The organism is Methylocystis sp. (assembly GCF_051061285.1).
Classification (GTDB): Bacteria; Pseudomonadota; Alphaproteobacteria; order Rhizobiales; family Beijerinckiaceae; genus Methylocystis.
In genome coordinates, this window is sequence record NZ_JBPFEA010000012.1 from 56,976 (window position 1) to 112,867 (window position 55,892).

The window sequence follows — 55,892 nt, forward strand, 5'->3', positions numbered from 1 at the left end:
CCGAGCCGTTCGCCTTCGGCGCGCAGGAACTCTGGTCCGCCTTCGCGACCGGCGCCGAAACGAAAATCATAGCCCGCGACGACCGCCGAAAGCTGCAGGCGCTTGTGCAGGATCTCTTGCGTGAAGACGCGCGCCGGGCTCTGCGCGAAGTCCTTGTCGAAGGTGAGCACGACGATCCCGTCGAGGCCGAGCCGAGCCGCCTGCGCCGCCTTTGCGTCTGGCGGCGTGAGGCGAAAAATCACCGTCCGCCCCGCGAAAAAATCCGCCGGATGCGGCTCGAAGGTCAGCAGAATGCAGGGACGCGAGAGTTTCGCGGCGAGCGCCTGGGCCCGAGCGATGACGCCGCGGTGGCCTCTGTGCAACCCGTCGAAATTGCCCACCGCCGCGACCGCGCCTTCCAGTCCAGGCGGCGGCGCTTGAGGGTCGCGCGCAAAGATGAAGGAGGCGGACACGGCCCGGGCCGGAAGAATTAAGCCGAGGCCGGTTTTACCTCCGCTGGCGCTGGCGTTGCGGCGCGTATCGCCTGCTCGCGGCTCGGCACCATGACGAAGGCCTCGCCGTCGAGCACGACCTTGCCGTCGACGAGACATTCGCATTTGAGTTTGGCGCGCCGGCCTTTTTCGATCAGCTCCACCACTTCGACAATGACGGTGATGACGTCGCCGATCTTCACCGGCGCGCGGAAATTCAGCGTCTGCGACAGATAAACCGCGCCGGGGCCAGGCAGATACATGCCGATGACCGTCGAAATGAGCGAGGCCGTATAAAGGCCATGGACGATGCGCTCGCCAAAGCGCGTCTTCGAGGCGAAGTGATCCGAGAGATGAATCGGATTGCGGTCGCCGGAAAGATCGGCGAAGGCGATGACGTCGTCGTCCATCACCGCCTTCATCAGCGTCTCGCGCATGCCGACGCTCAGATCCTCGAAATAGTAGATTTTGAACGGCGTCGACATGGAGCCACCGGAAAGTTGCGCGCGGATCGTGACCGCAGATGAGGCCTGTGCAGCCCCCTTTTACCAGAAAAGCTCGCGAGCCAAAGCCTTAGGACGGGCGCCGGCGCGCGCGAACAGCGATTCGAGCGCCGCTTCGTCCAGCGCGCCGCCGCCGGGATGCAGCTCGGCGCGATGCACGCCATGGATGATGAAGAGGCAGTCGAGCCCGGCGCGGCCCGCGCCGGCAAGGTCGGTGAAGGCGCCGTCGCCGATCGCCAGCGTGCGCGCCTTGTCGAATTCGCCGCCGCGCAAATTCCTGAGCCGCTCCAAGGCGGCGGCGTAGATCGGGGCGTGGGGCTTGCCGAAGGTCAGAACGCGGCCGCCGATCGCCGCATAGCGTTCGGCGATCGCGCCGGCGCAGTAGACGAGATCATTGCCGATGGCGACGACAATATCGGGATTGGCGCACAGCATCGTCAGGTCGCGCGTCTTCAGCGCCGCGAGCTGTTCGTCATAGTCCGAGGGCGTTTCGTTGCGCTCGTCAAAGAGGCCGGTGCAGACGATGTAATCGGCGGCTTGCGGCCCGACGCGCATGATCGGCGCGCCGAGACGCCGCGCGGCCGCCCGGAACAGACCGTCGTCGCGTGCGGGGCCCAGGTGGTAGACCGCCTGTCCGGCGCGCGCGACGATCTCGCGCAGCGCCAGCTCCCCCGCCGAGAGAAGATCGTCGAAACAGTCCTGCGGCACGCCGAGGCCGAGGAGCTGACGGCGCACTTCTTCGTCCGGGCGCGAGGCGTTGGTGATCAGCACGACAAGCCCGCCTTGCGCGCGGAAGCGCCGCAAGGCCTCCGCGGCTTCCGGGAAGTGGCGCCGGCCGTCGATCAGCACGCCCCAGCCGTCGCACAGAATCGCGTCATATCCGTCGGCGATGTCGCGCAGGCCAGCGATGAACGGAATGCGGCTGCGGTCTGCCGAGGCGCCCGCCGTCAAAAGCGCGCCTCGGCGAATGCGGCGGCGTAAGCTCCGTCGCAGACGGGATTAAAGACCCCCGTCGATTCGTCGAGCAGGAACAATCGCCCGTCCATGATTCGAAACAAGGCGCCGTGCAGCCGCAGATGCCGGTGATGTTCGAGCACCTGAATCATGGGAAAGGAGCGCAAGTTGCGCAGCGTCTGCCTCACCGACTCGAACTCCAGGCGCTCCACATAGTCGGCGTCCTTGGGATTAGGCCGAACGCCCAGGCGATCAGCCGCGGGGCCAAGCATTTTGATCCAGTCGCCGATAAAGTCGCTGTGGCTCAGCCGCGGCGCGTCGGGATCCGCGGCGATTTCCGCATAGGCGCGCACCCCGCCGCATTGCCCATGGCCGAGCACCACGAGGTCTGAAACCTTTAGCGCCATGACGGCGTATTCCAGCGCCGCGGAAGCGCCGTGATAATGATCGTCGGGCTCGTAAGGCGGCACCAGCGCCGCGACGTTGCGCAAGACGAAAAGCTCGCCGGGGCCAGCGTTGAAGATGGTCTCGGGCGCGACGCGCGAATCGCAGCAGCTGATGATCATCGTTTTGGGCGTCTGGCCCCTGACCGCCAGAGCTTCGAATCGGTCGTGATCAGCCAGGAAACGCCCGCGAATGAAGGACTCATAGCCCTCAATGAGAGTTTCCGGCAGACCGGCCGCGCCGAACGACTGCTCGTGATCCGCCATTTAACGTTCCCTTCGCGCCCCTCCGCCTCGGCCAAGCGGATGGCGGACCCTGGGGTTATTGTGTAGATCACGCGGCGGGGTCAAGAGCAGGCCGAATCGTTCCGATGCTGGAGTTTTGAATGATTTCCCGACTAAAGCGCAGCGTGCTGGCGATGCCGGGCTCGAACGCCCGAGCGCTGGAGAAGGGCAAGACGCTCGCCGCCGACGTCCTGATGTTCGAGCTTGAGGACGGGGTCGCGGAACCCGCCAAGACGACGGCGCGCGCGCAGGTCGCGGCGGCGGTGGCCGGCGGCGGCTATGGCGCGCGGCAACTCGTCGTGCGCGTCAACGCCCGCGGCTCCGAGTGGTATAAGCCCGACATCGCCGCCATCGCGCCGCTCGGCCCAGACGGGATCGTCATTCCCAAGGTCAGTTCGCGTGACGAGATTTTGAAGGCGGCCGCCGATCTCGTCGCCGCCGGCGCCCCGTATAAGACGCGCCTCTGGGCGATGATCGAGACGCCGCGCGCCGTCTTGGACATCGATAAAATCGCCAGCGCCGCAGACGATCGGGCTTCGCGACTCGAGGTCCTGGTGCTTGGCCCCAACGACATCGCCAAATCGACGCGCGCGCGGCTCACGCCCGGACGGCCGGCGCTGTTGTCCTGGCTTTCGGCCGGCGTGCTTGCGGCGCGGGTCCACAACATCGAGATCATCGATGGGATTTACAACGACTTCAACGATCTCGATGGACTTCGTCGCGAGGCGGCGCAGGGGCGCGACTTCGGCTTCGACGGAAAAATGCTCATTCATCCAGGCCAGATTGATCCGGTGAATGAAATATTCGCGCCGAGCGCCGAGGAGGTCGATTTCGCCCGCCGGATCATCGCCATGTTCGACGAACCGGAAAACGCCGACAAGGGCGTGGTGCAGATCGACGGGAAGATGGTCGAACGTCTGCATCTCGACATTGCGCGCCGCACGTTGCAGCTTGTCGAGGCTTCAGGCTGAAGGCCGCCTGTTTTGCGGGCGCCGAACGCATCAACTATAAGGATGCGGGACAGCAAGGATGAGCCAATGGTCTTGCCGAACGACGAAGAACCGAAGCGCGTCGAATCTTCGGAAGCGCCCATCGATTATACAGAATCGCCGTCTGAACCGCCGCCGCCGCCGCCGGTCAGACGCAAGCGGCGCTCCTTCTTCGGCCGGCTGGCGTCGACGCTGCTGTTGCTCGTCCTCATCGCGGGCGCGGCTCTTTACGCGGCCATCGCGTTCAAGGACCGAGACGAGCGGCTGAAGGTCGTCGCGGACTATGCGGGGCCTTACGTCGATCAGGCGAGCGGCGCCCTAGGAGGGCTGAAAGACCGGGTTCGCTCGCTGGTGGGCGACGGCGAACCGACGCAGACGACGCCGATCTCGCCTGAGCCTCCGTCAAGCGAGCCGGCCACGAGCGGCGCGGAAGCGCCGCCGGCCTCCACCGCACCGGCGAAGCCTGCTGAAACGGCGGTCGAACAGGCGCCGCTGGCGCCGTCCACGCCGGCGCCTAACCTCGCCCTGGAATCACAGAACGCGGCGATCGAATCGCAGAAAGCGGCGGTCGCGGCGTTGCAAGGCCGCGTCGATTCGGCCGAAGACCTGGCGCAGCGCGCCTTGCGCGCCGCCGAAGCCGCCGAGACAGCGGCCAACGCCGCCAAGACGAGCGCCGAAGCGGCGGCGAAGGCGAGCCCGGCTCCCGCCGCTCCCACCGCTCCCGCCGAACAGGGGGGCGCGCTATCCGCCAACGAGCAGGTGACCGCGCTTGAAGGCCGCATCGACGAGCTCGGCGATGAAATCAAGGCGCTGCGTGAGCGCCTCGAGTCTTCGAAGGGCGAGACGCGCGCGGCGCCAGAGGCCACGGCGGCCAAAACGCCGGACGGACCGGCGGCGATCGTCGTCGTCGCCTATGCGCTTCAACGCGAGTTGGAGGCGGGCCGGCCTTATGCTCTCGAGACGAAGGCGCTGACGCGGCTCGGCGCCGATCCCGCCGCATTGGCGGCCCTCGCGCCATTGGCGGAAAAGGGCGCGCCGACCGCGGCGCAATTGAAGGCGGACTTCGCGCCGGCCGCCAAGCGCATTCACGCGCTTGAGAGCGGCGCATCCGGCGACCTTGCAGAGCATCTGCTGAAGGGCGCCAGCAAACTCGTGCGCGTTCGTCCCTCCGGTCAAGCGCCGACGACCGAGGCTCAGACGGTGGAAGAAAAAGTCGCTCACATCGAAGCGGCGCTCGCCCATGGCGATCTCGCTCAGGCCAGCGCCGTTTTCGCGGCGCTCCCCGAAGCGGCCCAGAACGACGCCAAAGATTTCGGCGCGACCTTGCGCGCCCGCGTCGACGCAGGACGGGCGGCCGACGATCTGCTGCATGGCGCGATCGCCGCGCTCGGCGCAACGAAAGAGTAAGCGGGATCCATCGCCATGCTGTTTCTCCTGTTCTTCATCATCGCGCTTGCCGCGGTCGCCTATGGACTTGAATGGCTGATCGAACAGCCCGGGTCGCTCACGCTGGATTTCGCCGGCTATCAGTTCGAAGCGTCGATACCGGTGGCGGTGGCGGGTCTGCTGCTGGTCATCGCCGCGACGGTCGTCCTCTGGGCGATCGCCATGGCGCTGCTGCGGCTACCTGGCCGCTGGAGCGGCGGGTCGCGGCTAAAGCGCCGGGACAAGGGATTCGACGCGCTTTCACAGGGATTGATCGCCGTCGGCTCCGGCGACGCCGCCCGCGCCCGCAAGGCCGCGCATGTCGCCGAACGGCTGCTGCCGAGCGAGCCGCTCACACAGGTTTTGAAGGCTCAGGCGGCGCAGCTCGCCGGCGATCGGCGGGTTGCGGAAGAGACCTTCCACAAGATGACATTGAAGCCGGAGACAAAGCTGCTCGGCTTGCGCGGGCTGCATATCGAGGCGCGCCGACGCGAGGATACGGACGCGGCGCATCATTTCGCCAAGGAGGCGCATGACATCGCGCCGGTGCCCTGGGCAGGAGCCGCGATGCTCGAACATCTCGCCGCGCAGGGCGACTGGCAGAAGGCGCGCGAAGCGATCGAGGCCAGTCTCACCGCCAAGGCGATCGACGCGCCGACGGCGCAGAACCTCCGCGCCGTGATCGAAACCGCCATGGCGATGGAGAAGGAGCGCGACCATCCGCATGACGCGCTCCATCTCGCACGCCAGGCGTTGAAGCGCCGGCCGGGCTTTGCGCCCGCCGCCGTCGCCGCGGCGCGGGTGCTCGTCCGCCATGGCGACCAGAAGCAGGCGCTGAAGATGATTGAAACGGTCTGGGCGACGAAACCGCATCCTGACCTCGCCGCCGCCTATCTCGAGGCGTTGTCGGGCGAATCGAATATGACGAAGCTCGCGCGGGTGGAGAGGCTCGCCCGCGCCGCCCCCAACGCGCCGGAGAGCCGGCATATCGTCGCGGAGGTCGCGCTGTCGGCGCGCGACTTCGCCAAGGCCCGCGACGCGCTCGCGCCGCTCATTGCCGCCGGCCGTCATCCGACGGCGCACACCTGTCTGATGATGGCGGAGATCGAAGACGGAGAGCAGGGACCGTCAGGTCCGGTGCGCGAATGGCTCGCCCGCGGCTCGCGCGCGCCGCGTGATCCTGTCTGGATCGCCGATGGCGTCGTCTCCAAGAACTGGCTGCCGATGTCGCCGGTCACCGGCCGGCTCGACGCCTTCGAATGGAAGCCGCCGCCGGACTCCGCGCAACACCTCACAGAAGAAGGCAAGCCCAACATTCCAGCCGCCTTTTTGACCCGTCCCGCGGAACCCGTTGCGCTGCCTTCAGCCGAGGTCTCGGGCGCGGCCGGGCAGCAGGCTTAGCGCGCGCGATCGGCGCGACGGATGCGCACATAGAGCGCGCCTTCGCCGCCGTGATGGCGCGCGGCTTCGCCAAAACCAACGACGACGTCGCGCAGATTCGGCGCTTCGAGCCACATCGGCACGACGCGGCGCAACACGCCGCCTTCGTCCCGCGTCAGCCCCTTGCCCGTCACGATGATCGCGATTCGCGCGCCGTTCGCCTGACATCTGCGCAGGAAGGCCGTTAACGAGCGCTGCGCCTCCGCCTGCCTCAGTCCGTGAAGATCGAGCTTGGCGTCGACTTCAATTCGTCCGCGCTTGATCTTCACGAAGGTGCGCGGGTCGATGTCGATCGGCCTCGGTGGAGGCTTCGGCGCCCCTGGGCGATCGCAGACCGCCGAAGGCCCCGAAGGCGACAAGGGCGCGGGGCCTTGGGCCACCGGCGTCGGCGACACATGCTTTCTTGGACGCGCCCGCGCAGGTCGAACGTCAGCCGTCGCCACCATCCAAAGCTCGGCTTCGGCCTGCGACAGGCGGCGCGCATATCGGCGGGAATTCTCCTCGCTCACGGATCGTCCCCAACGTCCTTCGGCAGCAGCACAATCATTTCGGCGGCGTGCCGGATGTCGCCGGCGCGCCGGCCCGCCGCTTCGCCCGCCCCGAAAAAAAGATCGGCGCGTGCAGGACCAATTATGGCAGATCCGGTGTCCTGCGCGATCATCAGTCGACGAAATGGCGTTTCCGCCTCTCCTTGCCACGGAATTCGCGCAGTAATCCAGAACGGCAGACCGTAGCACCAGATCGAGCGGTCGACGGCGATCGAGCGGAACGGCGTCAGCGACGCGCCCTGCCCGCCGATCGGGCCGATCCGGCGCCGCTCCGACGCATCGATCTCGAAGAACACATAGGAACGATTCTGCTGCATCAACCGGCGGCCCGCTTCGCCGGGACCGGCGCCAAGCCGGCGCAGCGTCTCCTTCATCAGATCGAGCGACATCTCGGCTTTGGTCACCAAGCCGCGCTCAATCATCAGCCGGCCGACGGACGTATATGGCCAGCCGTTGCGCCCGGCATAGGTCAGCGCCATGACGCCGCCGCCGGGCAGTCGCAGCCGCGCCGAACCCTGCACCTGGATGAGGAACAATTCGACCGGGTCGCGAACATAGGCGAGAGGATGCGCGCTCGGCGCCGCGCCTTCCTCTTCGATCGCACGCCGATCGGGATAGGGCACGAGCGCGCCATCGGCCTGCCGGCGCGCGCTCGTCAGCGTCTCGCCGGAGGGCAGCGAGAGCGGCGATTCGTTCAAAGTGACGAGATCGCGCGGACGCGACAGGACCGGGGTCGTGAAGCCCGGCGCGGGCGACGATCTGGCGTCGACCTCCACCTCGTAATAGGCGGTCACGAAGCCCTGCGTCTTGATGGCGTGAGGGCGAAACCAGTCCTGAAAGAAGCGGCCAGGATGATCGATGGCGCCGAGCGCCGCGCGAGCGGCGGCGGCGAGGGCGGGGGGAGGCGCGACGGCGCGACGTTGCTCTTGCGCCTTGGCGCCGATGATCTCGGCGGAGCGTCGGAAGGCGTCGAAAGCGGCGGCGAGATCGTCGGCCGCAAAGCCGTCGATCTTTTCAAATTCTATCTTTTGCAGCAGATCGGAAGCGGAAAACGGCGGCGCATTCCGCGACATGCTCAGTCTTCGGTTTGCGTCGCGACGAGCTTCCAATTGGGATCATTGGCCTTCGCATCGCGCCCAAAGGTCCAGCGCTCCACCACCTTCCGCGTCTGCCCGCCGTCGATCGTTTCGCCGGCCTGGTCACGCCGCACGCTCATCAGCCGAACGACGAAACGCACCGTCACCTCATTGCGGCCGCCGACGGCGCGGGCGGCGTCGACCGTCGCCGAGTCGATCGCGACCACGGCGGTCTCCATGCTTTCGCCCTGCTGCTCACGCCGGGCGATCTCCGCCGAAAACCCGTTGAAGACGTCCTGCGCCAGGAGCGGCTTCAAGGTTTCCCGGTCGCCCTTGGCGAAGGCCGTGACGATGAGTTCATAGGCGCGGCGCGCGCCGCTCACGAAGGATTTGCCGTCGAAATTGGGGTCCGACGCCGCCACGGCGTCGAGGCCGGTCCAAGCGGAGGCGACGCCTTTCTCGGCCACCCCCTCCCAACGCTCGGCGCCACTGGGACGCTCGCGCGTTTCAGCGAGCGGCGCGACGTTCGACGCGGGCGCAACCGCCGCGGGGGCGGGACCGCGGGGCGCGAAGCGCGCCGGGGGCGGCGTATCGCGATCCACCCGCATTCCGAGCACCGAACGCAGTTTCCAGATGACGAAAACCGCGAGCGCCGCGAAAACGATAAGGCTGGGATCGAAGAAATCGCCGGAGGCCGGCATTGGCAACTCCCGAATAAATTTGTCGTCGGCTATCATGTCGCTTCGTACATGTCACGAATCAAGGGGCGGGCGTATCGCCGCGGGGCGGCGAGGGCCGCAAAGATCGGATGATTCGGTGAAATCTAAGCTTGTCGGCGCCGTCCTCGCAACATGGATCGTGCTGGAAATCCTCTGTTTCGCGCTGGTCGTCCGCGCCGTCGGGCTTCTCGCGGCGATCGCGCTCGCCATCGGCGCTTCGCTGCTTGGCCTCTCCGACGTGCGGCGGCTGCTCGATTTTGTCCGCGCCGGACTGGCCGCCAAGGCGAAAGGCGAAAGCTCCGCCATGCTCGATGGCGCCATGCTGGACGGGGCGATGCAGGCGCTCGCCTCGATCCTGCTCATTCTTCCAGGCTTCGCCTCGGATTTCGTCGGGCTGGCGCTGAAGTCCCCGTCCGTGCGGCAGAGCTTGGCGCGGCGGCTGCGAGCGCGGTCCGGGAGCGCAGACCCGCGAATCATCGACCTCGACCCGCGCGAATGGCGGCGCGAAGCACGCGGCTCCGGGGGAAGGCCGCGCCGAAGCACAGCGAAGTAGGACTAGCGCAACGCCTTGTTCGCTTCTGACAGACGTGTTAGGCGGGCGCGAATTCTCATGACAACGGCTTTGCTGGAGATCCTACATGACCGACACCAATGGCAACGGCGCGCAAGGAGCGCCGGGCGGCGCTCCGGCCCTCAATTCGCTTGCTCAATATCTGAAGGATTTCTCCTTCGAGAATCCCAATGCGCCGCGCTCGCTCGGCGCGCAGGAGAAGGCGCCCAACATCTCGATTCAGGTCAACGTCAACGCCAAGCAGCTGGCGCCGACCGACTTCGAAGTCAGTCTGATGCTCGACTGCAAGGCCGGCGAGGGAGACGGACTCCTTTTCAAGCTCGACCTTGAATATGGCGGCGTGTTCCGACTGATGAACATTCCCGAAGAGCAGGTTCATCCGATCGTGATGATCGAATGCCCGCGCATGCTGTTTCCCTTCGTGCGCCAACTTGTGGCCGACGCGACGAGCAAGGGCGGCTATCCGCCGCTCTATATCGATCCGATCGACTTCGTCGCGCTCTATCAGCAAAAGGCCGCCGAAGCGGGCGCCCAGAGCGGCGCTCAGGCCAATTAGAGCAGGTTCCGAAAAAGTTGGCAGATTTTTTCGACGAGAATCTGCTCCAACATTTTGATTTTGAGCGATTCCTTATCGATCACATGTTTCCATGTGATCGGGAAGCGCTCTAGCCAGCGGCGCTCGGCGCCGCGTCTTTGTCGCTTGCAAGATAGCGATCCCAGATCGGCGATTTGATCGTCGCGACAAAGACAGCGTGGGCCGTCTCTTCGGCCGCGCTTATCCGCGGCGGGAGCGGCTCGGGGCGACGGCGCAGCAGATCGTTCGACGCGGCGATGCGCACCGCGTGAACCGTCTGAAGCGACAGCGCCGACTGCCGTCCGCCGCAAAGCTCGGCGTAGACCTCGGCGAGAAGATTGGCGTCGAGCAGGGCGCCATGCTTCTCGCGCCGCGAGAGATCGATCGCGTAGCGCTGACATAGAGCGTCAAGAGAATTGGGGCCGCCAGGGTGGCGGCGGCGCGCCATGGCGAGCGTGTCGATGATGCGCGCGCCGCCGAGCGGCGGCAAATTGATGAGCGCGAATTCGGCGTTGAGAAAGCGCGTGTCGAATTCGGCGTTGTGAATGACCAGCGGCGCATCCTCGATAAAGTCGAGAAATTCGGCGGCGATTTCCTTGAAGATCTTGTGTTGCGCGAGAAATTCGCGCGAGAGGCCATGCACCCGGAAGGCTTCGTCCGGCATGTCGCGCTCTGGATCGACGTAGCAGTGGAAATGCCTGCCTGTCGGGATGAGATTGGAAATCTCGACGGCGCCGATTTCGACCACGCGATGGCCGCTCGAGGGGTCGAGCCCCGTCGTTTCAGTGTCGAGAACGATCTCCCGCATTTTTCACCCGAGCCGCGCGTCAAGCGCTTTGATGATGTTTCGCACCTCTTCGCGCGCTGCGTCCAGACCCTGGTCGGTATGGACCACGAAATCGGCGCGGGCGCGCTTTTCTGAATCAGGCGTCTGCTTCGACAGAATGGACGCGAATTTCTCCGCCGTCATGCCGTCCCGGGCAAGAACGCGGGCTTTTTGCACATCTTCCGGCGCGGTGACGACGACAATGACGTCGAAGTCCTTTTCGGCGCCCGTTTCAAACAGCAGCGGGATGTCGAAGACGACGATGCGGTCGCCCTGTTTTCGACGTTCTTCGATCAGCGCGTCGCGCGCCGCCCACACCATCGGATGCACGATCGCTTCCAAACGCTTGAGCGCCGCGGGATCGTCAAGCACGCGGGCGGCGAGATGTGGGCGATCGACGACGCCATTGACGACGACGCCAGGGAACGCTCGCTCAATCTCAGCGGCCGCAGGTCCTTTATAGAGGTCATGCACAAGCTGATCGGAATCGAGAACCGCGACGCCTTCGGCGCGAAACATGTCGGCCGTCGTCGACTTGCCCATGCCGATCGAGCCGGTCAGCCCCACGCGCAGCATCTTTGGCTTTGTCACGAGAGGAGCGCCCCCTCGCGCCGAAGCGCCTCAAGGAGCTCCAGCAGCGGAAGCCCCATGATGGTCCAGCAATCGCCTTCGACCTTGGAGAAGAGTTGCGCGCCGAGGCCTTCGATCTGATAGGCGCCGGCCGATGTCAGCGCATTCTCTCCGATCGCCGTCAGATAAGCAGCGATGAAGTCCTCGCTCAGCGAACGCATGGTGAGATCGGCGACGCCGACCGTCGCAAAGACGACGGCGCCAGCGCGCGCCAGGGCGATCGCCGAATGCAGGCGGTGCCGCCGGCCGGAGAGAAACCGCAGGAGCGCTTCGGCGTCAGGCATCGTCGGCGGCTTGCCGAATATCCTGCCTTCGCAGCTTGCGACCTGATCGGCGCCGAGCACGAGCCGGCCCTCAACGGAAATGGCGAGCGCCTTAGCGCGCGCCAACGCTAAAGCGATCGCGTCTGCTTCGGCGCCGTCAAGCCGCGATTCGATCGCACGTTCGTCGACATCCGCCGGAATGATCTCGAAAGGAACGCCCGAATGCAGCAGCGCCTGCCGGCGGCCGGCGCTTTTGGAGGCGAGAATCAGCGGCGCCGATTCGCGCCAGAAGGTCGATGTTGACCTCACGGTCACGTCCACAGCCCTTCCGCGAAAGCCGAATAGCGGGGATAAAGCGCGGCCAAAAAATGCTCCGTTTCGGTTAGCGGGCATAGAGTCCCCCAACGCTCAACAGGAGAAGCCCTGTCGAACGGATTCGCGCCGACGCCGGTACAGAAGGGATTCACAGGCCATCCACAATCACTTGCGCCGAGAACGACCGATACGTCCATGATTCCGTTCGCTGTCTGAATTTTTCCCGCTACAGCCGACGTAACCGGTTCTTCACGGCTCGCCTGTGGGCGACTGGTTAATGAAAATTAACTTTCGTCCCCTCCGCGATATAGATGAAGAATCAGTTCTTATTAAAATGAATTTTGTTTTAATGGCGTTTCGCGCTACGCCGCTTGCCGAGGACGATAGACGGAGCGAACGCGATGGCGGAAGAGAAGGCGCTTCTTTCGGTTCTGCGCAGACAGGCGCGAAGCGTTCCGCCGCTGTGGCTGATGCGTCAGGCGGGCCGTTACCTTCCCGAATATCGCGACGTGCGGGCGACGACGAAAAGCTTTCTCGATTTCTGCTATTCGCCGCAGAAGGCGGCGGACGTGACGCTGCAGCCGATCCGGCGCTTTCACTTCGACGCGGCGATTCTCTTCTCCGACATTCTTGTGGTGCCGGACGCCATGGGCCAACGGGTATCCTTCGAGAGCGGCGCCGGGCCGCGGCTTGAACCGATTGAAACGCCGGAGCAGGCGCAGCGACTCGGTGCGTTCAAAATCGAACATCTTTCGCCGGTGTTCGAGACGATCGATCTTGTCAAAACGGCGTTGCCGTCAGACGTCGCCTTCATCGGCTTTTGCGGGGCGCCGTTCACGGTGGTGAGCTATATGATCGCCGGGCAGGGCACGCCCGATCAGGCGCCGGCGCGTCTGTTCGCCTATCGTTATCCCGATGCATTCGCGCAGCTGATCGATCGCGTCGTTGAGGCGTCGATCGACTATCTTGCACGTCAGATCGAGGCTGGCGTCGAGGTCGTGCAGATCTTCGACAGTTGGGCTGGCGTATTGCCGGCGAACGAATTTCAGCGCTGGTCGGCGGAGCCGGTCCGGCGGATCGTGGAAGGCGTCAAAGCCTGCCATCCGCAAACGCCGGTGATCGCCTTCATACGCGGCGCCGATGCGCATCTGCCCAAGCTCACGCAGATGATCGGCGCCGATGCTTACGGCATCGATACGGCGCTCGATCCCGCATGGGCCGTTGCGCAAACCGCATCGAACGTGCCGCTGCAAGGCAATCTCGATCCTCTTGTGCTTGTCGCCGGCGGAGAGGCGCTCGACCGCGAAGTCGATTCGATTCTCGCGACCTTCGAAGGGCGTCCGCATATCTTCAATCTAGGTCACGGCATCTTGCAGCAGACGCCGATCGAAAATGTCGAGCGGCTTGTCGCCCGCGTACGACGGGGAGCCTGACGATGTACGTCTGGATCAAGGCGCTGCATGTGATCGCCATCATCTCGTGGATGGCGGGGCTTCTCTATCTGCCGCGTCTCTTCGTCTACCATGCCAGCGCGGGCGAGGGGACGCTCGCTGATACGTTCAAGATCATGGAGCGGCGGCTCTATCGCTACATCATGACGCCGGCGATGCTCGTCGCCTGGATGACCGGAATCTACCTGGCCATTGAGGGCGGGGCGCTGTCGTCAGGATGGTTTCATGCGAAAGCGACGCTCGTCGTGCTGCTGACCGCCGCGCATATTCACGACGGCGCGCTGATGCGCCGGTTCGCGGAGGACACCAACGTTCATTCGCCGCGCTACTATCGGATCTTCAATGAACTGCCGACCCTGCTGATGATCGGCGTTGTTATACTGGTGATCGTCAAGCCGTTCTAACGTTCGGCGATGAACTTCTCCGAGTCGGGCGCGATCGGCCGCGCGACCTCGTTCACCATGCCCTTATTGGGGCCGAGATGCGCTCCGCGCGGATCGGAACGATCATGCGGCGCCTTCGCCTGGGTTCGTCGGTGGCGCCGGCCGGTTTGGCGCGTTAGGCCCGCTTTAACGGAACTCTTGATTCATGTCTGGAAATTGTCTAAGTGACCTCTATCCCTCTGAGGCCCGTGTCTGCTTATAGCGGCATCGCCGGATTTTTGCCGGCGCTCCGGTAAGGCCGCCTCCCCCGCCCCACCGCTTCTCTCCGGCTCGTTTCCACCTGCGCGCCAGCTAATACCCAAGGTTCCTCCTGAATGCGGGAAATTAAACTTTCGGACTTGAAGTCCAAGTCCGCTGCCGAACTCCTCGCTTTTGCCGAAGAGCACGAAGTCGAGAACGCCTCGCTCCTGCGTAAGCAGGAGCTCCTCTTTGCGATTCTGAAACAATTCGCCAGTCGCGACGTCGAAATCGTCGGCGTCGGCGTCGTCGAAGTGCTGCAGGACGGCTTCGGCTTCCTGCGGTCTCCTGACGCGAATTATCTCGCCGGTCCCGACGACATCTACGTCTCGCCTTCGCAGATCCGAAAGTTCGGCCTGCGCACCGGCGACACGGTCGAGGGCATGATCCGAAGCCCAAAAGAGGGTGAACGCTATTTCGCGCTGTTAAAAGTCAACAGCATCAATTTCGAAGATCCCGAGAAGGTGCGCCACAAGGTGCCCTTCGACAATCTGACGCCGCTCTATCCGGACGAGCGCCTCAAGCTCGAGATCGAAGACCCGACCCGCAAGGATCTCTCGTCGCGCATCATCGATCTCGTCGCGCCGATCGGCAAAGGGCAGCGCGCGCTGGTCGTGGCGCCGCCGCGCACCGGCAAGACCGTGCTCCTGCAGAATATCGCGCAGTCGATCACGACCAATCATCCCGAGTGCTATCTCATCGTGCTGCTCATCGACGAGCGGCCTGAGGAAGTCACCGACATGCAGCGCTCGGTGAAGGGCGAGGTCGTCTCCTCGACCTTCGACGAGCCGGCGGTGCGCCACGTGCAGGTCGCGGAAATGGTGATCGAGAAGGCGAAGCGTCTCGTCGAACACGGCCGCGACGTGGTGATCCTGCTTGATTCGATCACGCGACTCGGGCGCGCCTACAACACCGTCGTGCCGTCGTCCGGCAAGGTGCTGACCGGCGGCGTCGACGCCAACGCGCTGCAGCGGCCCAAGCGCTTCTTCGGCGCGGCGCGCAATATCGAGGAAGGCGGGTCGCTGACGATCATCGCGACGGCCTTGATCGACACCGGCTCGCGCATGGACGAAGTCATCTTCGAAGAGTTCAAGGGCACCGGCAACAGCGAGATCATTCTCGACCGCAAAGTTTCCGACAAGCGGATTTTCCCGGCGCTGGACATCACCCGCTCCGGCACCCGCAAGGAAGAGCTGCTCGTCGCGCCCGACATCCTCAAGAAGATGTACGTGCTGCGCCGTATCCTCAATCCGATGGGCACGGTCGACGCGATCGAATTCCTGCTCGGAAAGCTGCGCGAGACGAAGAACAATCTGGGCTTCTTCGATTCGATGAATACGTAATAGGCTGGGATGCCATGGTAAAAAAAAGCGCGGTTGGCTTCTACCTGTCGCGCCTTTTTTGATTCGCGGAATGGTTATACGGTGCGCATGTTAGCTCGGACGCTGTCGCGCCATGACCAAAGCCGTATTCACGACAAAAAGTTCGTCTGCCTATGATGACTTGCCCGAAGTCCGGTATCATTTTCCAAAGACATATCTAAACCAAGTCAGTAAGGCAGTGGGCGACTGGGTCATATATTATGAACCTCGGCGCTCGACGATTGAATCTGGCAGTCGTGGTGGCGCTCAGGTCTATTTCGCTATGGCCCGTCTCGATCGGATCATCGCTGATGTTTCACGCGAGGACCACTATTATGCTGAGGTCTCGCAATTCCTTCAGTTTGTTAGACCGGTGCCATTTAAGGAGGGCAGCTTCTATTACGAAGCCGGGCTTGAGAAATCAGACGGGTCCACAAATAGAGGCGCGTTTGGTCGCGCAGTGCGAAATATAGCGGACGCTGAATTTGATCGTATTTGGCAGACCGGCTTCGGACATATCATCGGCTTAGAGGAGCGCCTTCGACCAGCGCCGGATATTCCCGAAGAGCCGATGCGTCCCATAACCGGGTTTTCCGAAACCCAGCCGGCGTTCGATTACTCCGACGAACCGTTGCAGCAAGATCGAAGGATTATCGAACAGCTCATCTCGCGGCCTTTTAGAGACAGGGCGTTTTCTGCAGCGGTCAAGGACGCCTACGGCGATACGTGCGCCATGTCCGGGATCAGAATCATCAACGGTGGTGGACGTTCCGAAGTGCAAGCGGCTCACATTCGGCCAGTCGAACATCGTGGTCCGGACAGCGTGCGCAATGGGATGGCGTTGTCCGGAACGCTGCATTGGATGTTCGATAGAGGGCTGATCTCTGTTGATGACGATTATAGTCTGCTATTGGCAAAAGACAGATTGCCGGATTCGATCGATAGGTTGCTTGGCGGCAACACCAAGCTGTTATTGCCCAGACGGCCGGATTTGCGGCCTCACACGCAGTTTCTGGCTTGGCATCGAAGTGAAATCTTTAAGGAATAGTTTGTTTTGGCTTTACTTTAACTGCCGCGCCATCAGCGTTTCGTCGAGATAATCGCCATCGCCGTTTTTGGCTGAGCGCTCTTCCACGCCATAGGCGCGAAACCCCCATCGTTCATAAAAGCGCAGCGCGCGAACGTTCGTCGAGACCACGGTAAGCGTGACGATCTCGACGCTGCCGCGCGCCTCTTCAATCAGTCTTTGCATGATCGCATCGGCGGCGCCCGATCCGCGCTCAGCGGCCTTCACATACATGCCGTAGAGGAGCGCCTTGTGGCGCGTTTTCACGCCATCATTCCTAGCGAGTCCGCCAATGCCAATCATTCGCGAGTCTTTTGCGTTGAACGCGCCGACGACAAAGTCGCGCTGCAGGCGTGCGGCGACTGCGTCTAGCGCGATATTCGCCTCATCTTCCGGCGCGAAGCGAAAGGCGTGGGGCTCCAATGTAAAGCTCTCAAGTCGCAACGCTTGAAAGCGGTCCGCATCCGCGCCGTTGAGCCGGCGACATATTGCTCGCGTTCGCATATGTCTTTGTGCCGGACAGGCCTTGCGAATGCCAGCGGCGAAGGAAATAAGCGGCGCGCATGTTCGAGGATTTCGCCAATATGTGGACGATGGACGGCGTTGCGCGCGATCGGAAGCGCGACGCTGGCGAGTCCTGCGTGTTCATCGCCCGGAGCCCTATGTTTGTGCGCTGCAGCATTTTCTCTCCCGACCCGTTGAACGGGAGCAGGCGATCGGAAGTATTCATAGCTGTGCCGGACCGCCGGGAGGACGCCAGCCGATGACGGCGCCGGATACGATCTTCGCGCTCGGCACAGGCGCCGGAAGGGCCGCCATCGCCATCATCCGGATTTCCGGTCCGGAAACGGGGGAGACGCTTAAGGCGCTCGCTGGCAAGCGCCCCGAGCCGCGGCAGGCGAGTTTTGCGGTTCTGCGGGATCCAGAGACTGGGGAAATGCTTGATCGGGGGCTCGCGCTGTTCTTTCCCGGTCCCGCGTCCTCTACGGGAGAAGATTACGGCGAACTGCACCTTCATGGCGGCCGCGCGGTCGTCGACGGCGCGCTTGCCGCTTTGCATCGGCTCCCCGGTCTGCGGCCGGCAGAACCCGGCGAATTCGCGCGCCGCAGCTTCGCCAATGGCAAGCTCGATCTCTCTCAGGCGGAAGCGCTCGCCGATCTCATCGACGCGCAGACCGAGGCGCAGCGTCGGCAGGCGCTGCGCGTCGCGGGCGGCGCGTTGCGGCGAAAAGTCGAGGGTTGGCGGGCGACACTGGTGGAGTCGCTGGCGCTGGTTGAGGCCGAGCTCGACTTCAGCGACGAGTCGGATGTCGGCGCGTTTTCGCCGGCTCGGCTCGACGCGTTGCTTTCGCCGCTTGCCCGGGACATGCGCGCGGCGCTGCAGCTCGCGCCAGCCTCGGAGCGCATGCGCGACGGGTTCCTCGTCATGATTCTCGGGCGGCCGAATGTCGGCAAGTCGACGCTGATCAACGCGCTGACGCGGCGCGACCTGGCGATCGTCTCGCCGATTCCTGGCACGACGCGGGATATGATCGAAGCCCATCTCGATATTGGCGGTTTGCCAGTGACATTGATCGACACGGCAGGTCTGCGTGAGGCGGCCGACGCGATCGAGCGGATCGGCGTTGATCGGACGCTCGCGCGGGTCGAAACCGCCGATCTGGCGTTGTGGCTGTCGGATTCTGCGGAGGCGCCGCCGGAACACGACGTTGAGACGATCCGCGTTGCGACCAAAATCGATCTGACGCCGGCGCCGCAAGGCGCGATTGGCGTCTGTGGCTTGAGCGGCGAGGGGCTCGAGACGCTTGCGGCAGCGATTGAAGCGCGCGCCCGGGCGCGCCTGGGCGACGGGGCGGGGTCGTTGATCGTGCGGGAAAGGCATCGCCACGCGTTGGAGCAAGCTGTTGAAAGTATTGACTCTATACGGGTTAACGGCGAAGCGCTCGAGCTTCAAGCCGAGGCGTTGCGCCGCGCCAGCCGGGCGCTCGGCCGGATTGTCGGCGCGGTCGATGTCGAGGAAATCCTCGATGCGGTTTTCTCGCGTTTTTGTATTGGCAAATGATATGTTTCACGTGAAACAGGCCAAGCGATGAATTCCGGGATGATCCACTTCGACGTCATTGTGATCGGCGGCGGGCACGCCGGCTGCGAGGCTGCGGCTGCGGCGGCGCGTCTTGGCGCGCGCACGGCGCTCGTCACCCAGAACCGCGAGAAAATCGGCGAGATGTCTTGCAATCCGGCGATCGGCGGGCTCGGCAAGGGTCAGCTGGTGCGGGAGATCGATGCGCTCGATGGACTGATGGGGCGGGTCGCCGACGCCGCCGGCATCCAGTTCCGCGTGCTCAACCGCTCCAAAGGCCCGGCGGTGCGCGGTCCGCGCGCCCAAGCCGACCGCAAGCTTTATAGAGCGGCGATGCAGGCGGCGCTCGACGCAACGGCAAATCTGACGATCGTCGAAGCTTCGGTCGAAGATCTGCTGATGGCGGGCGAAACTGTTCGCGGCGTGACCACGGTTGAGGGCGAGATCAGGGCCGCGTCCGTCGTCGTCGCCACCGGCACATTTCTCGGCGGGGTGATCCATATCGGCGACGAGCGTATGCCGGCGGGACGGATGGGCGACGCGCCGTCCAACGGCTTAAGCCGACGGTTGCGGGCGGCGGGCTTTGCGGTCGCGCGGCTCAAGACTGGCACGCCGCCGCGGCTCGACGGGCGCGGCATCCGCTGGGACGCTCTCGAAGTCCAATGGGGCGACCCGACGCCCGAGCCCTTCTCCTATCTGACGGCGGCGATCGCGAACCGCCAGATCGCCTGCGGCGTCACCCGCACCACGCCGGCCGCGCATCGGATCATTCTCGACGATCTGCATCGCTCGCCAATGCGCACGGGGGCCATCTCCGGCCCGGGACCGCGCTATTGCCCCTCGATCGAGGACAAAGTGACGCGTTTCGCCGACCGCGACGCCCACCAGATCTTTCTCGAACCCGAAGGGCTCGACGACGACACCGTCTATCCGAACGGCGTTTCGACCTCGCTGCCGCTCGCGACTCAGCAGGCCTTCATCAACGCCATTCCTGGGCTTGAGGAGACCCGTATTCTGCGGCCGGGCTATGCGATCGAATATGACTATGTCGATCCGCGCGAACTTTCGGCGACCCTCGAAACCAAGCGGTTTCGCGGTCTTTTCTTCGCCGGGCAGATCAACGGCACCACCGGCTATGAAGAGGCTGCCGCGCAGGGACTTCTCGCCGGAATCAATGCCGCGCGCTACGCCGCCGGAACGGCCGCGATCGTGTTCGATCGGGCGGAAGCCTATCTCGGCGTGATGGTCGACGATCTCGTCACGCGGGGGGTCAGCGAGCCCTATCGCATGTTCACCTCGCGCGCGGAATATCGCCTGTCGCTGCGCGCCGAGAACGCCGATGAGCGCCTGACGCCGCGCGGGATCGAGATCGGCTGCGTCGGCGCTGATCGGGCGTCGCATCACTCAGCGCGCTCAGCCCGTCTCGAGGCTGCGCGGACCCTGCTGCAGACGCGCGAATTGACCTCGGCCGCCGCGCGTCGGCACGGTCTGCCGGTCAATCAGGACGGGCTGCGCCGGAGCGCCTATGCGCTGTTGTCCTTTCCGGACATTTCACTGGATCGCCTGGCGTCGATCTGGCCAGAGTTCAGCGGAATTGACGCCGATACCGCCGAGCGACTGGAGACCGAGGCGCGCTACGCCGTCTATCTCGACCGCCAGCAGGCCGATATCGACGCGTATCGACGCGATGAGCGCCTGGCGCTGCCGGATGGACTGGACTATGCGGCGATCGCCGGGCTCTCGGCGGAATTGCGCGGAAAATTGAGCTATCTGCGGCCGCGCACGATCGGCCAGGCGCAGCGGATCGACGGCATGACGCCTTCGGCGTTGACGCTGCTCGCGGCGCGGGCGCGTCGCGCGTGAGAGAAAGATCTTGCCGGGAAGAGGCGCTCGAACTCTTCCCGGAACTTAAACCGATTCAAGCAGAGCTTGAGGTCTACGAGTCCCTGCTGCGGCGCTGGCAGGCGAAGATCAATCTGGTCTCCTCGGCGACGCTCGGTGACGTATGGCTGCGGCATTTCGCCGATTCGGCGCAAGTTCACGCCGTCGCGCCTCACATCCGATGTTGGGCGGACCTGGGGTCCGGCGCAGGCTTTCCCGGGCTGGTGACGGCGCTCTTGTTGAAGTCGACCCCGGATGCAGTCGTGCGCCTGATTGAAAGCGACCAGCGCAAGGCGAGCTTTCTGCGCGCTGTTTCACGTGAAACAGGAGCGCCTGCGGTCATTCATGCCGAGCGGATCGAAAGCGTTCTGCCCGATCTCGCCGCCGAAGTCGGCGGCGTCAGCGCGCGCGCCTTGGCGCCTCTCCCTCGTCTCGTGCAGCTCGCTGAAGCGCCCTTAAAAAAAGGCGCCATTGGCGTATTTTTAAAGGGGGAAGAGTGGCGAGACGAATTGACCGCGGTCGAGGCGCTCGGTAGCTTGAGCTGCGAATCGACGGCAAGCCGCACCCGCACGGATGCGCGCATCGTCGTGGTCAAGCACAAGGCTTCCCCATCGTGACCGCTTCCGCTTCGCCGCGCATTTTTGTGCTGGCCAATCAAAAGGGCGGCGTGGGCAAGACGACCACCGCCATCAATCTCGGCACCGCGCTCGCGGCGGTCGGCGAGGAAGTTCTCGTCATCGACCTCGATCCGCAGGGCAACGCGTCGACGGGCCTCGGCGTCGACCGTCATCATCGCACGATCTCGACCTATGACGTGCTGCTCGGCGAATCGAGCCTCGCCGACGCGATCATCGCCACGGCGGTGCCGCGGCTCTCGATCGCGCCGTCGACTCTGGATTTGCTCGGCGTCGAACTCGAAATCGCCAACGACAAGGATCGCGCCTATAGGTTGAAGCGCGCCTTCGCCGAGCTGGCGGCTGATCATGATGATGAGCGGCGCTACAGCTATATTCTGATTGACTGCCCGCCATCGCTAAATCTATTGACAATCAATGCATTAGCTAGCAGCGACGCCGTCGTCGTGCCGCTGCAGTGCGAATTCTTCGCGCTGGAGGGCCTGTCCCAGCTTCTCTCGACTGTCGAACAGGTTCGACAGACTCTCAACCATAAGTTGTCCATCCACGGCGTCGTTCTGACGATGTACGACCCCCGCAACAACCTCGCCAATCAGGTCGTCGCCGACGTGCGTCGTTTCATGGGCGAGAAGGTCTATCAGACGATGATCCCGCGCAACGTCAGGGTCTCGGAGGCCCCGTCACATGGCAAGCCGGTGCTGCTCTATGACCTCAAATGCGCGGGCAGTCAGGCCTATCTGAAGCTCGCCTCGGAAGTGATCCAGCGCGAGAAGCGGTTGCGCGCGGCCTAAGAGCCAAGCAGCGCAAAAGCCAAGCAGCCCAAGAGCCAAGAAGGAGCCTTTCAAGATGGCGGATGAATCGCGGCGCCGGCTGGGCCGGGGATTGGCGGCGCTTCTCGGCGACGCCGCCGCGGACGCCGCCCCGGCCGAGCGGCCGCGCGGCCCGCGAAAGGCGCCGATCGAGTTTTTGCGCCCGAACCCGCGCAATCCGCGCATTTCTTTTCGCGAGGAGGATCTGGCCGAACTGACCGCATCGATTCGCGAGAAGGGCGTGATCCAGCCCATCATCGTGCGGGTCATCGTCGGCGTCGCCGACGCCTATGAAATCATCGCGGGCGAGCGGCGCTGGCGCGCAGCGCAGATGGCGGGGCTCTCGGACGTGCCGGTCGTCATTCACGAGGCGAACGACAAGGAAGCGCTCGAACTCGCGATCATCGAGAATGTGCAGCGCGCCGACCTCAACGCCGTTGAGGAGGCGAAGGGCTATGAGCGGCTCGGCGCGGAGTTTGGATATTCCCACGGCGACATCGCGAAAATCATCGGCAAGAGCCGGTCTCACATCGCCAATATGATTCGCCTGCTCAATTTACCGGAGGAGGCGAAAAAGCTCGTGGCGGAGGGCGCGATTTCGGCCGGTCACGCTCGCGCGCTCCTCGCCGTCGCCGATCCGGCGGCAGTGGCGCGGCGCATCGTCGAAAAGGGATTGACGGTTCGCGACGTCGAGCGATTGGCGAAGGACCACGCCGAGGAGGCCGGCCGGTCGGGACGTTCGCCGCGTTCCGCCAAGGATTCGGCCAAGAATTCCGCCAAGCATTTCGCCAAGGACGCCGACGCGCGCGCGATCGAAAAGACCTTAAGCGACGCGCTCGGTATGCGTGTCGAACTTCGCGCCGAGGATGAAAGGGGCGAGCTTCGGATTCGCTATGAATCGTTGGAGCAGCTTGACTCGATTTGTGGGCTGCTGACCAAATAGATTTCCCCTTGAGCGCCACGTCGACGTCAACCTGCGTCCGGCGGCAGAGTCAGATAGATGGCGGGCGCGCCATCTTCAGCGATGCCCTGGCAAATGAAAAACCCCCGGCGTGAGCCGGGGGTTTTTCTCTAATCTGAAACCGACCCGCAAGGGCCGGTTTCACGTGACTGCTAATTTTAGAACAGCGGCGACAGGAGGCTGCCGCCGAAGCGGTAGGTGAGGCCCGCCGAGATGACGACCGGATTGATCGGCAGCGACACCTTGACCGGAATGAAGATGGCGCCCAGCACAGGCGCTTGCGGCACGAAAGAGACGACGGTGGAGTGAACCATCGGGTGCAGGCCGACATATTTGAAGTCGACGTTCAGACCCCAATGGTCATTCAGCATATAGTCGAAGCCGATCTGTCCGACCGGTCCCCAGGACGGCGCGACCGTGGCGTATTGGAACGTGCTGAAGACTCCCCCCAGACCCAAGCCGGCCAGCGGCGACCCAGCGGCGAAAGGAATCGACCAGGTGTCGTTGTTGACGCGGGTGTTCCAGAACGTGGTGAAGTTCACGCCGACGCCGAGATAGGGCTGGAAAGCGCCGATGTTGGTGAAGTGGTATTGCGCCATGATGGACGGCGGGAACACCCAGGTGCGAGCGAAGTCGCTGGCGATCGTGCCGGTGCCCTGAATGTGAGCCGGCGCAATGCAGCAAATCGCTTCAATCGCCCAGTTCTTGGTGAGGTAATAGGCCACGTCAAGCATCGGGATGATGGCCGACGAAGTGTTGGTGCTCGCGCCGGCGATGACGCCATTCGCGCCGGTCAGGCCCGAGAGCCGACCAATAGAGCCCAAGCCGGGATATCCGGCGCCCGAGTCGTAAACCGTGCCATGTCCGTTGAGCGGAATGACGCCGCCAACCTTCAGGCGCACCTGGAACGGCTGGTAGCTATCCACGAAGGCCGGCGGGGGTCCCTTGACGGAGGGGAGAGCGCCGCTCACGCTCGAAGGCGCAGCGACCGCGAAGGGATCGAAGTGCCAGTTGATGCCGGCGCGAACGACCTGAAAGCGCGTCGGCGAGTTATGCGTCGCGGCGAACAAAGGAGTTGTGGTGCCGATCAGCGCCGGAACGCCGCCGTTGAGCGGCACGGAATTGGCGCGCGTCGAGCCGAGATCGACATAGAGATATTCGGCCTTGAGCGACCAAGACGGGAACATGGAGGGCGACCATTCGAGGCCGCCGCCCGCCGCCCAGCCGACGCGGGTGTTGTCGTAGTAGCCATGGCCGACCGAAGAGACTGTGGTGCCGATGAAATTATCGGCGAAGCCGACATTGTGGACGACTTGGCCATAGGCGAAGCCGCCCGTGCCGTAGACCATCAGATTGGGCATGGACGGCAGCGTGAAGCCGACCCGGCCGCGCACCGTGCCGAACCAATCGACCTTCTTCGTCGAATTGACCGACTGCAGATGGGATCCTATGGGGTCGGCGATTCCCACCACCGCGTTGCCGTGGGACCCGATATCGGCGGCCTGGATGTCCGCCTCGGCGCCAAGGACGAGCCAGGGGTTGAACTGATAATTGTAGCCGAGCTGTGCGCCGCCCACGACGCCTTGCAGATTTTGTCCTGTGGTCCAGGCCGAGCCGAGCGGCACTCTCCTTACGTCGTTCGCCAGGACGCTGGTGAGATAGCCGAGGCCGCCGGTTTCCGATGAGCTGGCGCCGAAGGCGTAACCGATGTTGACGCCCCCGTAGAGACCCGTCCAGGTGAACACCGGCGGCAGCGGCGGCGGCGGAGCTTTATAGCGCGGCAGGTCGGCGGCCTGGGCGGCGGCGCCCACGCTCCCGACCACAAGTGCGGCTAGCGCGCCGCGAACAAAATTCTTCATCGGAACCCCCGGATTAAATTCTGCGGTAGACGGTCGACGACGAAGGCGCCGAAGTCCCTTTCACGTTGCTATAAAATTTTTGTAATGCAACTAAGTCTGATGCAAAATTAGGCTGTGGCATGCTCATTCTTGGCCGCTGTGGCTCTCGGGCAACATTCCCTTGAGATTCATGTGGGATAGCGAACATCGCTTTGCTGCAACCGCTGCCGTGCACAGCGTCTTGGATGCGACTTTAGGCATAGGCGCGGCTTGCCGCGCCAGACGGCGCGCAGTAATCCTTGCGCCGCCGCAGCGCGGCGAAGACCCACGAAGCGCGGCCGAGATTTTCACGTCAATGCGAGGTTAAGTGAGCGCGACCGAACCCGCCGTTACGCCGGAGCTCGCCGCCGCGCATGGCCTCAAGCCCGATGAATATGCGCGGATCCTGACTCTCATCGGCCGCGCGCCGAGCTTCACCGAACTCGGCATATTCTCGGCGATGTGGAACGAACACTGTTCCTACAAGTCCTCGCGCGTCCATCTGCGCAAGCTTCCGACCAAAGCCCCTTGGGTGATTCGCGGTCCGGGCGAGAACGCCGGCGTCATCGACATCGGCGATGGCGACGCCTGCGTCTTCAAGATGGAGAGCCACAACCACCCCTCCTTTATCGAGCCTTATCAAGGCGCGGCGACGGGCGTCGGCGGCATTCTGCGCGACGTGTTCACGATGGGGGCGCGGCCGATCGCCTGCTTGAACCTCCTGCGCTTCGGCCGCCCTTCGCATCCCAAGACGCGGCGGCTCGTGGCGGGCGTCGTCGCCGGCGTTGGCGGCTACGGCAATAGTTTCGGCGTGCCCACCGTTGGCGGCTCCACGGAATTCGATCCCTCTTACGACGGCAACATTCTCGTCAACGCCATGGCGGTCGGGCTTGCGCGGGCCGACTCGATCTTCTATTCGGCCGCCGCCGGCGTCGGAAATCCGATCGTGTATCTTGGCTCCAAGACCGGCCGCGACGGCATCCATGGCGCCACCATGGCCTCGGCGTCCTTTGAGGAGGACGCGGAGGAAAAACGCCCCACCGTGCAGGTCGGCGATCCTTTTTCGGAAAAGCTGCTGTTGGAAGCTTGCCTGGAGCTGATGGCGTCGGGCGCGGTCATCGCCATCCAGGATATGGGCGCCGCCGGGCTGACATCTTCGGCGGTGGAGATGGGGGCTAAGGGCAATCTCGGCATCGAGCTCGATCTCGACGCCGTTCCCTGCCGCGAAGAGGGCATGACCGCCTATGAAATGATGCTCTCGGAGAGCCAGGAGCGCATGCTCATGGTTCTCAAGCCCGAACTCGAAGAACAGGCCGAGGCGATCTTCAAGAAATGGGGACTGGATTTCGCCATCGTCGGCAGGACGACCGACACGCTGCGCTTCGTCGTCAAGCACCAGGGCGAGGTGAAGGCCGATCTGCCGATCAAGGAATTGGGCGACGAAGCGCCACTCTACGACCGTCCCTGGACGCAAACGCCGAAGCAGCCGGCGCTCGATGCGGCGTCGATCAAATCGCCCCTGTCGAACCGTGAAGCGCTGCTGAAACTCCTGGCGACGCCGAATCTCTGCTCGAAGCGCTGGGTCTGGGAGCAATACGATCACCTCATACTCGGCAATAGCGTGCGGCCTCCCGGCGGCGACGCCGCCGTGGTCAGGGTGAAGGAGGGACCGAAAGGCCTGGCGCTGACCACCGACGTCACGGCGCGCTATTGCGCCGCCGACCCTTACGAGGGCGGCAAGCAGGCGGTCGCCGAAAGCTGGCGCAACATCACCGTGCGCGGCGCGACGCCGCTGGCGCTCACCGACAATCTGAATTTCGGCAATCCGGAGCGGCCCGAATATATGGGCCAGTTCGTCGGTTGCCTGGAGGGGATCGGCGAAGCCGCCCGCGCGCTGGATTTCCCCATCGTTTCGGGAAACGTCTCGCTCTACAATGAGACGCAGGGCGCCGGCATTCTGCCCACCCCGGCGATCGGCGGGGTCGGACTGATCGCCGACGTCGCCAAGGCGGCGCAAACCGGCTTTACGAGAGACGGCGACGCGATCCTGCTCATCGGCGAGACGAAAGGCTGGCTCGGCCAGTCAGCCTATGCGCACGATCTATGCAGGCGCACGGACGGCGCGCCGCCGCCGGTCGATCTTACCGCCGAGCGGCGCAACGGCGACTTCGTTCGGGGACTGATTCTTTCCGGGCGCGCCAGCGCGGCGCATGACCTCTCGGATGGCGGCCTCGCCGTGGCGCTGGCGGAAATGGCGCTCTCCGGCGACAGGGGAGCCGAAATCGCGGCGCTCCCATCGGGTCCCGGACACGCGACGCTGTTTGGAGAAGATCAGGCCCGCTATCTGGTCGCCATTCCGCAGGGCGCGGACGCCGCCGAGGTCGTCCGAGAGGGCGCGGCGGCAGGCGTGCATGTCCTGGCGATCGGCCGCGTCGGCGGCGACGCCTTGATCCTGCCCGGCGAGGCGCCGATATTGCTGACCGAGCTGCGCAAGGCGCATGAAGCCCCGCTGCCGGCCTTCATGGCCGGAGATGACAACGCGCTTTCGGGCGCTTTCTCGACACAGGTGTCATAAAATGCCCATGCCCTCCGCTGAAATCGAGCGTCTCATCAAGTCCGCCATACCCGACGCGCAGGTGGAGCTGACCGCGCTCGTCAACGACGACGATCATTGGGCGGCGACGGTCGTCTCCGAAAGTTTCCGCGGTCTCACCCGCGTCAAGCAGCACCAACTGGTCAACGCCGCGTTCGGCGACCGGCTCGGCGGCGAATTGCATGCGCTGCAGCTGACGACGCGGGCGCCATAATCTCTCTCCTCAACCGGCGCCTTGAACGCCGCAAGAAAGGCAAATGACAATGTCCGAAGACGCCAACTCCCGCATTAAGAGCGAAATTGAATCGTCCGACGTCGTGCTCTTCATGAAGGGAACGCCGCAGGCGCCGCAGTGCGGCTTCTCCATGCAGGTGGTGCAGATCCTTAACCATCTCGGCGTGCCTTACAAGGCGATCAACGTGCTCGCCGACGGCGCGATACGTGACGGCATCAAAGCCTATTCCAACTGGCCGACAATTCCGCAGCTCTATGTGAAGAATGAATTCATCGGCGGCTGCGACATCGCCAAGGAAATGTTCCAGAGTGGGGAACTCGTCGCTTTGCTCGACAAAGAAGGCGTTCCGCACGTGCAGTCAGGGAAGGCTTAAGCCTTTTCTTCTAAGACCAGCGATTGCGCGTCGCTTTTCGTGAGCGGCGCGTATTTGTTTTTTACGGTCCAATGATGCTTCGAGCGATCAGCCGACGTCGAGAGATGCGACCAAGCGCGTCCGCGCGCGCGTCATGACGCCGCCTCTCGCCCTGACCCAAGGCGACCCTTCAGGCATTGGGCCGGAACTCGCGCTCATGGCCTATGCCATGCGTCAGTCGTGTGATCTGCCACCCTTCTTCTTGCTCAGCCATCCAGCTTTCATCGCCCGCGTCGCGGCCACTCTCGCGCTCGAAATCCAGATTGAAAGCACAACGGCGGCGCAGGCCCGCGATGTCTTCTCGCGTGCGCTGCCTGTCGTCGATACGGGGCGTCATGTTGTCGCCGGCGCGCCAGGCCGTCCCGATTGTCATGACGCTCAATCAACAATTGGCTCCATCGAGCAGGCGGTGGAATGCGTCGCCAAGGGCGAAGCGCGCGCCGTCGTCACCAATCCGATCGCGAAATCGGTTCTCTATGAAGCCGGATTCAAACATCCCGGCCACACCGAGTTTTTGGCGGAGCTGGCGCATCGTCATTATGGCGGCGATTACCGCGCGGTGATGATGCTGTGGTCGGAGGAGCTCGCCGTCGTTCCGATCACGATTCACATTCCGCTCGCCGACGTCTCGAAAAACCTGACGCGCGAACTGATCGTCGAGACGGGAGAGATTGTGGCGCATGATCTGCGCGCGCGTTTTCACATCAGTAAGCCGCGCCTCGCTTTCGCCGGCCTCAATCCTCATGCGGGTGAAGAGGGCGCGCTTGGCCGCGAGGAGATCGACGCCATCGCGCCGGCGATCGCGCAATTGCGCGCGCTTGGCGTCAATGCGTCCGGACCTTTTCCCGCCGACACGATGTTCCACGAATCCGCTCGTGCGAAATACGACGTGGCGCTCTGTCCAACGCATGATCAGGCGTTGATCCCGATCAAGACGCTCGCCTTTGACCGAGGGGTCAATGTCACGCTCGGCCTTCCCTTCGTGCGCACTTCGCCCGATCATGGAACGGCCTTCGACATCGCCGGCAAAGGAATCGCCGATCCGACGAGTTTGATCGAAGCGATCAAACTCGCAGGACGCATCAGTTAAGTGGTCGACGCGCTGCCGCCTTTGCGAGACGTCGTCGCCCGTTACGGACTCGACGCAAAAAGATCGCTCGGACAGAATTTTCTGTTCGACCTCAATCTCACCGCGCGCATCGCCCGCGCCGCCGGACCCTTCGATGACACGGTCATCGTTGAGATCGGTCCCGGTCCCGGCGGGCTGACGCGTGCGCTACTCGAGCAAGGCGCGCGAGTCATCGCCGTCGAACGCGATCCTCGCTGTCTGCCGGCGCTCGAAGAGATCGCCGCGCATTATCCAGGCCGGCTAACGATCGTCGAAGGCGATGCTTTGGAGATAGACATTGCAGCGCTCGTGCGGACCCACGCGTCCGTCATTCTCGACGCTCGTGAATCCAGGGCAAATTCCGATTACAACGCCGCTGCTCTGGATTCCCGATCAGACCTCCGGCCTGCCGGGAATGACAACCGAGTTTCCGCCCGCATTTGCGCCAACCTTCCTTACAACGTCGCGACGGCGCTGCTGACGAGGTGGATCGCAGCGGAACCCTGGCCCTCGGTCTTCGACCGCTATGTGCTGATGTTTCAAAGAGAGGTCGCGCTGCGCATCGTCGCGACGTCGAAAGAGCGCGCCGATTATGGTCGGCTCGCGGTGCTGTGCGGCTGGCGCACGAAGGCGCGCATTCTCTTCGATGTGTCGCCCGCCGCCTTCACGCCGCCGCCGAAAGTGACCTCTTCCGTCATTGAGCTGACGCCAAATCCCAGGCCGCTTCACTGCGATCCACACGCATTGTCGCGCGTCACGCAAGCCGCCTTCGGACAGCGCCGCAAGATGTTGCGGCAAAGTTTGAAGTCGCTTGGCGTCGATGCGGCGGCGCTGCTCGCGGCGGCCGGAATAGAAGGAACCAAACGCGCGGAAGAAATCGACGTCGCCGGTTTCGTCGCTCTGGCCAATGCGCTTTCGGCTCAGTGACGTTTGCGCAAATAGTCTCGCAGCACGACGGCGTTGTTCATCGACTCATCGCGCGCCGCATAGAGCAATGTGACGCGGCCCTTGCGCGTCATGGCGCGAAGCGCCTCGACTTGCGGCTGCGCCTCGGGCGCGGCAAGCTGGGCGCGATAGCGCTTTTCAAATTCTTCCCAGCGCTCTGGCTTATGCGCGAACCAGCGTCGCAGCGTATCGCTTGGCGCGACGTCCTTCGCCCAGAGATCAAGATCCGCCTTGTCCTTGCGCAGGCCGCGCGGCCAAAGCCGATCGACGAGCACGCGCGTTCCATCCTCCGCCTGCGCGGGTTCATAGACGCGCTTGAGAGCAATAGGGGCCATGGTGACGAGATAGCGCGGGGCGCGCGAAGAGCTATTCGCTCAAAAGCTTGGCGACGAATTGTTCGATTTCCTTGTCGCGCCTTGGCCGCCTCTGCCGTTCGGCGCGCAGGATTGCGATCAGATCATCGAAGGCGCGCTGCAGATCGTCGTTGACGATCACATAGTCGTAGTCTTTCCAGCGCGCGATTTCCTTGCGCGCATTCTCCAGCCGTCGCGCCATCGCGTCGCGCGAATCCTCTGCGCGCCGCTCAAGTCGGGCGCGCAGCTCGTCCATCGACGGCGGCAGGATGAAGACGGTGACGGCGTCAGCGCCCATCTTCTCGCGCACCTGGCGCGTGCCCTGATAGTCGATGTCGAACAGGCAGTCGCGGCCCTGCGCAAGGATGTCTTCGACCGGCGCGCGCGGCGTGCCATAGAAATTGCCGTGAACCTCGGCCCATTCCAGGAGTTCGCCGGCGTCGCGCATGGCGGCGAATCGACGCTCGGGGATGAAGCTGTAGTGGATGCCGTCGACTTCGCTCGAACGCCTTGTGCGCGTCGTCACCGAGATCGACAGCGTCAAGTCGAGATCGCGGTCCTGTAGCAGCATTCGCGTCAGCGTCGTCTTGCCCGCGCCGGAGGGCGAGGAAAGGATGAGGACAATGCCGCGGCGTCTGGATGGAGTCGGAAGCATGACTTTTCGAGAGCGAGTAGCCAATAGTGAGTAGCGAGTTAGCGAGTAGCGGCCTCGCTGTCCACTCGCTACTCACTCGATATTTTGAACCTGCTCGCGCAGCTGCTCGACCTCGATCTTCAATTCAAGCCCGATCGCCGAGAGTCCAGCGTCGTTCGATTTGGCGCAAAGCGTGTTGGTCTCTCGGCCAAGCTCCTGCGCCAGAAAATCCAGACGACGGCCGATCGGCCCGCCTGCGACGAGCAGTTTGGAAGCGCTCTCAACATGCGCCTTCAAGCGGTCGAGCTCCTCGCGAATGTCGGCTCGAACCGCAAGCAGCGCCGCCTCCTGATGCAGTCGCGCCGGATCGAGGGAGTCGGCGTTCTCCAGGAGGCGCGCGAGCTGCTGCTTCAGCCGGGCGCGAATCGCTTCGGGCTGGCGCGCCGGCGCCGCGTCGGCCTGCGCTGCGAGGATCGATATGCGGTCGAGCCGCTGACGAAGAACCGCCGCCAGGGCGCCGCCCTCCGCTGCGCGCGAGGCGGTCAGCGCGTCAAGCGCTTCGTCCAGCGATCCGAGAATATGCGCGTCGAGCTCGGCGCGCTCTGACTCGGATAGCTCCGGCTCGACGATCTCGACCACGCCGCGCACCGCGAGCAGACCGTCGAGCGTCGCGGGGCCGATATTGGCGGGCGGCGGGCGTTCGGAGAGCGCGGCGAGAAGGGCGTCGAGAGCGGCGCGGTTGAGACGGGCGACCTGACTTTCGTCTTCGCGCTTTGCGACAAGATTGGCGAAGACCGCCCCGCGGGCGAGCCGCGCCGCGATTTTTTCCCGCGCCTTGATCTCCAGGGAGTCGAAATCGGGCGGGGCGCGCAGACGCAGGTCCAGCCCCTTGGCGTTGACGCTCTTGAGCTCCCACGCATAACGAAAGGCGGCGACGGCGCCCTGAACGCGGGCGAATCCCGTCATGCTGTGAATGCTCATTTGCGGCGGCGACTCCGAGACGGCGAATCGGCGTGAGGCCGACATGCGCCGCGCCTGACTATCGCCGCGCCGGCCTTACCGCAAATCGCTCGTCATAGGGACCGTCTTAGCTGAGGTGAGATCCCAGCTCTTGTCGCGCAGCGGATCGAGCGGCGTGCCTTCTGAGGCGTCGAAGGCGCGCGGACGAAGGGGCCGACCGCCTGCCGCAGCCAAAGCCGTGGCGCCCGCCGGCGGCGCGGCGTCCTGGGCGAGCCGTCCGCCGAGCGCTTCTTCGGGAAGCTCGTCGGAGCCTGCCGCAAGTCCAAGACGCGCCGCGCGGGCCCTCTGTTCGGCGCGCTGCGCCGGCGAGACGGGATAGGCGGCGATCCCGCCGCCGTCGTCAGGCTGAGCGTCCGGACTCTCTCGCGCGATCGTCGTCATATCCGGGTTAAGCCGCTCCTCCTCCGCACGGGGCGCCGGGCGGCGGCCGACGAGAAGCATCGGGTCGAACAGCGCCCTGGCGCGCAGCTGCACGGATTCCTCGGTAAAGAAGGGCCGCGCCGGCCTCAAGGCGGCAAATTCAGCCGCCTGGACCTGCGTGCGGTCACCATGGCCGCCGAGGAAAAAATCGGCTTCGGCGTAAGCAAATTTGCCGAGCCGATGAGTCGGGCCGTCATCGGGCGCCATGGCCCGGTTCGGCGGAAAGTCTTCGTGACTCTCGGCAAGCGTGACGAGACGTCCAATGGGCGCCTGCGTGCGCTTATCGGGCTTGGGCGCGGCCGGCGCGGGGACGCCGGGCGTGGCGCGATCAACCGCGCCATCGGTCTTTTCCTTCTCCAATCGCCGCCAGTTCTGGACGTTGCGCGAATGCTGGTCGAGCGATTCGGAGAAGACATGACCGCCTGTGCCGTCGGCGACAAAATAAAGATCGCGCGTCGGCGCCGGATGCGCGGCGGCTTCAAGCGCCGCGCGGCCAGGATTGGCGATCGGTCCCGGCGGGAGACCGTCGATGGCGTAGGTGTTGTAAGGCGTCCACTTCTCGATCTCGGCGCGCATGATCGGCCGGCCGAGCGTCGCTTTTCCGCCGACGAGGCCGTAGATGATCGTCGGATCGGACTGAAGGCGCATGCCTTTGCGCAGCCGATTGACGAATACGGCGGCGACGCGCGGCCGCTCTTCGTCCTTGCCGGTCTCCTTTTCGACGATCGACGCCAGCGTCACCAGTTCATAGGGCGTGCGCAACGGCAGCTCCGGCGAGCGCTTCGCCCAGATCGCATCGAGCGTCTTGCGCTGATCCTCATGCATCTTCGCGAGGAGGCGCGCCCGAGGGTAGCCACGCGGGAATTTGTAGGTCTCCGGCAGCAGAGCGCCTTCCTTCGGCAGGTCGACGATATCGCCCACCAGCAGTTCGGCTTCTTTCAGCTTTTGCACAATTTGTTCCGAAGTCAGACCCTCCGGAATGGTCACGCTGTGCATGATCTGGCGACCCGAGGCGATCTGATCGATCACGTCGCGAAGGCTGATGTTTTTCTTGAAGCCATATTCGCCGGGCTTCAGCTTGCCGAGCTTGCCTTCGAGAACGATCCCGATCTGCATGAGCGTCGAACTGGCGATGACGCCTTCGCGCTCGAGTTGGGAGATGAGCTCAAGCAAGTCGCTGCGCGGCGGAATATAGACGACCTTGTCGGCCGCGAGCGGCCCCGGTTCTTTGAGCTTGTGCATAACGGCGATGACGCCGAAGACGCCGGCGACGAGCGCGACGAGCACGAAGCTCAGGAAGCCGCTCGCCACGGAAAGCGTTCCCTCGCGGCGCTTACGCTTTTTGGGCGGAGGCGCGGCTTTTACCTGCTTAGCGCTTTGCCGCGTCGCGCGCCGCCCGAACATGCCGGCGCCGGGGGAGGCGGCGTCGGGCTTTATCGCCGAGGGCTGGCCAGGCGGTTGGAGCGACGGCGTTTCAGCTTTGGCTGCGGGTGACGGCGGCGCGGGCTTCGCGATGTCGCCTGATGGCGGGGCGGGAGCTTTCGGCGGCTCGGGCAGACGCGTTTCAGCCTTCGCTGCGATCGGCGGCTGCGGCGCTGACGGCGGAGCCACAACGGGTTCGACAGATGGCGCTGGAACCGGCTTGGCGCTTTCAGCCGATGGCGGGGCGGGAGCTTCTGGCGGTTCGGGCAGAGGCGCTTCGGCCTTCGCCGCAATAGGCGGCTGGCTTGGAGGTTCCGGCGCGGACGCGACCATGGCCGGCCCTTTCACCGACGCGGCGTTGGGCGGCGAAACTTCCATCGGCGGCGCGCCAGAGTCCTCTGCGGGCGCGTTCAGGGTGGGTTGAGCTGTGAGGTCTTCACGCGGCGGCGCGGCGGCTTCGGCGTTTTTGGCCGAGTTCGGCTCGGCCGGCGGCGACGCTGCTGCGTCTGCTGGTTTTCCGGGCGCGCCTTTTTCGTCCGCTTCGCTCATCGCAACACGCCCATCAAACGTCGAAGATCTCACGCCGATTATCGCCGAGGACTTACACTATGCCTCATTGTGGCGAATTCAGGAAAGCGCCGCTTCGGTTCGCAGGCTTCGGCGCTTAGCGAGAATGCGCCGGATGTGCTCCCATGCTCAGGATGCGCGGCGAAACAGCAGCGAGGCGTTCGTGCCGCCAAAGCCGAACGAGTTCGACAAAGCGATATTGATTTCCTTCTCGCGGGCCTTGTGCGGCACGAGGTCGATCGTCGTTGCAACCGAGGGATTGTCGAGGTTGCGGGTCGGCGGCGCGACATTCGCCTGCATCGCCAGGATCGAATAGATCGCCTCGACGGCGCCGGCGGCGCCGAGCAGATGGCCGATCGCAGATTTCGTCGATGACATGGCGAGCTTGGGTTCGACATTGCCGAGAAGGCGTTCGACGGCCTTGAGTTCGATCTCGTCGCCGAGCGGCGTCGACGTGCCGTGCGCGTTCACGTAATCGATGTCGGTCACGGAAACGCCGGCGCGCTTCAGCGCCGCCTTCATGCAGCGATAGGCGCCGTCGCCATCGGGCGACGGGGCGGTGATGTGATAGGCGTCGCCCGACATGCCGTAGCCGATAAGTTCGGCGTAGATTTTCGCGCCGCGCGCCTTGGCGTGCTCATATTCCTCGAGCACCACGCAGCCCGCGCCTTCGCCCAGCACGAAGCCGTCGCGGTCCTTGTCATAGGGCCGGGAGGCGGCTTCGGGGCGATCGTTGAATCCGGTCGACAGCGCGCGGCAGGCGGCAAAGCCGGCGACGCCAATGCGATTGACGGGCGATTCGGCGCCGCCGGCGACCATCACGTCGGCGTCGCCCATCGCGATGATGCGCCCCGCGTCGCCGATGGCGTGCGTGCCGGTGGCGCAGGCCGTCACCACCGCATGATTCGGGCCCTTCAGGCCATGCATGATGGAGACATAGCCGGCCACGAGATTGATGATTCTGCCCGAGACGAAGAAAGGCGACACGCGGCGCGGTCCCTTCTCCCTCAAGGTGACGGAGGTTTCGTAAATGCCGCCGAGCCCGCCGATGCCGGAGCCAATCAGAACGCCAGTCGATTCCTGCTTTTCTGGGGTGTCGGCGACCCAGCCGGCGTCTTTTAGCGCCTGCGTCGCGGCGCTCGCGCCATAGATGATGAAATCATCGACCTTGCGCTGCTCTTTGGGATCGAACCAGTCGTCAGGATTAAACGTGCCGTCCGCGCCGTCGCCGCGCGGCACGACCGCCGCGATCTGACACGCGAGGTCGGAGGCCTCGAACGTGTCGATACGTTTGAAGCCGCATTCTCCCGCGGCGAGACGGCGCCAATTGGCATCCACGCCGCAGCCCAAAGGAGATACGACGCCAAGACCGGTGACGACCACCCTGCGCATGGCTCTACCCTCGAACATTTTCTTGTTGTCGGAAATGGCGGCGTCGGCGAAGCCTCGCGAGAGGATTCGCCGCGCGCTTGGATCTTTAAGTTCGTCAGGCGGCTTTCGCCTTTTCGAGGAACTTCACCGCATCGCCCACGGTGAGAATCGTCTCGGCGGCGTCGTCGGGAATCTCGACGCCGAATTCTTCCTCGAACGCCATGACGAGTTCGACGGTATCGAGCGAATCGGCTCCCAGATCGTCGATGAAATTGGCTTTGTCGACGACCTTGTCGGCTTCGACGCCGAGATGCTCGACAACAATCTTTTTCACGCGCTCGGCGACATCGCTCATCTTCTTTGATCCCTGTCTGCGTTTGGCGCCTTACGCGCCCTGTGGCGATTTAGAGCAGGCCAGCTGGCGCGCTCCATGATCGCCCTTCATCCCTTGTAACGTGCAATCGCGCGCCGATCGCCCTGATGTGTGCGAGACGCGTTGCGGCTTGCTCCACCGGGTTTAAATCGCGGCGACGCCGCCCCTCAGCGGCGAGGTCTGGTAGCATACTTCCCTGGGCATGGCGAGAGGCGCCCCCGCGTTCTCACGGACGCGGCGAAAGGTCGCCGCAGACGCGTTTTCCAGGCGATTCGCCGCTCCTAGATCATGGCCATGCCGCCATTGACGTGCAGGGTCTGCCCGGTGACGTAGCCCGCCTCGGCGCTGGCCAGATAGACGCAGGCGGCGGCGACGTCGGCGCCGGTCCCGAGCCTGCCGGTAGGCACCATGCGCAGGATCGCCTCCTTCTGCGCGCCGGTCAGCGCGTCGGTCATCGGGCTTTCGATGAAGCCGGGCGCGACGCAATTGACGGTCACGCCGCGCGAGGCGACCTCGGCGGCCAGCGACTTCGACATGCCGATCATGCCGGCCTTGGCGGCGGCGTAATTGCCTTGCCCGGGATTGCCGGTCACGCCGACGACCGAAGTGATCTGGATGATCCGGCCGAAGCGCTTTTTCATCATCCCGCGCAGCGCCGCGCGCGACAGGCGAAACGCCGACGTCAGATTGACGTTGATGACGGCGTCCCAGTCCTCGTCCTTGAGGCGCATGAACAACATGTCGCGGGTGATGCCGGCGTTATTGACGAGAATGTCCAGACCGCCCATCGCCGTCTCCGCCGCCGGCACGAGTTTCTCGGTCTCGTCCTTTTGCGAAAGATCGCAGGGCAGAATGTGCGTGCGGCCGTTCAATTCGCCGGCAAGCGCCTCAAGCGCCTCTTTCCTCGTGCCGGAAAGCGCCACGGTCGCGCCGGCGGCGTGAAGCGCGCGCGCGATCGCCGCGCCGATTCCGCCGCTCGCGCCCGTAACCAGCGCAGTCTTGCCGTTAAGATCAAACATATCTCCCCCTCTCCTCCCTCGCGCCGATGGCGCGAGCTTTATAGCTCAGTTCGGGGGAGTGGCCTTTTTTCAGCCGCGGTTCAACTTCAAACGACCGCCTCCACAACGGCGGACGCCACCGATGCCCAGTCGGAAATTGGGAGAAAGTGGGCGCCAGTCCGGCTTCGTTTCGCAAGCGACGGATTCGAGACTGAATTGCTCAACGACGCATCGTAATCGGCGTCAAATTTCATTGTGGCGCAACTGCAACAGTCGAAATCTTTTGGGTCTTTTGGGCCCGATTTTACCTTCTGTTTGTTGTTTCCCGCGCGAAATTTGCGCACAGTCCGCCGTGCTTGGGGGTCAGCGTCCTTAAACGTCCGAGAGAGTCACAGGACTGACGCGCACCTATTAATTTAAGTTGGCTCGAAATGAAGGATAGAGAGATGAAGACAGCGATCTCGGCCCTGGCTCTGGCGACGGCGCTTTTCGCCGGCGCCGCGAACGCCGCCGATCTACCCTCCCACAAGGCTCCTCCGCCGTACATTCCCCCGCCGCCGATCATGACCTGGACCGGGTTCTACGCCGGTCTTAACCTCGGCGGTGGCTTCTTTGCCAGCAATTCCTCCAATCAGGGTTGGAACGGGGGCTGGAACAACGGCAACAACAGCACCGGCGGCGTGATCGGCGGCGGTCAGCTCGGCTATAACTTCCAGGTTACGCCGATGTTCGTCGTCGGCGTTGAGACCGACTTCCAGGGCACGAGCCTCGGCTCGGGCGGCGGAAACAACAACAACTGGTGGTTGTTCGGCGGCGGTTTCGGCGGCGGCGCAGGCACGGCGCGTCTGAACTGGTTCGGCACCGTTCGCGGCCGCGTCGGCATCACCCTGCTGAGCCCGCAACTGTTGGTCTACGGCACGGGCGGCTTCGCCTATGGCGAAGTGCAGCGCAACAGCTGGTGGAACCAGAACAGCGCCGTGCAGACGGGCTGGACCGCTGGCGGCGGCGCCGAGTGGATGTTCTTCCCGAACTGGTCCGCGAAGGTCGAGTATCTGTACACGCAGATCAGCGGCAGCAACAGCAACAACAACTGGCTGTTTGCGTTCAACCCGGGTTGGGGCCTGAACAATGTGAACAACCGCACGCGCTTCCACACGATCCGCGCGGGCATCAACTACCACTTCAACTTCGGCTCCCCGGCGCCGGTGTTGGCCAAGTACTAATCCTAGTACTAATCCTACCGATCGACCTTACGGTCGAGAGAATGGGCCCGGTCCTCGCGACCGGGCCTTTTCTTTTGGCTCTTCCGTTTCTCTTCCCGGCCTCTATGCGAAGCCGCGATAGGCGTCGAAATCGGTGGGCGCGCCCACCGAAATGCCAGCGGCCTGCGGGGCGATTCGCTTCAACAGCCCCGCCAGCACCTTTCCCGAGCCACATTCGACGAACTTCGTCACGCCGTGATCGGCCATATAGGCGACGCATTCGCGCCAGCGCACGGCGCCGGTGACCTGCTCGACGAGCAAGCGGCGAATCGCCTCAGGGTCCCGCGTCGGCTCCGCCGTCACATTGGCGACGACCGGAACGCACGGGGCGCTGATCGCCGCGCCGTCGAGCGCCTCGCGCATGGCGTCGGCGGCGGGCTGCATCAAGGCGCAATGGAAGGGCGCGGAGACCGGCAGCAGCAGCGCGCGCTTGATTCCCTTCCCCTTGGCGATGTCGATCGCCTTGTCGACGGCCGCCTTGGCGCCCGAAATCACCACCTGGCCGCCGCCATTGTCATTGGCCACCTGACAGACGCCGTTCGCCGCCGTCGCCGCCGCCTCGGCGACGGCGCGCGCCTGATCGAGGTCGGCGCCGAGCAGCGCCGCCATGGCGCCTTCTCCGACAGGGACCGCCTTCTGCATGGCGTCGCCGCGAATGCGTAAGAGCCGCGCGGTGTCGGAAATCGACAGCGCGCCGGCGGCCGCCAGCGCCGAATATTCTCCCAGCGAATGTCCGGCGACGAAGGCCGCGTCGCGCGAAAGATCAAGGCCGCATTCGGCCTCCAGCGCGCGAATCGTCGCGAGCGATGCCGCCATCAAGGCCGGCTGGGCGTTGGCGGTGAGCGTCAGCTCCGATTCGGGGCCTTCGAACATGAGTTTCGAGAGCGGCTGCGACAGCGCATCGTCGACCTCGGCGAAAACCGCGCGCGCGGGCGCGAAGGCGTCGAACAGCGCCTTGCCCATGCCGACCGCCTGAGATCCCTGACCGGGAAAAATGAAAGCCTTCTGCATGCGTAACCGTCCCTGCTTATTATTGTTTGGGTCGCCGCGTGTGGCGCCGGGGGGTTCGCTGTGTCAAGTTGGCGGGTGAGGTCGAAAAGCGCGCTGGAGCGGGAGATGAGCCAAACGACATGCGGCGGCGACGGCGGCCGCTTCAATCGGCGCGCCGCGCTGGCGACGATCGGCGCAGGTTTTGGGTTAGCCTTTGGCGCCGCGCCGGCGCAGGGCCATGCCAAGCGCGCGCCGATCCGGCCGGAAGACGAAGGCTATATGCGGATGGCGATCGCGGAAGCCGCGAAGGGCGACTTTCCCTTTGGCGCCGTGATCGTGCGCGAGGGCAAGGTCGTCTCGACGGGACGCAATCTCGGCGTGACGAACAATGATCCGACCGCGCATGGCGAGATGGTGGCGATCCGCCGCTTCGTCGCCGACAATCCGGCGAAGGAGCTTAAAGGCGCGACGCTTTATACGTCGGGCGAGCCCTGCCCGATGTGCATGGGCGCGATTGTCTGGTGCGGCATGGGGCGCGTCGTCTACGCCGCGTCGATCGAGCAGCTTGAGAAGCGAATCGGCCAGATCATGATCACCAGCAAGGCCGTGGCGCAGGCCGCACCCTTCGCCCATATCGAGATTACTGGCGGCCTGCTCGCGCCGGAAGCGCTCGCGCTGTTCGATAAGAAGTGAGCGAAGCACGACGCCTTAAACGGCGAAAGCCTAGTGGGTGCCGAAATCATTATGCGGGGTCTTGAGCGTGATGGCGCAATAAATCTCCAGAAGCGCCTGCCTAGTTTGGTCCGGCTCCGCTACTGCTCGAAACTCCATTGCTCGGACGCGTTCCTTTGCCCTTCTAAAGGCATCCATGAATTCTTGATCCTGGAGCAGTCTCTCGCGTGCGCCTTTTCGGAAATCAACTTCTCTCCCCGTCTCGTCGCGAGCCATGAGCGCCGCTAACGCTGCTTGGTTTGTTTGGGAACAACGGCGGGTATGCTGCCGACGACGCTGGGCAATGTTGTTCGAACGACCAACGTAGAAGGGATCGCCATTCTCGCTAAAGAGATAGACTCCTTTTATGGGAAGGATCGCTCCTTTTTCATACGGCAATGACACGATCAAATGTTCGAACTTGGCATGCAGCGATTCGACGGCCTGCTGAAATTCTGGGCTCATATTTCGATCCTCTATCGGGCATTGCTCTCCGGCCTCTCCCTTACCAACTCCTCCACCACCCCCGGGTCGGCGAGCGTCGATGTGTCTCCCAAAGCGCCAAACTCCCCTTCGGCGATCTTGCGCAGGATGCGCCGCATGATCTTGCCCGAGCGCGTCTTTGGCAGTCCCGGCGCGAATTGCACGATGTCGGGCGTCGCGATCGGCCCGATCTCATGGCGCACCCAATGCACCAGCTCCTTGCGCAGATGCTCGCTCGGCGTCACGCCCTGATTGAGCGTGACGAAAGCATAAATGCCCTGCCCCTTGATGTCGTGCGGATAGCCGACGACGGCGGCTTCCGACACTTTCTCATGGGCGACGAGCGCGCTTTCGACTTCCGCCGTGCCGAGCCGATGGCCCGAGACATTGATGACGTCGTCGACGCGGCCGGTGATCCAGTAATCGCCGTCGGCGTCGCGCCTGGCGCCGTCGCCGGTGAAATATTTGCCGGGAAAGGCGGAAAAATAGGTCTGCGCGAAACGTTCGTGGTCGCCATAGACGGTGCGCATCTGCCCCGGCCATGAATCCGAGATCACGAGCAAGCCTTCGCACGCGCCTTGCAGAACATTGCCGAGCGGATCGACGATCTCGGGCGCGACGCCGAAGAAGGGCCGCGTCGCCGAGCCGGGCTTCAGATCAATCGCGCCGGGCAGCGGCGAGATCAGCACGCCGCCGGTCTCCGTCTGCCACCATGTGTCGACGATCGGGCAGCGGCCGTCGCCGACGACGCGGTGATACCATTCCCAGGCTTCCGGATTGATCGGTTCGCCAACGGAGCCGAGCAGGCGCAGCGATTTGCGGCTGGTCTTTTTGACGGGCGCTTCGCCCGCCGCCATCAGCGCGCGAATGGCGGTCGGCGCCGTGTAGAAAATATCGACCTTATGCTTGTCGACGATCTCCCAGAAGCGCGACACGCTCGGATAATTCGGCACGCCTTCGAACATCAGCGTCGTCGCGCCATTGGCGAGCGGGCCGTAGAGAATATAGCTGTGCCCCGTCACCCAGCCCACATCCGCCGTGCACCAATAGACGTCGCCGTCGCGATAGTCGAAGACGAGTTCATGGGTGAGCGATGTGTAGACGAGATAACCGCCGGTCGTATGCAGCGCGCCCTTCGGCTTGCCGGTCGAGCCCGACGTGTAAAGGATGAACAGCGGATCTTCCGCGTCCATCTCCGCATAGGGACAATCGGCGTGCACGCGCGCCGCTTCTTCCTCATAGCGGAAGTCGCGGCCGGGCTGCATGTCGATGTCGCCGCCGGTGCGCGTGACGACGATGACCGTTTTCGCGGACACCTTGTCGAGCGCCGCGTCGACATTGGCTTTTAGCGGAATCTTCTTGCCGCCGCGCAGGCCTTCGTCCGCCGTGACGATGACCTCTGATTCCGCATCCGCGATGCGCCCCGCAAGCGAATCCGGCGAGAAGCCGCCGAAGACCACCGAATGAACGGCCCCAATGCGCGCGCAGGCGAGCATGGCGAAAGCGGCCTCGGGAATCATCGGCAGATAGATGGTGACGCGATCGCCCTTCTTGACGCCGTGCGTCTTGAGCACATTGGCGAAGCGGCAGACTTCCTCATGCAGCTCGGCGTAAGTGATATGACGTGAGACGGAAGGATCGTCGCCCTCCCAGATGATCGCGGTCTTGTTGGCGCGCTCCGGCAGATGCCGGTCGATGCAATTCATCGCGACATTGGTGGTGCCGTCCTCGAACCAGCGTATCGAAACATTATGCGTGTCGAAGCTGGTGCGCTTCACTTTTGAAAAGGGCGTGATCCAGTCGATGCGCTGCGCCTGTTCGGCCCAGAAGCCGTCCGGATCTTTGATGGAGCGTTCGTAGAGCCGGCGATAGGCCTCTTCGTCGATGCGCGCGCGCTTTTTCCAGTCGTCCGGGACGGGGTAGATTTTTTGCGACATTCGTTTCTCCATCGACGCATTCCGTAAACGCCCGCCCGTCATGGCCGGGCTTGTCCCGGCCATCCACGTCTTTATGGCGACGCAGATCGGGAGAGCATGGCGCAGTGTCTCGGCGTGGATGCCCGCGACAAGCGCGGGCATGACGCGGAAAGGGGACGCTTACCGGCACGGAATGGGGAGCGCTCATCCTTTGCGGGCGCGGGCGAGCTCCACATTATGCTGCATGCGCTGAACCATCAGCCGCATCAGGTAAAAGCCGAATTGCGGCGTTTGCGCCGCGAGTTGCAAGAGATCGTCATAGCGCACGCAGAGCAGCTCGACGTCGGTCGCGGCGACCGCGGTGGCGGTGCGGCGATTTTCATTGGTGAACATGCCCATCTCGCCAAACAGCGTGCCGGGCTTTAGGGTGACGTCGGGCTCGCGCAGATGAATCTCGCCGCGCACCAAGAGATAGGCTTCCTCGGACAGATCGCCGATGCGATGCAGGACGAAGCCTTCGGAAAGCTTCAAGGGCCGCATATAGGGACGCAGCCATTCGAAATCGAAATCCTCGGAGGCGGCGGCGCGAATGTCCTGGACGAGCCGCCGGATCTGGCGGAGCCGCACGATGTTGACCGGGACCAGAAAGGCGTTGAGCGCGAAGAGCGGGTAGAGACCCTTGAGGAAAAAGTAGGCGGCGAACAGCGCATTGGCGAGGATCGCCGCGATCCGCAGCGGGATCATGGTGTTCGACACATAAACGAACACGCTCGCCGCCGCGGCGAGATAGCCGATGACTTCGATAAGCAGACCGTTCAGCGTCGTGGGCAGCGTCATGGCGAGATCGCTCGGACTTCAGCTTCGCCCAACACCTTTAGCAGAAGACTTTGCAAAAATGCGAGGGCGGAACACGTCGCCGCCCCGGGCGTTGCAAAGATCTACGGGGTGGAGCGGGAATCGCCATGACGCAGTCCGCCAGCATTCGTCCCGCCCGCGCCCGGGCTGCTTTTCCGGCCGCCGCCGCAGGAGGTTTGAGCCGCGCCTCATCCGTTTGGCGCTTTGCCCTTGCTGCGGCGATTTGGTAAAGGGCGCTAGACTTCCTCGCGCCACACCGAAAGAACCATGGACAAATTCACCACGCTGACGGGCGTCGCGGCGCCGTTGCCGATCATGAACGTCGATACGGACATGATCATCCCCAAGCAATATCTCAAAACCATCCAGCGCACCGGCCTCGGCAAGGGCCTCTTTTCGGAGATGCGCTATCGCGACGACGGTTCCGAGAATGCCGATTTCGTCCTGAATCAGCCGGCCTACCGCAACGCCCGCATCCTCGTCGCCGGCGACAATTTCGGCTGCGGCTCGTCGCGCGAACACGCGCCCTGGGCGCTGCTCGACTTCGGGATCCGCTGCATCATTTCGACGAGCTTCGCCGATATTTTCTATAATAATTGCTTCAAGAACGGGATCTTGCCGATCGCGGTCAGCGAGGCTGAGCTCGACAGGCTGATGGACGACGCCAAGCGCGGCGCGAACGCCACCCTGACCGTCGACCTCGCGGCGCAGGAGATTCGCGGGCCGGACGGCGGCGTGATCACATTCGACATCGACCCCTTCCGCAAGCATTGCCTGCTGAACGGGCTCGACGACATCGGGCTGACTCTCCAGAAGGCCGACAAGATCGACGACTATGAAAAGCAGGCCGCGGCGAAGCGCCCTTGGGCGTGACTGCGACTCGTCGGTGCCGCAGTGCGGCGCCGGGCTAATGTTTCCGAAGCGGCGCTTATGGGATAGAGCACCCCTGACGGGGCGGCGAGCGTCGCTTCCAATCGCTGGACGCCCAGAGCGACGGACAAGGCGCGCGCTTGAGTTATCTTTCCGCCCTTTCCATGCGTTTTCGCGCCGCCGGCCAGTCGCTGGCGCGGCTCGCTTACGGCGTGAGGCGCTCGCGAAAGCCTGACGACATCGCGGAAGGCCAATGGCGTGACGCCGGCGCCGAAAACTTAGGCGCCGATTCCGACGAGGCGGCGCGCGACGCAAACTTCTGGGGACCAGCGTCGACGAACGAACAAGCTGAGCCGCCGCCGGCCTTCGAGCCGGGCTCCGCCTATCGGGAACCCGCCGGATTCGACGGCCAGGGCCTGCTTTCAATTCACAATCTGGCGAAGTCCTACAAGGTGCGCCGCGTCGTCGAAGACGTGAGCCTGCATGTGGCGCGGGGCGAGGCGGTCGGGCTGCTTGGCCCCAACGGCGCCGGCAAGACCACAGTTTTTTATATGATCACCGGGCTGGTGAAGCCCGACAAGGGCGTGATCTCGCTCGACGGCTATGATGTGACGCCGCTGCCGATGTATCGCCGCGCGCGGCTCGGAATCGGCTATCTGCCGCAGGAGGCGTCGGTGTTCCGGGGCCTTTCGGTCGAGGACAATATCCGCGCCGTGCTCGAGATCACGCAGCCCGACGCCAAAAAGCGCGAGGAGGAGCTGGAGGCGCTTCTTGAAGAGTTCCGCCTCACCCGCATGCGCCACACGCCGGCCGTGGCGCTTTCCGGCGGCGAACGGCGTCGCTGCGAGATCGCCCGCGCGCTCGCCGGCCACCCGTCCTTCATGCTGCTCGACGAGCCTTTCGCCGGCATTGACCCGATTGCCGTCGGCGGCATTCAGGACCTTGTGCGGCATTTGAAAGCGCGCGGCATTGGCGTGCTCATCACCGACCATAGCGTTCGCGAGACTTTGGGCCTCACCGACCGCGCTTACATTATCTACAACGGCCATGTGCTGACCGAAGGAACGCCTGACGAAATCGTCGCCAATCCGGACGTTCGGCGCATCTACCTCGGCGAAGATTTCCGCATGTAGCGCCGCAGGCGCCGTTTCTTCAGAGACGGCGGGGCGCCTCTTGGCGGCGTGGCGGCAAGGGCGCTTTCGCGCAGGCGAGTTCAAGTTGTTTTTTGCGCGGCGGCGAAGCCGCGTCGTGCAGCGCCAAGGTTGCGCTCTCGGCGCCCCACGGGCGTTCTCCAAGAAGGGTCGCCTGTTGCCCGTTCGGGCGTCTTCGCGTTCGACAAATTGGTGATTAAGGCTTGGGCGTTTTGCTCGGCGGCGCGCTGCTTTTTTGGCCCTGTGCGCGCTGGTCCGAAGTGATATAAGCAAGAACCGCGCCGCACAGCGGCGGCCGATGGCGTTTTCGAGTGGGCCGAGCGAAATGGCGATTTCCACCAAGTTGATGATGCGTCAGGGCCAAGCCCTGGTGATGACGCCGCAGCTGCTCCAGGCGATCAAGCTGCTACAGTTTTCCAATTTGGAGCTTGCCGCCTTTTTGCATGATGAACTCGAGCGCAATCCGCTGCTCGAAGCGCAGGAAGGCGATGGCGGCGTCGATGCGGCCGATCATGCTTCCCAGGGCGCCGAGCCGAGCGGCGCGGAGGCCTTTGAAGGGCCGCAGGAGGGCGACTGGGCCCAGCAGGATCTCGCCGTCGACTCCGCGACGCTCTCGGCCGATCTCGGCGCCGACATGAGCAATGCTTTTGAGCCTGAGGGCCCTTCGATCGGGGAGCGGGCGCGGGATGAGGCCCCCGACGGCGCCGGCCTTTCGGCGACCTCCTGGACCGGGGCCGCCGGCGGCGGGCCGGCCGACGGCGAAGCGCCCAATCTCGAAGCTTATGTCGCCGATCGGCAGAGCCTCCACGAGCATCTCGCCGAACAGCTGGCGCTCGCCTGCCCCGATCCACGTCACAGAATCATCGGCCAATCGATCATCGATGCGATCGATGAGAGCGGCTATCTGCGAGAGGAGCTTGGCGAGATCGCCGCGCGTCTCGAGGCGGACATGGCGGAGGCCGAGCGCATTCTCGGGACGATCCAGACCTTCGACCCTTCCGGCGTCGGCGCGCGCGATCTTGCGGAGTGCCTCGCGATTCAGCTCAAGGAGCGCGACCGCTATGATCCGGCGATGCAAGCGTTCGTCGCCAATCTCCCGCTCGTCGCGCGCCGCGATTTTGCGCAACTCGCCAAGCTGTGCGGCGTCGACGACGAAGACGTCGCCGACATGGCGGCGGAGCTGCGCCGATTGGAGCCCAAGCCCGGCCGAGCGTTCGGCGGCGCCCCGATTCAGCCGCTCGTCGCCGACGTCATCGTTCGCGCCGCTGCGGACGGCGCCTGGCATGTGGAGCTCAACGCCGACGCGTTGCCGCGCGTATTGGTCAACCACAGTTACGCGGCGCAAGTCAGCGCCGTCGCCACCGGCCCCGCCGACAAAAGCTTCATTTCAAGCTGTCTGCAGAACGCCAATTGGTTGACCAAGAGTCTCGAGCAGCGGGCCCGCACCATTCTACGCGTCGCTTCTGAAATCGTGCGATTGCAGGACGCCTTCCTCACCCATGGCGTCGAACATCTGCGTCCGCTGAACCTGCGCACGGTCGCCGATGCGATCGGCATGCATGAGTCGACGGTCTCGCGGGTGACGTCGAACAAATACATGATGACGCCGCGCGGCGTCTTCGAGCTCAAATATTTCTTCTCCGCGTCGATCGCCACGACGAGCGGCGCCGCCGCGCATTCGGCCGAGGCGGTACGCTTTCGCATCAAGCAGATGATCGATCGGGAAACGCCCGACGGCATCCTGTCAGACGACGCGATCGTCGAACGGCTGAAGGCGAGCGACATTGAAATCGCCCGGCGCACGGTTGCGAAATACCGCGACAGTTTGCGCATTCCATCCTCGGTCGATCGCCGCCGCGCCAAGCTTGCGCAGGCGCGCATGACAACTAATTAATTGACCTATGTGGTCCTGAGGCTTGAAGCTTCGCCATGGGAAGACTCCATTGACTTCGCACGCCGAGGCTTCTAACGCTGCGCGGAATTTCCGCTCTTTGGTTAGATGGCGGGCGATTCGCTGACCCCTCAGGCGGAGTTCCAGGGCGGATGGGGGCGCGTTGGCGGTTGGTCTGACGGCGGCGCGGCAGGCGCGCGGCTGGCCCTTGCCGCGCCGAAACTTCGCTCGCAACGAAAGTTCGGAATGCAAAATGTCTCTTAGGGTTTCCGGCAAGAACATCAACATCGGCGAAGCGCTTCGGGCTCATGTGACGCAGAGGCTGGAGACGGCGGCGGCGAAATATTTTGACGGCCGAGTCAGCGGCCACGTCACCATTTCGCCGGAGGGCTCGGGCTTTCGCGCCGACTGCAGCCTGCATCTCGCCTCCGGAATCGTGCTGCAGGCCGACGGCCGCGCACAGGAGCCCTACGCCTCCTTCGATCAGGCGGCGGAGCGCTTCGAAAAGCGTCTGCGCCGCTATAAGAGCAGGCTCAAGAGCCATCACGAGCATGGCGACGGCGCTCAGGCCGAGGTCGTCGCCCATCACGTGCTTGAGGCGCCCGATCAGGAAAATGAGGCGTCAGCGGAGTTCAGCCCCGCGATCATCGCCGAATCCACCACGCAATTGCGCCGGCTGTCGGTTTCGGCGGCGGTGCTCCACCTCGATCTCACTGGCGCGCCCGTCGTGGTGTTCCGGCACGCCAACACCGGCCGCGTGAATGTCGTCTATCGGCGCGGCGACGAAAATATCGGCTGGATCGACACCCCCGAATCGGAAGGCGACGCGCGCTGAAGGCAAAACGTCGTGGAATGGCCATAATAACGGCCTCCTCGGCACGTATCTTGCCATTTTCCCACGTCCCTACGGGTTTGGCGAAAATAGCGAGACGTTGAAATTTCAAGGATGGTCTGCGCCTTTAGCGGCCCTAGACCTCCCATGAGAAGCAGGATGATCGTCGCATGCGGCCAACGGACTTGGTTTCGCCGGATTCGGTTTGCGCCTCGTTGAAGGCGACGACGAAGAAGCATCTTCTCCAGGAACTCAGCGAGAAGGCCGCGAAGATTTGCGGGCTTCCGGCGCGCGAGATCTTCGATGCGCTTCTTCACCGCGAGCGGCTGGGCTCGACGGGAATTGGCGAAGGCATCGCCATTCCACATGGAAAGCTCGCGAAATTGAAGGGGATTTACGGCGTGTTCGGTCGTCTGGACCGGCCTGTCGACTTCGGGTCTCTTGACGGCGCGCCGGTCGATCTCGTGTTTATGATCCTCACGCCCGAGAGTTCGGGCGCTGATCATCTCAAGGCGCTTGCCTGCGCGGCCCGCATGCTGAGGGAGCAAGGCCTCGTGGCGACGCTACGCGGGACGCGCGACGACGATGCGCTCTATTCGCTGATCGCGCAGCGCTCGAAGCCGTTTGCAGCATAAATTGCGCCGCTCCTTAGAGCGGCGCGCTGCGTTTTTGGGCGCCGCCTCCATGCGAGGCGTGTCCGCCTTTGCGGCCGGCTTCCGAAGCGAGCGCATGATCGCGCGAGAAGCTCCGCTTGGCCGGATTCACGCTTTGACCGCCCTTGCGCCCTGCCCGGGCCGCAAGATCTGGGTTCTGCGAGAAGCTTCGCTTCTCGTCAGGAACGCTCTGGCCGCCTTTGCGTGCGATGGCCCGCTGCTTTTCGGGATCCATAGACGCAAAACCGCGACTGGATTTTTTATTCTCCTCCATGGGCCGCCTCTCAAAGTTCCCAGCGCCTTCGGCTATAACTCGCCGGCTCGGCCAATGTTTCTGGGTGGCGGCGATTTATCTTCGCAGTCCCGAAGGATCCCCCGCCGGGGAGGCGAGGGCGCAAAAAATTAATGTTTGCAATGAGATCAGAGACTCACATGCCGACCCGCGGCGCGCTTTGTTCGCGGCGACCGGCGCGGCGTTCAAAAAACAGCGCCTGGCTGATGACGGCCTTGAGGCTTTCGACGTTGAAGGGTTTGGCGATCAGAAAGGCCGGTTCGGGCGGCTCGCCGGTCAAAAACCGCTCGGGGTAGGCGGTGACGAAGATCACCGGGATGGAAAGAGAGACGAGGATCTCGTTTACGGCGTCGAGCCCGGAACTGCCGTCCGCGAGCTGGATATCGGCGAGAATCAGTCCCGGGTTGCCATCTTGTATGGCCGCCAGCGCCTCGGCGTGAGTGCGCGGCATGCCGACCACCCGATGTCCCAGCTCCTCGACGATGCTCCTCAGGTCATGGGCGATCAGGGGCTCGTCCTCGATAATCAGCACGTCGGTCGCGATCTGATCGGCGATCTCGCCGTTTGCCGCCTCGATCAGGGCGCTAGCCTCGAGCTCCGAAACCTTTAGAGTCTGACCAATCTGGTCGAGATCGAAGCCTTCGAGCGCCTGCAGCAAAAAGGCTATTCGCGGCTTCAGCGAAATAGCGTCGAGATTGCGTCGGCCGTTTTCCGCCAGCGCGCCGGAGCGATCGGTGTGGGCGTTGATCGGCGACGCCGCCCAGACATCCAGGAACAGACGGTATACAGCGATGCGCAGGTCGTCGGAATCTGTGATGCGGCTGGGTTCCGCGACGACGGTTTCGAGAGTGGCCAGCACATAGGCGTCGCCGCCTTCCCGATCGCCGACCAATGCGCGCGCGAAACGTCTCAAATAGGGAATATGCGCTGAAATTTCCTTTGACGCCGACATGTCTTACAACTCCAGCAGCATCGAGCCTCGCAGAGGAGAGGAGTGCGGGCTAAGCAGATTCAAAACTTGGACAATACGTCAAAACTGCTCGGCATTTTAGGGAACCAATCCTTCAGCGGTGCGTTTTGCCTACCGTCCTTGCGGCGCAGTATAACGCGGCGGCTCCAGAAATCATGCATATTAAAATAGAGGGCTCCATGGGGAATAAGAATCCGGAGAATATAGTTGCGCGGGCGAAAGCAGACGACGACGCTTTCGCAGGCGACGGGCGGTATTCTTCGAGACCGGGCCCTCGCAGGGTGGAGACGTTTGCAGGGTGGGTGATGACACGTGACGAATTCGGCGATCGTCGCCGAGGAGTAGGGGAGGCGCGCTGCGGCGCACAACCGGCCCCGCGACAGCGGCCAGTGGAATTTCAGGACTCGATCGGAAAGGAACTCCGCAATCTCTACGACGATGTCGTGGCTCAACCGGTTCCCGATCGGTTTCTGAAACTTTTGAACCAACTCGAAACGAATGTGCTATCCTCCCCGGCGACGTCAAGCGCGCCGAGGAAGAGTGAGTGAAGGCAAGCGAAGCAGCGCATTCGGCAGGACAGGGATTGAAGGCTGATCTGATCGCAGCCATCCCGAGCTTGCGCGCGTTCGCGGTGTCGATTTGCGGAAACTCCGATCGCGCCGACGACCTCGTTCAGGAAACTCTGGTCAAGGCCTGGGGCAGTCTCGCGACGTTTTCGGAAGGCACCAATCTCACCGCCTGGCTGTTCACGATTCTGCGCAACATCTACTACAGCGAGTTTCGTAAGCGCCGACGCGAGGCCCCCGATCCCGACGGGCTGATCGCCGGACGATTGGTCGCGCCGGAATCGCAGCACGCGCATATGGATTTTCTCGACTTTCGTGACGCGATGCAAAAATTGCCGCTCGATCAGCGCGAGGCGCTGATCCTGGTCGGCGCCTCCGGCATGTCATATGAGGAAGCGGCTCAAATCTGCGGCTGCGCGCCGGGCACGATGAAGAGCCGGGTGAACCGCGCGCGCAATCGGCTCTCAGACCTGATGTCGGCGCCGCCAAGCGCCGAGCCGCGCGAATGGTCCTCGGCCGAGCAGCTCTCCGCAGCCACGCGCGATTGAACGCTACTCGGAAATGCCGCATAGGGAGGCGCGCGAAACGCCCCTTTCCATGCGAGCCAGCCGATGACCGACGATCACAGAATTGAACGCGACTCCTTCGGCGACATCGCCGTGCCGTCCTGGGCCTATTGGGGCGCCCAGACCGAACGGTCGCGGGAGAATTTTCCGATCGGCGGCGATCTCATGCCGATCGAGATCGTGCATGCGCTGGCGCGCATCAAGCTCGCGGCCGCCAAGGTCAACGCCAGGAAAGGCCTGCTCGAGCCTAAAATCGCCGACGCGATCGTCGCCGCCGCGCGCGAAGTGATCGACGGCAAGCTCGACGCGCATTTTCCGCTCGTCGTCTGGCAGACCGGCTCCGGCACCCAGACGAACATGAACGTCAACGAGGTCATCGCCAATCGCGCCAATGAAATGCTCGGCGCGCCGCGCGGCGCGAAATCGCCGGTGCATCCCAATGATCACGTCAATCTCGGCCAGTCGTCGAACGACAGTTTTCCGACCGCCATGCACATCGCCGGCGCCACGACGATCTCCGGCCGGCTGATTCCCGCCGTCGAGCGGCTGCATATTTCGCTCAACGCCAAGGCGGTGAAATTCGCCGATATCATCAAGATCGGCCGCACCCATCTGCAGGATGCGACGCCGGTGACGCTCGGCCAGGAGTTTTCCGGCTATGCGGCGCAGGCCGAATACGCGGAACGGCGCATCAGAACCACCCTCGCCGATCTTCTGCAGCTCGCCCAGGGCGGCACGGCGGTGGGCACCGGCGTCAACACCTTCAAAGGCTTTGGCGAAGAGGTCGCCGCCGATATCGCGGAACAGACAGGGCTGCCTTTCGTCTCGGCGTCCAATAAGTTCGAGGCGCTCGCGACTCACGATGCGATCGTCTTCGCGCATGGCGCGCTCAACGCGCTGGCCTCGGGCCTCTATAAGATCGCCTGCGACATTCGCCTGCTCGGCTCCGGGCCGCGCGCCGGCTTCGGGGAACTGAGGCTTCCCGAGAACGAGCCGGGTTCGTCGATCATGCCGGGCAAGGTCAATCCGACCCAGGTCGAGTCGCTGACCATGGTGTGCACGCGCGTCTTCGGCAACAACGCGACGATCACCTTCGCCGCTTCGCAGGGCCATCTCGAACTCAATGTGCTGAAGCCCGTCGTCGGCTTCGCGCTGCTCGAATCGACGATCCTGCTCGCCGACGGCATCAACAGTTTCGTCGCGCGCTGCGTCGACGGCATTGAAGCGGATGAGGCCAATATCAAGCGCTTCCTCGACCGCTCGCTGATGCTCGTCACCGCGCTCGCGCCAAAGATCGGCTATGACGCAGCCTCGAAGATCGCTCGCGCCGCGCATAAGAACGGCACGAGCCTGAAGGAAGAGGCGCTGGCTTCCGGCAAGGTCACGGAGGTCGAGTTCGACGAAATCGTGCGGCCGGAGAATATGCTCGCGCCGAGCGCGTGAGCATCCTCCTTTTGACCTCGTCCTTCGAGACGCCGCCTAAAGGCGGCTCCTCAGGATGAGGTCAAGGGGAGCAAACAGGGTTTCCTCATCCTGAGGAGACCGCGAAGCGGTCGTCTCGAAGGACGAGGAAACCCGTGCCTCAGACAAGCTGAGCCTTCCCCTCGCCGTGCATAGGCACTAGTTTCATCTCCTCACCGAGGAGCTGATTCATGGCCGCGATCGACGCCGTGCTCACGACAATAGACGCCAATCTCGACGCTTCGAGAGAACGCCTGTTCGATCTCTTGCGCATCCCCTCGGTTTCCACCGATCCGGCCTATAATGCGCAATGCCTGCGGGCGGCGAACTGGCTCAAGGATCAGCTCGCTGGCCTTGGCTACGAGGCGCAGGTGCGCGAGACGCCCGGCCATCCGATCGTCGTTGGCCACGCCAAGGCGAAGCGCAAGGATGCGCCGCATGTGCTGTTCTACGGCCATTATGATGTGCAGCCGCCCGATCCGCTGGAGCTGTGGGAAACCGAGCCCTTCGCGCCGCGGCTGACCGAGGGCAAGGACGGCAAGGACATCGTCGCCCGCGGCGCCTCGGACGACAAAGGCCAGCTGATGACTTTCGTCGAAGCCTGTCGCGCGTTCGAGGCGAATGGCGGCCTGCCCTGCAACGTCACTTTTCTGTTCGAGGGCGAAGAGGAGACCGGGTCGCCCTCGCTTCCGGGCTTTCTCGCCGCGCATAAGGACGAACTCTCGGCGCCCGATCTCGCGCTCGTCTGCGACACCAGCATGTGGAACGCTTCAACGCCGGCGATCACGGTGATGCTGCGCGGGCTCGCGCTCGAAGAGGTGATCATCAAAGGGCCGAGCCATGATCTGCATTCCGGCATGTTCGGCGGGCCGGTGCTGAATCCGATTCATGTGCTGGCGAAAATCATCGCCGATCTGCATGACATTGAGGGCAAGGTGACGCTGCCAGGCTTCTACGCCAGCGTGCCGGAGATTCCCGAAGACATCGCCGAGCAATGGCGCGCCATCGACTTCGACGAGGCCAAATGGCTCTCGGAAATCGGCCTCACGCACGTTGGCGGCGAAACGGGCCGCGGAATCATCGAGCAGATCTGGGCGCGCCCGACCTGCGACGTGAATGGAATCATTGGCGGCTACACCGGCGCCGGATCGAAGACGGTGCTGCCGGCGCAGGCGTCGGCGAAATTTTCCTTTCGTCTCGTCGGCAAGCAGGACTCGAAAGCGATTCTCGAAAGCTTCCGTAGCTTCGTGCGCGAGCGTCTGCCAACCGACGCCAAGGCCGAATTCATTTCACATGGCGCTTCGAACGCTTTGCAACTTCCCTTCGGCTCGGAGGCGCTCAATCGCGCGCGCCGCGCACTTGCGGAAGAATGGGAGAAGGAAGCGGTGCTCGCCGGCTGCGGCGGCTCGATCCCGATCGTGGGTAGTTTCAAGCGCGACCTCAATATGGATTCGCTGATGATCGGCTTCGCGCATGACGACGACCGTATCCATTCGCCCAATGAGAAATATTCCTACGCGTCGTTCCACAAGGGAACGCGCTCCTGGGCGCGGGTGCTTGCGGCGCTGGCGGCGGCGTAGCGCTCTTGACTCGCGATGCGATCGGCATTCTATTTTGCGGCAGACGGTTCCTAACGGGATCAAAATGGGAATGCGGTGAGCGCGCTGCTTCGTGCGCAATTCCGCGGCTGCCCCCGCAACTGTAAGCGGCGAGCCGACGACCACTAAGCCACTGGAGCCATAAGGCTCTGGGAAGGCGGTCCGAGGCGACAACCCGCGAGCCAGGAGACCTGCCGTCGCTTCGTGGTCACGCGCGAAAGCGTCGGGCGGGGTGCACCGATGCGGCCGATGCCTCTCGCCTTGTCGGCGTAGGGCAAAGACCTTCGCAGTGACGGCCCACGTCTCGCTGCGAGTCTACGCGCATGCATATCCACATTCAGAGCCCCGCCTTGCGCGGCGCATTTCTGCTGTCCTTATCCCTCTCCGCTTCCGTCGCTTTCGCCCAGCAGTCCTTGCCGGTCATCGAGGTCGGACCATTAAGCCCGGCGCAGCCGGGCTCGCCCGGCGCCGACGTCGAAGACCAAACCGTCGTCACGCCGACGCGCGTCGAGCAGCCGGCATCGAGCAGCGGCGCCTCGGTCAGCGTCATTCATGCGCGTGATATTCAGAAGCGCGGATCGCTCGGCTTCAACGACGTTCTGCGCGGCGTTCCGGGACTGGACGTCTATTCGAATGGCGGGCCTGGAACGCAAACCTCCGTCGCTTTGCGCGGCTCGACGCCCGGCCAGACGTTGGTGCTGATCGACGGCATTCGCATTGGCGATCCAACGAGCACGGACGGTTCGGTCGACTTCGGTCGGCTGCTTCCGACCGACATCGACCGGATCGAAGTGCTGCGCGGTCCGCAGTCGGCGCTTTACGGCTCGGACGCGATGGGCGGCGTGATCAATATCATCACCCGCCGCGGCAAGGGCGCGCCGCAAGGCTGGCTCATGTCGGAGGGCGGCGCCTATGGAACGTCGTCGTCGCGCGCGTCGATCTCCGGCGCCGACGGGCAGGGCTCCTACGCGCTGTCGATCTCGGGCCTGCATGCCGATGGCTTTCCGCGCTACGGCTATCGTCCACAGCGCCCCATCGTGATCGGCGATCAGACGACGCCGCTGCCGCCGCTGCCCGCCGACGATCCGACGAACAATGTCGGGGTCACCGGGCGCATCGGCTATGAGTTCACCGAAGATGCGCGGGTCGAGGCGGGCCTTGCCGGCTACGACAGCGCCATTCGCTACGACAATCCCTACGCCTTCAATCCTTGGAGCGTTTTCGATCCTTTCAATCATCAGCATGCGACCTTCATGCAGGGCTATGTGCGGCTCGGCGCAGACATGTTCGACAAGAGTCTCCGCAACAGGCTGACGCTCTACGCCAATCGGGGAAACCGTGACGTCTGGTCGACGGAAGCCTGTTTCGACATGCAGACCTTCCTGTCGCAGAACTGCCGCTTCGGCTATCTCGGCGGGCGCAGGGGCGTCGAATATCAGAGCGATATCGCGCTTGGGCCGCTAGGTCTCGCGACGCTCGGCTCGCGCGTCGAAACCGAGACGGCGCAAACTTCGCGCGAAGCCTGGATCGTCGATGATTTCA

At 63.8% G+C, this 55,892-nt stretch carries 56 protein-coding genes and 1 riboswitch (2 of these 57 cut by a window edge); of the genes, 31 read left to right on the top strand and 25 right to left on the bottom strand.

The features are described from left to right. The 4 genes in view from ACR65T_RS04100 to ACR65T_RS04115 are tightly spaced (at most 60 nt apart) and all read right to left on the bottom strand, a layout consistent with a single transcriptional unit that may run on beyond the window. On the bottom strand, positions 1-452 hold the start of the coding sequence (locus ACR65T_RS04100; protein WP_434495290.1) for a bifunctional riboflavin kinase/FAD synthetase. The gene continues 520 nt to the left of window position 1, outside the view; 452 of the gene's 972 nt are visible here — the first part of the coding sequence; the start codon lies at positions 450-452; its stop codon lies beyond the left edge, outside the window. A gap of 17 nt (positions 453-469) precedes the next feature. Then, positions 470-955 carry a MaoC family dehydratase gene (locus ACR65T_RS04105; protein ID WP_123174465.1) on the bottom strand — a complete coding sequence of 162 codons (486 nt, stop codon included), beginning with the start codon at positions 953-955 and terminating at the stop codon, positions 470-472. Between the two features lie 60 nt (positions 956-1,015). After that, on the bottom strand, positions 1,016-1,924 hold the full coding sequence (locus tag ACR65T_RS04110) for a TIGR01459 family HAD-type hydrolase (RefSeq protein ID WP_434495291.1): 909 nt from the start codon (positions 1,922-1,924) through the stop codon (positions 1,016-1,018). Beyond that, positions 1,921-2,637, bottom strand: a complete 717-nt coding sequence (locus tag ACR65T_RS04115) for a carbonic anhydrase (RefSeq protein ID WP_434495292.1) — start codon at positions 2,635-2,637, stop codon at positions 1,921-1,923. Before ACR65T_RS04115 ends, ACR65T_RS04110 begins: the two co-directional genes overlap by 4 nt. Before the next feature lie 119 nt (positions 2,638-2,756). Between ACR65T_RS04115 and ACR65T_RS04120 the strand changes: the two genes are divergently transcribed. The 3 genes from ACR65T_RS04120 to ACR65T_RS04130 all read left to right on the top strand — a co-directional run bounded on the left by ACR65T_RS04120 (position 2,757) and on the right by ACR65T_RS04130 (position 6,470). Then, a complete protein-coding gene (locus tag ACR65T_RS04120; RefSeq protein ID WP_434495293.1) occupies positions 2,757-3,626 on the top strand; it encodes an HpcH/HpaI aldolase/citrate lyase family protein in 870 nt (289 codons plus the stop codon). 66 nt (positions 3,627-3,692) lie between these two features. Beyond that, on the top strand, positions 3,693-5,051 hold the full coding sequence (locus tag ACR65T_RS04125) for a COG4223 family protein (protein ID WP_434495294.1): 1,359 nt from the start codon (positions 3,693-3,695) through the stop codon (positions 5,049-5,051). Between the two features lie 15 nt (positions 5,052-5,066). Next, positions 5,067-6,470 carry a heme biosynthesis protein HemY gene (locus ACR65T_RS04130; RefSeq protein WP_434495295.1) on the top strand — a complete coding sequence of 468 codons (1,404 nt, stop codon included), beginning with the start codon at positions 5,067-5,069 and terminating at the stop codon, positions 6,468-6,470. Here the strand turns inward: ACR65T_RS04130 and ACR65T_RS04135 are convergent. From ACR65T_RS04135 to ACR65T_RS04145, 3 genes are read right to left on the bottom strand one after another with little or no spacing between them, the layout of a single operon-like run. Then, positions 6,467-7,018: a Smr/MutS family protein gene (locus ACR65T_RS04135; RefSeq protein WP_434495296.1), complete on the bottom strand. Its 552-nt coding sequence runs from the start codon at positions 7,016-7,018 to the stop codon at positions 6,467-6,469. The two genes, ACR65T_RS04130 and ACR65T_RS04135, sit on opposite strands and share 4 nt — an antisense overlap. Beyond that, entirely contained in the window at positions 7,015-8,130 is a 1,116-nt protein-coding gene (gene mltA / locus ACR65T_RS04140) for a murein transglycosylase A (protein WP_434495297.1), read from the bottom strand. The genes ACR65T_RS04135 and mltA overlap by 4 nt, the downstream gene beginning before the upstream one ends. Positions 8,131-8,132: 2 nt before the next feature. Further along, a complete protein-coding gene (locus tag ACR65T_RS04145) occupies positions 8,133-8,834 on the bottom strand; it encodes a Tim44/TimA family putative adaptor protein (protein WP_434495298.1) in 702 nt (233 codons plus the stop codon). Between the two features lie 115 nt (positions 8,835-8,949). Here ACR65T_RS04145 and ACR65T_RS04150 point away from each other — a divergent pair, with 115 nt between their 5' ends. Together ACR65T_RS04150 and secB are read left to right on the top strand one after the other, a co-directional pair. Further along, complete coding sequence (locus tag ACR65T_RS04150; protein ID WP_434495299.1) at positions 8,950-9,405, top strand: FxsA family protein; 456 nt, start codon at positions 8,950-8,952, stop codon at positions 9,403-9,405. 85 nt (positions 9,406-9,490) lie between these two features. Next, positions 9,491-9,979 carry a protein-export chaperone SecB gene (secB, locus tag ACR65T_RS04155; RefSeq protein ID WP_123174475.1) on the top strand — a complete coding sequence of 163 codons (489 nt, stop codon included), beginning with the start codon at positions 9,491-9,493 and terminating at the stop codon, positions 9,977-9,979. A 109-nt stretch (positions 9,980-10,088) separates the two neighbouring features. Here secB and dnaQ read toward each other — a convergent pair whose 3' ends face one another. Genes dnaQ through ACR65T_RS04170 form a run of 3 tightly spaced genes read right to left on the bottom strand, consistent with a single transcriptional unit; the run spans position 10,089 to position 12,037 of the window. Next, the gene (gene dnaQ / locus ACR65T_RS04160) at positions 10,089-10,805 is read right to left on the bottom strand and encodes a DNA polymerase III subunit epsilon (protein ID WP_434495300.1); all 717 of its coding nucleotides are present in this window, start codon (positions 10,803-10,805) and stop codon (positions 10,089-10,091) included. Between the two features lie 3 nt (positions 10,806-10,808). After that, entirely contained in the window at positions 10,809-11,399 is a 591-nt protein-coding gene (coaE, locus tag ACR65T_RS04165) for a dephospho-CoA kinase (protein WP_434495449.1), read from the bottom strand. A gap of 11 nt (positions 11,400-11,410) precedes the next feature. Beyond that, the gene (locus tag ACR65T_RS04170) at positions 11,411-12,037 is read right to left on the bottom strand and encodes a Maf family protein (RefSeq protein WP_434495301.1); all 627 of its coding nucleotides are present in this window, start codon (positions 12,035-12,037) and stop codon (positions 11,411-11,413) included. 395 nt (positions 12,038-12,432) lie between these two features. Here ACR65T_RS04170 and hemE point away from each other — a divergent pair, with 395 nt between their 5' ends. The 4 genes from hemE (at position 12,433) to ACR65T_RS04190 (ending at position 16,571) form a co-directional block, all read left to right on the top strand. Continuing rightward, positions 12,433-13,464, top strand: a complete 1,032-nt coding sequence (gene hemE / locus ACR65T_RS04175; RefSeq protein WP_434495302.1) for a uroporphyrinogen decarboxylase — start codon at positions 12,433-12,435, stop codon at positions 13,462-13,464. Between the two features lie 2 nt (positions 13,465-13,466). Continuing rightward, on the top strand, positions 13,467-13,886 hold the full coding sequence (gene hemJ / locus ACR65T_RS04180) for a protoporphyrinogen oxidase HemJ (protein ID WP_434495303.1): 420 nt from the start codon (positions 13,467-13,469) through the stop codon (positions 13,884-13,886). Between the two features lie 353 nt (positions 13,887-14,239). Beyond that, positions 14,240-15,505, top strand: a complete 1,266-nt coding sequence (gene rho, locus ACR65T_RS04185; protein WP_434495304.1) for a transcription termination factor Rho — start codon at positions 14,240-14,242, stop codon at positions 15,503-15,505. 112 nt (positions 15,506-15,617) lie between these two features. Continuing rightward, positions 15,618-16,571, top strand: a complete 954-nt coding sequence (locus ACR65T_RS04190) for an HNH endonuclease (protein ID WP_434495305.1) — start codon at positions 15,618-15,620, stop codon at positions 16,569-16,571. A 12-nt stretch (positions 16,572-16,583) separates the two neighbouring features. Here ACR65T_RS04190 and ACR65T_RS04195 read toward each other — a convergent pair whose 3' ends face one another. Next, the gene (locus ACR65T_RS04195) at positions 16,584-17,093 is read right to left on the bottom strand and encodes a GNAT family N-acetyltransferase (RefSeq protein WP_434495306.1); all 510 of its coding nucleotides are present in this window, start codon (positions 17,091-17,093) and stop codon (positions 16,584-16,586) included. A 259-nt stretch (positions 17,094-17,352) separates the two neighbouring features. On the opposite strand from ACR65T_RS04195, the gene mnmE reads away from it, so the two are divergent. The 5 genes from mnmE to ACR65T_RS04220 are packed head-to-tail and all read left to right on the top strand — an operon-like array spanning position 17,353 to position 22,937. Then, complete coding sequence (gene mnmE / locus ACR65T_RS04200) at positions 17,353-18,651, top strand: tRNA uridine-5-carboxymethylaminomethyl(34) synthesis GTPase MnmE (RefSeq protein WP_434495307.1); 1,299 nt, start codon at positions 17,353-17,355, stop codon at positions 18,649-18,651. Positions 18,652-18,678: 27 nt separating this feature from the next. Beyond that, the gene (gene mnmG, locus ACR65T_RS04205) at positions 18,679-20,532 is read left to right on the top strand and encodes a tRNA uridine-5-carboxymethylaminomethyl(34) synthesis enzyme MnmG (RefSeq protein ID WP_434495308.1); all 1,854 of its coding nucleotides are present in this window, start codon (positions 18,679-18,681) and stop codon (positions 20,530-20,532) included. Further along, positions 20,529-21,167, top strand: a complete 639-nt coding sequence (locus ACR65T_RS04210; RefSeq protein WP_434495309.1) for a 16S rRNA (guanine(527)-N(7))-methyltransferase RsmG — start codon at positions 20,529-20,531, stop codon at positions 21,165-21,167. The genes mnmG and ACR65T_RS04210 overlap by 4 nt, the downstream gene beginning before the upstream one ends. Continuing rightward, positions 21,164-21,976, top strand: coding sequence for a ParA family protein (locus tag ACR65T_RS04215; RefSeq protein ID WP_434495310.1), 813 nt, complete (start codon positions 21,164-21,166; stop codon positions 21,974-21,976). Before ACR65T_RS04210 ends, ACR65T_RS04215 begins: the two co-directional genes overlap by 4 nt. A gap of 55 nt (positions 21,977-22,031) precedes the next feature. Beyond that, positions 22,032-22,937 carry a ParB/RepB/Spo0J family partition protein gene (locus tag ACR65T_RS04220; protein ID WP_434495311.1) on the top strand — a complete coding sequence of 302 codons (906 nt, stop codon included), beginning with the start codon at positions 22,032-22,034 and terminating at the stop codon, positions 22,935-22,937. A gap of 176 nt (positions 22,938-23,113) precedes the next feature. On the opposite strand, the gene ACR65T_RS04225 is transcribed toward ACR65T_RS04220, so the two are convergent. Continuing rightward, positions 23,114-24,814, bottom strand: a complete 1,701-nt coding sequence (locus tag ACR65T_RS04225; protein WP_434495312.1) for an OmpW family outer membrane protein — start codon at positions 24,812-24,814, stop codon at positions 23,114-23,116. Between the two features lie 346 nt (positions 24,815-25,160). On the opposite strand from ACR65T_RS04225, the gene purL reads away from it, so the two are divergent. From purL to ACR65T_RS04250, 5 genes are all read left to right on the top strand, one after another. Further along, a complete protein-coding gene (purL, locus tag ACR65T_RS04230; RefSeq protein ID WP_434495313.1) occupies positions 25,161-27,407 on the top strand; it encodes a phosphoribosylformylglycinamidine synthase subunit PurL in 2,247 nt (748 codons plus the stop codon). Between the two features lies 1 nt (position 27,408). Further along, complete coding sequence (locus ACR65T_RS04235; RefSeq protein WP_434495314.1) at positions 27,409-27,639, top strand: BolA/IbaG family iron-sulfur metabolism protein; 231 nt, start codon at positions 27,409-27,411, stop codon at positions 27,637-27,639. A gap of 49 nt (positions 27,640-27,688) precedes the next feature. Next, complete coding sequence (gene grxD, locus ACR65T_RS04240) at positions 27,689-28,033, top strand: Grx4 family monothiol glutaredoxin (protein ID WP_434495315.1); 345 nt, start codon at positions 27,689-27,691, stop codon at positions 28,031-28,033. A 133-nt stretch (positions 28,034-28,166) separates the two neighbouring features. Continuing rightward, positions 28,167-29,162 (top strand): 4-hydroxythreonine-4-phosphate dehydrogenase PdxA, encoded by a 996-nt coding sequence (pdxA, locus tag ACR65T_RS04245; protein WP_434495316.1) that lies wholly within the window; start codon positions 28,167-28,169, stop codon positions 29,160-29,162. After that, positions 29,163-30,107, top strand: a complete 945-nt coding sequence (locus ACR65T_RS04250; RefSeq protein ID WP_434495317.1) for a ribosomal RNA small subunit methyltransferase A — start codon at positions 29,163-29,165, stop codon at positions 30,105-30,107. Here ACR65T_RS04250 and ACR65T_RS04255 read toward each other — a convergent pair. The 7 genes from ACR65T_RS04255 to fabG all read right to left on the bottom strand — a co-directional run bounded on the left by ACR65T_RS04255 (position 30,101) and on the right by fabG (position 37,304). After that, on the bottom strand, positions 30,101-30,460 hold the full coding sequence (locus ACR65T_RS04255; RefSeq protein ID WP_434495318.1) for a DUF488 domain-containing protein: 360 nt from the start codon (positions 30,458-30,460) through the stop codon (positions 30,101-30,103). The genes ACR65T_RS04250 and ACR65T_RS04255 overlap by 7 nt on opposite strands. Before the next feature lie 31 nt (positions 30,461-30,491). Beyond that, on the bottom strand, positions 30,492-31,133 hold the full coding sequence (gmk, locus tag ACR65T_RS04260) for a guanylate kinase (RefSeq protein WP_434495319.1): 642 nt from the start codon (positions 31,131-31,133) through the stop codon (positions 30,492-30,494). Positions 31,134-31,205: 72 nt separating this feature from the next. After that, positions 31,206-32,093 (bottom strand): YicC/YloC family endoribonuclease, encoded by an 888-nt coding sequence (locus tag ACR65T_RS04265; protein WP_434495450.1) that lies wholly within the window; start codon positions 32,091-32,093, stop codon positions 31,206-31,208. Positions 32,094-32,168: 75 nt separating this feature from the next. Then, complete coding sequence (gene mltG, locus ACR65T_RS04270; protein ID WP_434495451.1) at positions 32,169-33,956, bottom strand: endolytic transglycosylase MltG; 1,788 nt, start codon at positions 33,954-33,956, stop codon at positions 32,169-32,171. Between the two features lie 714 nt (positions 33,957-34,670). Next, positions 34,671-35,933 (bottom strand): beta-ketoacyl-ACP synthase II, encoded by a 1,263-nt coding sequence (fabF, locus tag ACR65T_RS04275; RefSeq protein WP_434495452.1) that lies wholly within the window; start codon positions 35,931-35,933, stop codon positions 34,671-34,673. A gap of 94 nt (positions 35,934-36,027) precedes the next feature. Then, on the bottom strand, positions 36,028-36,267 hold the full coding sequence (locus ACR65T_RS04280) for an acyl carrier protein (RefSeq protein WP_014891668.1): 240 nt from the start codon (positions 36,265-36,267) through the stop codon (positions 36,028-36,030). A 299-nt stretch (positions 36,268-36,566) separates the two neighbouring features. Continuing rightward, positions 36,567-37,304 carry a 3-oxoacyl-[acyl-carrier-protein] reductase gene (gene fabG, locus ACR65T_RS04285; protein WP_434495320.1) on the bottom strand — a complete coding sequence of 246 codons (738 nt, stop codon included), beginning with the start codon at positions 37,302-37,304 and terminating at the stop codon, positions 36,567-36,569. A gap of 425 nt (positions 37,305-37,729) precedes the next feature. Between fabG and ACR65T_RS04290 the strand changes: the two genes are divergently transcribed. Next, complete coding sequence (locus ACR65T_RS04290) at positions 37,730-38,506, top strand: outer membrane protein (protein ID WP_434495321.1); 777 nt, start codon at positions 37,730-37,732, stop codon at positions 38,504-38,506. Between the two features lie 102 nt (positions 38,507-38,608). Here the strand turns inward: ACR65T_RS04290 and fabD are convergent, their stop codons facing one another. Beyond that, positions 38,609-39,556: an ACP S-malonyltransferase gene (gene fabD / locus ACR65T_RS04295; protein WP_434495322.1), complete on the bottom strand. Its 948-nt coding sequence runs from the start codon at positions 39,554-39,556 to the stop codon at positions 38,609-38,611. A gap of 105 nt (positions 39,557-39,661) precedes the next feature. Here fabD and ACR65T_RS04300 point away from each other — a divergent pair, with 105 nt between their 5' ends. Beyond that, on the top strand, positions 39,662-40,228 hold the full coding sequence (locus tag ACR65T_RS04300) for a nucleoside deaminase (RefSeq protein ID WP_434495323.1): 567 nt from the start codon (positions 39,662-39,664) through the stop codon (positions 40,226-40,228). A 30-nt stretch (positions 40,229-40,258) separates the two neighbouring features. On the opposite strand, the gene ACR65T_RS04305 is transcribed toward ACR65T_RS04300, so the two are convergent. The 3 genes from ACR65T_RS04305 to ACR65T_RS04315 form a co-directional block, all read right to left on the bottom strand. After that, positions 40,259-40,711, bottom strand: coding sequence for a GIY-YIG nuclease family protein (locus ACR65T_RS04305; protein ID WP_434495324.1), 453 nt, complete (start codon positions 40,709-40,711; stop codon positions 40,259-40,261). Positions 40,712-40,722: 11 nt separating this feature from the next. Beyond that, positions 40,723-42,666: an acetate--CoA ligase gene (gene acs, locus ACR65T_RS04310; protein WP_434495325.1), complete on the bottom strand. Its 1,944-nt coding sequence runs from the start codon at positions 42,664-42,666 to the stop codon at positions 40,723-40,725. Positions 42,667-42,849: 183 nt separating this feature from the next. Continuing rightward, positions 42,850-43,482 (bottom strand): Crp/Fnr family transcriptional regulator, encoded by a 633-nt coding sequence (locus ACR65T_RS04315; protein WP_424373305.1) that lies wholly within the window; start codon positions 43,480-43,482, stop codon positions 42,850-42,852. 285 nt (positions 43,483-43,767) lie between these two features. On the opposite strand from ACR65T_RS04315, the gene leuD reads away from it, so the two are divergent. From leuD to ACR65T_RS04340, 5 genes are all read left to right on the top strand, one after another. Then, complete coding sequence (gene leuD / locus ACR65T_RS04320) at positions 43,768-44,373, top strand: 3-isopropylmalate dehydratase small subunit (RefSeq protein WP_434495326.1); 606 nt, start codon at positions 43,768-43,770, stop codon at positions 44,371-44,373. Between the two features lie 137 nt (positions 44,374-44,510). Continuing rightward, positions 44,511-45,503, top strand: a complete 993-nt coding sequence (gene lptB, locus ACR65T_RS04325; protein WP_434495327.1) for an LPS export ABC transporter ATP-binding protein — start codon at positions 44,511-44,513, stop codon at positions 45,501-45,503. A 343-nt stretch (positions 45,504-45,846) separates the two neighbouring features. Further along, entirely contained in the window at positions 45,847-47,415 is a 1,569-nt protein-coding gene (gene rpoN / locus ACR65T_RS04330) for an RNA polymerase factor sigma-54 (protein WP_434495328.1), read from the top strand. Positions 47,416-47,665: 250 nt separating this feature from the next. Then, a complete protein-coding gene (gene hpf, locus ACR65T_RS04335; RefSeq protein ID WP_434495329.1) occupies positions 47,666-48,247 on the top strand; it encodes a ribosome hibernation-promoting factor, HPF/YfiA family in 582 nt (193 codons plus the stop codon). A 167-nt stretch (positions 48,248-48,414) separates the two neighbouring features. Next, the gene (locus ACR65T_RS04340) at positions 48,415-48,879 is read left to right on the top strand and encodes a PTS sugar transporter subunit IIA (protein ID WP_014891684.1); all 465 of its coding nucleotides are present in this window, start codon (positions 48,415-48,417) and stop codon (positions 48,877-48,879) included. Positions 48,880-48,892: 13 nt separating this feature from the next. Here the strand turns inward: ACR65T_RS04340 and ACR65T_RS04345 are convergent, their stop codons facing one another. Both ACR65T_RS04345 and ACR65T_RS04350 read right to left on the bottom strand, forming a co-directional pair. Next, positions 48,893-49,171, bottom strand: coding sequence for a general stress protein (locus tag ACR65T_RS04345; protein WP_014891685.1), 279 nt, complete (start codon positions 49,169-49,171; stop codon positions 48,893-48,895). 154 nt (positions 49,172-49,325) lie between these two features. Beyond that, positions 49,326-50,141, bottom strand: a complete 816-nt coding sequence (locus ACR65T_RS04350) for a response regulator (protein WP_434495330.1) — start codon at positions 50,139-50,141, stop codon at positions 49,326-49,328. A gap of 323 nt (positions 50,142-50,464) precedes the next feature. Here ACR65T_RS04350 and ACR65T_RS04355 point away from each other — a divergent pair, with 323 nt between their 5' ends. The 5 genes from ACR65T_RS04355 to ACR65T_RS04375 all read left to right on the top strand — a co-directional run. Continuing rightward, a complete protein-coding gene (locus ACR65T_RS04355; protein ID WP_434495331.1) occupies positions 50,465-50,707 on the top strand; it encodes a NepR family anti-sigma factor in 243 nt (80 codons plus the stop codon). Beyond that, positions 50,704-51,273 carry a sigma-70 family RNA polymerase sigma factor gene (locus tag ACR65T_RS04360; protein WP_434495332.1) on the top strand — a complete coding sequence of 190 codons (570 nt, stop codon included), beginning with the start codon at positions 50,704-50,706 and terminating at the stop codon, positions 51,271-51,273. Before ACR65T_RS04355 ends, ACR65T_RS04360 begins: the two co-directional genes overlap by 4 nt. Before the next feature lie 63 nt (positions 51,274-51,336). Beyond that, a complete protein-coding gene (gene fumC, locus ACR65T_RS04365; RefSeq protein WP_434495333.1) occupies positions 51,337-52,734 on the top strand; it encodes a class II fumarate hydratase in 1,398 nt (465 codons plus the stop codon). A 209-nt stretch (positions 52,735-52,943) separates the two neighbouring features. Further along, entirely contained in the window at positions 52,944-54,332 is a 1,389-nt protein-coding gene (locus tag ACR65T_RS04370; RefSeq protein ID WP_434495334.1) for a M20/M25/M40 family metallo-hydrolase, read from the top strand. Between the two features lie 27 nt (positions 54,333-54,359). Then, positions 54,360-54,564, top strand: a riboswitch (cobalamin riboswitch). A 109-nt stretch (positions 54,565-54,673) separates the two neighbouring features. Next, positions 54,674-55,892 carry the 5' portion of a TonB-dependent receptor plug domain-containing protein gene (locus ACR65T_RS04375; protein ID WP_434495335.1) on the top strand. It continues 860 nt past the right edge of the window, so the window shows 1,219 of its 2,079 coding nt (coding positions 1-1,219); its start codon is at positions 54,674-54,676; the stop codon falls past the right edge of the window.

Coding starts and splice junctions, on each gene's coding strand:
- ACR65T_RS04105 (WP_123174465.1), bottom strand. CDS start 955: ATGTCGACGCCGTTCAAAATCTACTATTTCGAGGATCTGAGCGTCGGC.
- ACR65T_RS04115 (WP_434495292.1), bottom strand. CDS start 2,637: ATGGCGGATCACGAGCAGTCGTTCGGCGCGGCCGGTCTGCCGGAAACT.
- ACR65T_RS04120 (WP_434495293.1), top strand. CDS start 2,757: ATGATTTCCCGACTAAAGCGCAGCGTGCTGGCGATGCCGGGCTCGAAC.
- ACR65T_RS04125 (WP_434495294.1), top strand. CDS start 3,693: ATGGTCTTGCCGAACGACGAAGAACCGAAGCGCGTCGAATCTTCGGAA.
- ACR65T_RS04130 (WP_434495295.1), top strand. CDS start 5,067: ATGCTGTTTCTCCTGTTCTTCATCATCGCGCTTGCCGCGGTCGCCTAT.
- mltA (WP_434495297.1), bottom strand. CDS start 8,130: ATGTCGCGGAATGCGCCGCCGTTTTCCGCTTCCGATCTGCTGCAAAAG.
- ACR65T_RS04145 (WP_434495298.1), bottom strand. CDS start 8,834: ATGCCGGCCTCCGGCGATTTCTTCGATCCCAGCCTTATCGTTTTCGCG.
- secB (WP_123174475.1), top strand. CDS start 9,491: ATGACCGACACCAATGGCAACGGCGCGCAAGGAGCGCCGGGCGGCGCT.
- dnaQ (WP_434495300.1), bottom strand. CDS start 10,805: ATGCGGGAGATCGTTCTCGACACTGAAACGACGGGGCTCGACCCCTCG.
- coaE (WP_434495449.1), bottom strand. CDS start 11,399: ATGCTGCGCGTGGGGCTGACCGGCTCGATCGGCATGGGCAAGTCGACG.
- hemE (WP_434495302.1), top strand. CDS start 12,433: ATGGCGGAAGAGAAGGCGCTTCTTTCGGTTCTGCGCAGACAGGCGCGA.
- hemJ (WP_434495303.1), top strand. CDS start 13,467: ATGTACGTCTGGATCAAGGCGCTGCATGTGATCGCCATCATCTCGTGG.
- rho (WP_434495304.1), top strand. CDS start 14,240: ATGCGGGAAATTAAACTTTCGGACTTGAAGTCCAAGTCCGCTGCCGAA.
- ACR65T_RS04190 (WP_434495305.1), top strand. CDS start 15,618: ATGACCAAAGCCGTATTCACGACAAAAAGTTCGTCTGCCTATGATGAC.
- ACR65T_RS04195 (WP_434495306.1), bottom strand. CDS start 17,093: ATGCGAACGCGAGCAATATGTCGCCGGCTCAACGGCGCGGATGCGGAC.
- mnmE (WP_434495307.1), top strand. CDS start 17,353: ATGACGGCGCCGGATACGATCTTCGCGCTCGGCACAGGCGCCGGAAGG.
- mnmG (WP_434495308.1), top strand. CDS start 18,679: ATGAATTCCGGGATGATCCACTTCGACGTCATTGTGATCGGCGGCGGG.
- ACR65T_RS04220 (WP_434495311.1), top strand. CDS start 22,032: ATGGCGGATGAATCGCGGCGCCGGCTGGGCCGGGGATTGGCGGCGCTT.
- ACR65T_RS04225 (WP_434495312.1), bottom strand. CDS start 24,814: ATGAAGAATTTTGTTCGCGGCGCGCTAGCCGCACTTGTGGTCGGGAGC.
- ACR65T_RS04235 (WP_434495314.1), top strand. CDS start 27,409: ATGCCCATGCCCTCCGCTGAAATCGAGCGTCTCATCAAGTCCGCCATA.
- grxD (WP_434495315.1), top strand. CDS start 27,689: ATGTCCGAAGACGCCAACTCCCGCATTAAGAGCGAAATTGAATCGTCC.
- pdxA (WP_434495316.1), top strand. CDS start 28,167: ATGACGCCGCCTCTCGCCCTGACCCAAGGCGACCCTTCAGGCATTGGG.
- ACR65T_RS04255 (WP_434495318.1), bottom strand. CDS start 30,460: ATGGCCCCTATTGCTCTCAAGCGCGTCTATGAACCCGCGCAGGCGGAG.
- gmk (WP_434495319.1), bottom strand. CDS start 31,133: ATGCTTCCGACTCCATCCAGACGCCGCGGCATTGTCCTCATCCTTTCC.
- ACR65T_RS04265 (WP_434495450.1), bottom strand. CDS start 32,093: ATGAGCATTCACAGCATGACGGGATTCGCCCGCGTTCAGGGCGCCGTC.
- mltG (WP_434495451.1), bottom strand. CDS start 33,956: ATGTTCGGGCGGCGCGCGACGCGGCAAAGCGCTAAGCAGGTAAAAGCC.
- fabF (WP_434495452.1), bottom strand. CDS start 35,933: ATGCGCAGGGTGGTCGTCACCGGTCTTGGCGTCGTATCTCCTTTGGGC.
- ACR65T_RS04280 (WP_014891668.1), bottom strand. CDS start 36,267: ATGAGCGATGTCGCCGAGCGCGTGAAAAAGATTGTTGTCGAGCATCTC.
- fabG (WP_434495320.1), bottom strand. CDS start 37,304: ATGTTTGATCTTAACGGCAAGACTGCGCTGGTTACGGGCGCGAGCGGC.
- ACR65T_RS04290 (WP_434495321.1), top strand. CDS start 37,730: ATGAAGACAGCGATCTCGGCCCTGGCTCTGGCGACGGCGCTTTTCGCC.
- fabD (WP_434495322.1), bottom strand. CDS start 39,556: ATGCAGAAGGCTTTCATTTTTCCCGGTCAGGGATCTCAGGCGGTCGGC.
- ACR65T_RS04300 (WP_434495323.1), top strand. CDS start 39,662: ATGAGCCAAACGACATGCGGCGGCGACGGCGGCCGCTTCAATCGGCGC.
- ACR65T_RS04305 (WP_434495324.1), bottom strand. CDS start 40,711: ATGAGCCCAGAATTTCAGCAGGCCGTCGAATCGCTGCATGCCAAGTTC.
- acs (WP_434495325.1), bottom strand. CDS start 42,666: ATGTCGCAAAAAATCTACCCCGTCCCGGACGACTGGAAAAAGCGCGCG.
- ACR65T_RS04315 (WP_424373305.1), bottom strand. CDS start 43,482: ATGACGCTGCCCACGACGCTGAACGGTCTGCTTATCGAAGTCATCGGC.
- leuD (WP_434495326.1), top strand. CDS start 43,768: ATGGACAAATTCACCACGCTGACGGGCGTCGCGGCGCCGTTGCCGATC.
- rpoN (WP_434495328.1), top strand. CDS start 45,847: ATGGCGATTTCCACCAAGTTGATGATGCGTCAGGGCCAAGCCCTGGTG.
- hpf (WP_434495329.1), top strand. CDS start 47,666: ATGTCTCTTAGGGTTTCCGGCAAGAACATCAACATCGGCGAAGCGCTT.
- ACR65T_RS04340 (WP_014891684.1), top strand. CDS start 48,415: ATGCGGCCAACGGACTTGGTTTCGCCGGATTCGGTTTGCGCCTCGTTG.
- ACR65T_RS04345 (WP_014891685.1), bottom strand. CDS start 49,171: ATGGAGGAGAATAAAAAATCCAGTCGCGGTTTTGCGTCTATGGATCCC.
- ACR65T_RS04350 (WP_434495330.1), bottom strand. CDS start 50,141: ATGTCGGCGTCAAAGGAAATTTCAGCGCATATTCCCTATTTGAGACGT.
- ACR65T_RS04355 (WP_434495331.1), top strand. CDS start 50,465: ATGACACGTGACGAATTCGGCGATCGTCGCCGAGGAGTAGGGGAGGCG.
- fumC (WP_434495333.1), top strand. CDS start 51,337: ATGACCGACGATCACAGAATTGAACGCGACTCCTTCGGCGACATCGCC.
- ACR65T_RS04370 (WP_434495334.1), top strand. CDS start 52,944: ATGGCCGCGATCGACGCCGTGCTCACGACAATAGACGCCAATCTCGAC.